The 57,671-nt window shown below is 64.9% G+C and carries 46 protein-coding genes and 1 tRNA gene (2 of these 47 cut by a window edge); 19 read left to right on the forward strand and 28 right to left on the reverse strand.

The annotated features are described in order from the left end of the window. The 3 genes from SH602x_RS19930 to SH602x_RS19940 form a co-directional block, all read right to left on the reverse strand. A protein-coding gene (locus tag SH602x_RS19930) for a hypothetical protein (protein ID WP_479473975.1) crosses the window boundary here: on the reverse strand, positions 1-256 show its 5' portion. It extends 746 nt beyond the left edge of the window; the window shows 256 of its 1,002 coding nt (coding positions 1-256); it begins with the start codon at positions 254-256; the stop codon falls past the left edge of the window. A 108-nt stretch (positions 257-364) separates the two neighbouring features. Next, entirely contained in the window at positions 365-1,420 is a 1,056-nt protein-coding gene (glk, locus tag SH602x_RS19935) for a glucokinase (RefSeq protein WP_479473976.1), read from the reverse strand. A 107-nt stretch (positions 1,421-1,527) separates the two neighbouring features. After that, on the reverse strand, positions 1,528-2,271 hold the full coding sequence (locus SH602x_RS19940) for a DUF8091 domain-containing protein (RefSeq protein WP_479473977.1): 744 nt from the start codon (positions 2,269-2,271) through the stop codon (positions 1,528-1,530). 280 nt (positions 2,272-2,551) lie between these two features. Here SH602x_RS19940 and SH602x_RS19945 point away from each other — a divergent pair, with 280 nt between their 5' ends. Further along, positions 2,552-3,214: a 3-keto-disaccharide hydrolase gene (locus tag SH602x_RS19945; RefSeq protein WP_479473978.1), complete on the forward strand. Its 663-nt coding sequence runs from the start codon at positions 2,552-2,554 to the stop codon at positions 3,212-3,214. Positions 3,215-3,302: 88 nt separating this feature from the next. After that, positions 3,303-4,502, forward strand: coding sequence for an FIST signal transduction protein (locus SH602x_RS19950; RefSeq protein WP_479473979.1), 1,200 nt, complete (start codon positions 3,303-3,305; stop codon positions 4,500-4,502). A 92-nt stretch (positions 4,503-4,594) separates the two neighbouring features. Here SH602x_RS19950 and SH602x_RS19955 read toward each other — a convergent pair whose 3' ends face one another. Continuing rightward, positions 4,595-5,191, reverse strand: a complete 597-nt coding sequence (locus SH602x_RS19955; RefSeq protein ID WP_479473980.1) for a hypothetical protein — start codon at positions 5,189-5,191, stop codon at positions 4,595-4,597. Between the two features lie 590 nt (positions 5,192-5,781). On the opposite strand from SH602x_RS19955, the gene SH602x_RS19960 reads away from it, so the two are divergent. Then, positions 5,782-6,729: an outer membrane beta-barrel protein gene (locus SH602x_RS19960; protein WP_479473981.1), complete on the forward strand. Its 948-nt coding sequence runs from the start codon at positions 5,782-5,784 to the stop codon at positions 6,727-6,729. Between the two features lie 281 nt (positions 6,730-7,010). Then, positions 7,011-7,083 (forward strand) — tRNA-Lys (locus SH602x_RS19965). Between the two features lie 123 nt (positions 7,084-7,206). On the opposite strand, the gene SH602x_RS19970 is transcribed toward SH602x_RS19965, so the two are convergent. The 7 genes from SH602x_RS19970 to SH602x_RS20000 all read right to left on the reverse strand — a co-directional run bounded on the left by SH602x_RS19970 (position 7,207) and on the right by SH602x_RS20000 (position 16,317). Beyond that, positions 7,207-9,390 (reverse strand): S8 family peptidase, encoded by a 2,184-nt coding sequence (locus SH602x_RS19970; protein WP_479473982.1) that lies wholly within the window; start codon positions 9,388-9,390, stop codon positions 7,207-7,209. A 53-nt stretch (positions 9,391-9,443) separates the two neighbouring features. After that, positions 9,444-10,751, reverse strand: a complete 1,308-nt coding sequence (locus SH602x_RS19975) for a transposase (protein WP_479477122.1) — start codon at positions 10,749-10,751, stop codon at positions 9,444-9,446. Positions 10,752-10,866: 115 nt separating this feature from the next. Next, a complete protein-coding gene (locus SH602x_RS19980; RefSeq protein ID WP_479473983.1) occupies positions 10,867-11,157 on the reverse strand; it encodes a hypothetical protein in 291 nt (96 codons plus the stop codon). A 150-nt stretch (positions 11,158-11,307) separates the two neighbouring features. Beyond that, on the reverse strand, positions 11,308-12,654 hold the full coding sequence (locus SH602x_RS19985) for a metal ABC transporter permease (RefSeq protein ID WP_479473984.1): 1,347 nt from the start codon (positions 12,652-12,654) through the stop codon (positions 11,308-11,310). A 2-nt stretch (positions 12,655-12,656) separates the two neighbouring features. Further along, positions 12,657-14,162, reverse strand: a complete 1,506-nt coding sequence (locus SH602x_RS19990) for a metal ABC transporter permease (protein ID WP_479473985.1) — start codon at positions 14,160-14,162, stop codon at positions 12,657-12,659. A 236-nt stretch (positions 14,163-14,398) separates the two neighbouring features. Then, on the reverse strand, positions 14,399-15,181 hold the full coding sequence (locus tag SH602x_RS19995; RefSeq protein WP_479473986.1) for a metal ABC transporter ATP-binding protein: 783 nt from the start codon (positions 15,179-15,181) through the stop codon (positions 14,399-14,401). 86 nt (positions 15,182-15,267) lie between these two features. After that, positions 15,268-16,317 (reverse strand): metal ABC transporter solute-binding protein, Zn/Mn family, encoded by a 1,050-nt coding sequence (locus SH602x_RS20000; RefSeq protein WP_479473987.1) that lies wholly within the window; start codon positions 16,315-16,317, stop codon positions 15,268-15,270. A gap of 165 nt (positions 16,318-16,482) precedes the next feature. Between SH602x_RS20000 and SH602x_RS20005 the strand changes: the two genes are divergently transcribed. The 7 genes from SH602x_RS20005 to SH602x_RS20035 all read left to right on the forward strand — a co-directional run bounded on the left by SH602x_RS20005 (position 16,483) and on the right by SH602x_RS20035 (position 24,522). Further along, positions 16,483-17,541, forward strand: a complete 1,059-nt coding sequence (locus SH602x_RS20005) for a DUF1559 family PulG-like putative transporter (protein ID WP_479473988.1) — start codon at positions 16,483-16,485, stop codon at positions 17,539-17,541. Between the two features lie 101 nt (positions 17,542-17,642). Then, on the forward strand, positions 17,643-18,422 hold the full coding sequence (locus SH602x_RS20010) for a phytanoyl-CoA dioxygenase family protein (protein WP_479473989.1): 780 nt from the start codon (positions 17,643-17,645) through the stop codon (positions 18,420-18,422). Further along, complete coding sequence (locus tag SH602x_RS20015) at positions 18,419-19,768, forward strand: MFS transporter (RefSeq protein WP_479473990.1); 1,350 nt, start codon at positions 18,419-18,421, stop codon at positions 19,766-19,768. The genes SH602x_RS20010 and SH602x_RS20015 overlap by 4 nt, the downstream gene beginning before the upstream one ends. A 40-nt stretch (positions 19,769-19,808) precedes the next feature. Beyond that, positions 19,809-20,936: an ArsI/CadI family heavy metal resistance metalloenzyme gene (locus SH602x_RS20020; RefSeq protein ID WP_479473991.1), complete on the forward strand. Its 1,128-nt coding sequence runs from the start codon at positions 19,809-19,811 to the stop codon at positions 20,934-20,936. Positions 20,937-20,966: 30 nt separating this feature from the next. Continuing rightward, on the forward strand, positions 20,967-21,413 hold the full coding sequence (locus SH602x_RS20025) for an ArsR/SmtB family transcription factor (RefSeq protein ID WP_479473992.1): 447 nt from the start codon (positions 20,967-20,969) through the stop codon (positions 21,411-21,413). Between the two features lie 386 nt (positions 21,414-21,799). Further along, positions 21,800-22,987, forward strand: a complete 1,188-nt coding sequence (gene metK / locus SH602x_RS20030; protein WP_479473993.1) for a methionine adenosyltransferase — start codon at positions 21,800-21,802, stop codon at positions 22,985-22,987. Between the two features lie 176 nt (positions 22,988-23,163). Further along, the gene (locus tag SH602x_RS20035; protein WP_479473994.1) at positions 23,164-24,522 is read left to right on the forward strand and encodes a hypothetical protein; all 1,359 of its coding nucleotides are present in this window, start codon (positions 23,164-23,166) and stop codon (positions 24,520-24,522) included. Between the two features lie 21 nt (positions 24,523-24,543). On the opposite strand, the gene cls is transcribed toward SH602x_RS20035, so the two are convergent. Together cls and SH602x_RS20045 are read right to left on the reverse strand one after the other, a co-directional pair. After that, positions 24,544-26,001: a cardiolipin synthase gene (gene cls, locus SH602x_RS20040; RefSeq protein WP_479473995.1), complete on the reverse strand. Its 1,458-nt coding sequence runs from the start codon at positions 25,999-26,001 to the stop codon at positions 24,544-24,546. Between the two features lie 141 nt (positions 26,002-26,142). Then, positions 26,143-26,511 (reverse strand): hypothetical protein, encoded by a 369-nt coding sequence (locus tag SH602x_RS20045; protein ID WP_479471850.1) that lies wholly within the window; start codon positions 26,509-26,511, stop codon positions 26,143-26,145. Positions 26,512-26,812: 301 nt separating this feature from the next. On the opposite strand from SH602x_RS20045, the gene SH602x_RS20050 reads away from it, so the two are divergent. After that, complete coding sequence (locus SH602x_RS20050) at positions 26,813-28,120, forward strand: Gfo/Idh/MocA family oxidoreductase (protein WP_479471849.1); 1,308 nt, start codon at positions 26,813-26,815, stop codon at positions 28,118-28,120. A gap of 240 nt (positions 28,121-28,360) precedes the next feature. Here the strand turns inward: SH602x_RS20050 and SH602x_RS20055 are convergent, their stop codons facing one another. From SH602x_RS20055 to tdh, 5 genes are all read right to left on the reverse strand, one after another. After that, positions 28,361-28,825, reverse strand: coding sequence for a DUF2262 domain-containing protein (locus SH602x_RS20055; protein WP_479473996.1), 465 nt, complete (start codon positions 28,823-28,825; stop codon positions 28,361-28,363). A 62-nt stretch (positions 28,826-28,887) separates the two neighbouring features. Next, a complete protein-coding gene (locus SH602x_RS20060; protein ID WP_479473997.1) occupies positions 28,888-30,036 on the reverse strand; it encodes a leucine-rich repeat domain-containing protein in 1,149 nt (382 codons plus the stop codon). A gap of 42 nt (positions 30,037-30,078) precedes the next feature. After that, positions 30,079-31,113, reverse strand: a complete 1,035-nt coding sequence (locus SH602x_RS20065; RefSeq protein WP_479471847.1) for a YheT family hydrolase — start codon at positions 31,111-31,113, stop codon at positions 30,079-30,081. A 112-nt stretch (positions 31,114-31,225) separates the two neighbouring features. Further along, the gene (locus SH602x_RS20070; RefSeq protein ID WP_479473998.1) at positions 31,226-32,401 is read right to left on the reverse strand and encodes an aminotransferase class I/II-fold pyridoxal phosphate-dependent enzyme; all 1,176 of its coding nucleotides are present in this window, start codon (positions 32,399-32,401) and stop codon (positions 31,226-31,228) included. Positions 32,402-32,435: 34 nt separating this feature from the next. After that, a complete protein-coding gene (tdh, locus tag SH602x_RS20075; RefSeq protein WP_479473999.1) occupies positions 32,436-33,527 on the reverse strand; it encodes an L-threonine 3-dehydrogenase in 1,092 nt (363 codons plus the stop codon). A 139-nt stretch (positions 33,528-33,666) separates the two neighbouring features. Here tdh and SH602x_RS20080 point away from each other — a divergent pair, with 139 nt between their 5' ends. Next, complete coding sequence (locus SH602x_RS20080) at positions 33,667-34,266, forward strand: helix-turn-helix domain-containing protein (protein ID WP_479471844.1); 600 nt, start codon at positions 33,667-33,669, stop codon at positions 34,264-34,266. Positions 34,267-34,365: 99 nt separating this feature from the next. Here SH602x_RS20080 and SH602x_RS20085 read toward each other — a convergent pair whose 3' ends face one another. The 5 genes from SH602x_RS20085 to rsmA form a co-directional block, all read right to left on the reverse strand. Beyond that, positions 34,366-36,066, reverse strand: coding sequence for a glutamine--tRNA ligase/YqeY domain fusion protein (locus SH602x_RS20085; protein ID WP_479474000.1), 1,701 nt, complete (start codon positions 36,064-36,066; stop codon positions 34,366-34,368). A 57-nt stretch (positions 36,067-36,123) separates the two neighbouring features. After that, positions 36,124-37,683, reverse strand: coding sequence for a glutamate--tRNA ligase (gltX, locus tag SH602x_RS20090; RefSeq protein WP_479474001.1), 1,560 nt, complete (start codon positions 37,681-37,683; stop codon positions 36,124-36,126). A 184-nt stretch (positions 37,684-37,867) separates the two neighbouring features. Then, positions 37,868-38,416 (reverse strand): peroxiredoxin, encoded by a 549-nt coding sequence (locus SH602x_RS20095; protein WP_479474002.1) that lies wholly within the window; start codon positions 38,414-38,416, stop codon positions 37,868-37,870. A 675-nt stretch (positions 38,417-39,091) separates the two neighbouring features. After that, entirely contained in the window at positions 39,092-39,319 is a 228-nt protein-coding gene (locus tag SH602x_RS20100) for a hypothetical protein (RefSeq protein ID WP_479471838.1), read from the reverse strand. A gap of 129 nt (positions 39,320-39,448) precedes the next feature. Further along, positions 39,449-40,378 (reverse strand): 16S rRNA (adenine(1518)-N(6)/adenine(1519)-N(6))-dimethyltransferase RsmA, encoded by a 930-nt coding sequence (rsmA, locus tag SH602x_RS20105; RefSeq protein WP_479474003.1) that lies wholly within the window; start codon positions 40,376-40,378, stop codon positions 39,449-39,451. 545 nt (positions 40,379-40,923) lie between these two features. On the opposite strand from rsmA, the gene SH602x_RS20110 reads away from it, so the two are divergent. From SH602x_RS20110 to SH602x_RS20120, 3 genes are all read left to right on the forward strand, one after another. Then, the gene (locus SH602x_RS20110; protein ID WP_479471836.1) at positions 40,924-41,217 is read left to right on the forward strand and encodes a Sec-independent protein translocase subunit TatA/TatB; all 294 of its coding nucleotides are present in this window, start codon (positions 40,924-40,926) and stop codon (positions 41,215-41,217) included. Positions 41,218-41,330: 113 nt separating this feature from the next. Beyond that, entirely contained in the window at positions 41,331-41,597 is a 267-nt protein-coding gene (locus SH602x_RS20115; protein ID WP_479471835.1) for a Sec-independent protein translocase subunit TatA/TatB, read from the forward strand. A 123-nt stretch (positions 41,598-41,720) separates the two neighbouring features. Continuing rightward, positions 41,721-42,728, forward strand: coding sequence for a hypothetical protein (locus SH602x_RS20120; RefSeq protein WP_479474004.1), 1,008 nt, complete (start codon positions 41,721-41,723; stop codon positions 42,726-42,728). A gap of 30 nt (positions 42,729-42,758) precedes the next feature. On the opposite strand, the gene mutS is transcribed toward SH602x_RS20120, so the two are convergent. After that, positions 42,759-45,356, reverse strand: coding sequence for a DNA mismatch repair protein MutS (gene mutS, locus SH602x_RS20125; RefSeq protein WP_479477123.1), 2,598 nt, complete (start codon positions 45,354-45,356; stop codon positions 42,759-42,761). Between the two features lie 242 nt (positions 45,357-45,598). On the opposite strand from mutS, the gene SH602x_RS20130 reads away from it, so the two are divergent. After that, complete coding sequence (locus SH602x_RS20130) at positions 45,599-46,219, forward strand: RNA polymerase sigma factor (RefSeq protein WP_479471832.1); 621 nt, start codon at positions 45,599-45,601, stop codon at positions 46,217-46,219. Beyond that, positions 46,216-46,491: a hypothetical protein gene (locus SH602x_RS20135; RefSeq protein WP_479474005.1), complete on the forward strand. Its 276-nt coding sequence runs from the start codon at positions 46,216-46,218 to the stop codon at positions 46,489-46,491. Before SH602x_RS20130 ends, SH602x_RS20135 begins: the two co-directional genes overlap by 4 nt. A gap of 7 nt (positions 46,492-46,498) precedes the next feature. Here the strand turns inward: SH602x_RS20135 and SH602x_RS20140 are convergent, their stop codons facing one another. The 4 genes from SH602x_RS20140 to SH602x_RS20155 form a co-directional block, all read right to left on the reverse strand. After that, positions 46,499-46,894, reverse strand: coding sequence for an SMI1/KNR4 family protein (locus SH602x_RS20140; RefSeq protein WP_479474006.1), 396 nt, complete (start codon positions 46,892-46,894; stop codon positions 46,499-46,501). A gap of 41 nt (positions 46,895-46,935) precedes the next feature. Next, on the reverse strand, positions 46,936-48,126 hold the full coding sequence (locus SH602x_RS20145; protein WP_479471830.1) for a helix-turn-helix domain-containing protein: 1,191 nt from the start codon (positions 48,124-48,126) through the stop codon (positions 46,936-46,938). Positions 48,127-48,490: 364 nt separating this feature from the next. Further along, on the reverse strand, positions 48,491-49,096 hold the full coding sequence (locus SH602x_RS20150; protein WP_479474007.1) for an isochorismatase family protein: 606 nt from the start codon (positions 49,094-49,096) through the stop codon (positions 48,491-48,493). A gap of 159 nt (positions 49,097-49,255) precedes the next feature. Further along, positions 49,256-55,570, reverse strand: a complete 6,315-nt coding sequence (locus SH602x_RS20155; RefSeq protein WP_479474008.1) for an alpha-2-macroglobulin family protein — start codon at positions 55,568-55,570, stop codon at positions 49,256-49,258. Positions 55,571-55,845: 275 nt separating this feature from the next. Here SH602x_RS20155 and SH602x_RS20160 point away from each other — a divergent pair, with 275 nt between their 5' ends. Further along, a protein-coding gene (locus SH602x_RS20160) for a PSD1 and planctomycete cytochrome C domain-containing protein (RefSeq protein WP_479474009.1) crosses the window boundary here: on the forward strand, positions 55,846-57,671 show its 5' portion. Its footprint extends 643 nt past the window's final position; 1,826 of the gene's 2,469 nt are visible here — the first part of the coding sequence; its start codon is at positions 55,846-55,848; the stop codon falls past the right edge of the window.

A 57,671-nucleotide genomic window follows, 5' to 3' on the forward strand; every position in this document is an offset into this window, starting at 1 on the left:
GCGTCGCGTCGCGGTATTCCACCGGCGGCTCGATCGCGCCGACCACATGGAGATCCGGGGGCAGCGTCGTGTCCGGAACCATGGTCTCCGGAATTGCAGGACTCGGGAACGTCGGCCCCGGGAGTTCGGGCAGGGCGACGGCTTCCGGCGCCACGATCGTAGGCGGCGTCAGAAGCGGCGGCGCCTCCAGCCTGCCGGAAGGCGGATCAGCCCACGCCATCGCGAGGAGCGTCAAACTGGTCCAGCATCCCGTCATTTCGGGGCGATCCGGCAGAGCGAACGGCAGCGGCGAAAAGCGACGCTTCGCAACGATTCTACGCGGGGAGCGACGAACCCTCCGACAGCGAATTCTCGCGAGATGGCGTCAGACGGACGATCTTTCGTCGTCGGGCGCCGCGTCGACGATGCGGAAGTTGTGCGTGCCGTCGTAGGGCGGATCGTAGGTCCAGATGCAATGAACCGCGGCGCCCCACAGCGCGGTCAGGTCGTTCACGATGATTCGCACCGGGATACGCTCGACCAGATGCCCCAGGCGCCCCTTGCTGGTGAACGACCGCATGAAGGTCGGCGTGTCGCGGACGTACTCGGACAGGTGCTTGATGATGCCGCCCCCCAGCCAGACGCCGCCGGTCGCCATCAGCTTCAGCGCCAGGTTCCCCGCCTCGGCTCCGTAGACCTGAATGAAGAAATCGAGCGCCTTCTTGCAGATGGCGCTCTTCCCCTCCATCGCCGCCCGGGAGATGACCTCCGGCGGATCGTCCTCCGCCAGTTCCCGCGTGAGCCACTCCGGCTCTTTCTCTTCCAGATGGTCGCGGAGGAACTGATAGATCGAGTAGAGCCCCGGCCCCGATAGCACGCGTTCGTAGCTGACGCGGTGGAAGCGCTTTTCCAGATACCGCGTAAGTTCCATCTCCAGCGACGTCCGCGCGGCGAAGTCGGCGTGGCCTCCCTCGGAGGCGAACGGATGATGGCGTCGCCCGTCCCAGAAGAGCCCCGCTTCGCCGAGTCCCGTGCCGGCGGAGATCACGGCGCCGTTGCCTTCGGCGTCGGGACTGCCGGGATGAATGACGAACTGATCTTCCGGCGACAGCGTGGAGATGCCGTAAGCATTCGCGACCAGATCGTTGATCAGTTGCGTCTTGTCGGTCCCGGTGACCTTCGCGAGCGACGCGACCTCGACCGTCCAGGGGAGGTTCGGCGTCTGACAGACTCCCTTCACCACCGGTCCGGCGACGCCGAAGCACGAGGCGACCGGGCGAAAGCCGGTCTCGGCGAGGAATTCCGCGACGGGATCCTCCAGCCGCGCGAACGAGGCGCTGGCGTACGTCCGCCGGATGATCGTGCGAATCTCGCGACCTTCGTACCGTACCGCGGCGATGCGCGTATTCGTGCCGCCGATGTCGCCCGCCAGGATCTCCATCCCCCGCCGCTCCGTAACGAGTCCGCAATCGTGCGTGTTATGGTAGGGACCCGAAAGTGGCCGGAGAAGCGGCCGCCGCGTTCCTCTCGCTCATCAAGCGAACGACTTCACGCAACCTTCTTCGTCGCCCGTTTCTTCGCCAGAGCGATGCGAGTCGGCTTCGCCGGGGCGACCTTCGGCTTGGCGGCAGCCGTGAAGGCGTACAGGTGCGAGCGCTTCTGCATGCCGACGGGCTCGATCGCTTCGGCGTGGCGATAGACGTAGGCGATCTTCTGCGCCCACCAGCGCGGCAGTTCGAGCGCCGTGGCGAGGTCGCCCGTATGAAACGGCTGCGGCAGACCGGGCGGCAGCAGACCGACCAGATCCTGGATGGTGCGGATGCGCAGCGAGGGCTCGATACGGGTCAGTTCGACGTCCAGCAGCTTCGGCTTGCCGCGTCGGCGTCGGCGACGGACCGGCTCCGAGATGGGACGGCGCTCGTCGACGTCGATCTCCGGCGCCTCGATCGTCAGGTTCGGGTGCGGGAAAATGCCGCGGAGGTAGACCAGGTCCCAGAAGACCTCCCACGGCGAGCCTTGCCGGGGCGACTTTCGCGTCGAGACGACGATCGAGTCGCGGCGCTCGCAGCGCAGGATACGTTTCCGCGCGACCCAGGGTTTCACGACCCGCACCCGGCGCTCAGGCAGCAGGTCGGTCAGCTTTCGCCGAAGCGCGGCGAGGCTGCCGAGTTGAATCTCGACCAGTTCCGAACCGACGACCGCGTCGATGCGGTAGGCGCCGACCATCAACTCGATTTCGCCCCGCTCGCCGGCGTAGATCGTTTTGAGTTGGCGATGCAGGGTCGTTTCCATGGTCTTCCGTGACCGGCGGTTCCGTAGTCAGGCGATGCCTGACCTGCTGGTTCGACCAGTTTTAATTGTCATGTGTGCCATGCTTGGCATCCGAGCGTTAGGCAGACCGCTACGGGATCGCTATTGGCGTCGCGAGGGCGGCGCCGGGTCAAGAGGAGTTCGCCGACCGCCCCGCTCGCCTTGTCGGGTCCGGGAGGTAAACTGGGATGACATTGCGGCGGCGGAATTCGCTTTCGTCGTCGCCACATCCCGTCGACTCTCCGCTCCGGAGCCGTTTCCCATGCTGCGTTTGTTCGCGTTCGCCTGTCTGCTCGTCCTTCCGACGCTCGCCGTAACGGGTGTCGCCGGAGCCGAAGAAAAAGAAGCCTCCGCCGGTGAGGGTTGGATCACGCTGTTCGACGGCAAGACCCTCGAAGGCTGGAAGGCCAGCGACGACCAGGACGCCTGGAGCGTGCAGGACGGCGCCCTCGTCTGTCACGGCGAACGGAGCCATCTCTTCTACGTCGGCGAAGGGGCGCCCTTCAAGGATTTCGAATTCACCGCCGAAGTCATGACCACGCCCGGCAGCAACGCCGGCATCTACTTCCACACCAAGTGGCAGGAGACCGGCTGGCCGAAGTACGGCTACGAAGCGCAGGTCAATAACTCCTACGTCTCGGATCCGAAGAAGACGGCCTCCCTTTACGGCGAAGTCAACATCTCCGAGGCTCCCGCCAAGGACAACGAGTGGTTCGACTACAAGATCACCGTCAAGGGCAACCGGATCCAGATCGCGATCGACGGCAAGACCCTCGTCGATTACGAAGAGCCTGCCGACAAGAAGGCGTTTTCCGCTGACTTCGAACGCCGGCTGAACTCCGAAGGCGGCACGATCGCCCTGCAGTGCCACGACCCGAAGTCGGTCGTCCACTTCAAGAACCTGAAGATCAAGCCGCTGAAGTAGTCGGCCGTCTGAAGTTGCAATCACGAAGGTTCGCGAAAGTCTTCCTGCCGGTTGCGGGAAGACTTTTTCGTTGACAGGACCGAAGACTATGAAAATCGCCGTCTGCGGATCGGGTGGAGAGAACGGGCAGGACGATCTGTCGGCGAGCCTGCGCGAGACGCTGGCGACGTTCGACCGGCCCGTCGATCTCGCGATCGCCTTCGTCTCGCATCGGCTGGCGGAGGAGGCGCCGGAACTGGCGAAGCTTCTCGCCGAGATTCTGCCGGGCGCTCAACGCGTCGGCATGACAGTCGAGACCGTCATCGCCGGCGATCGGGAGCGCGAGGGGGAGGCCTACGTCGCCGTCTGGCTCGCCTCGCTGCCGAACTGTCGGGTAACGTCGTTCGCTCTCGATTACCTTCGCAGTCCCGACGGCGGCGCCTTCGTGGGCTGGCCGGAAGAGCCAGGCGCGTGGGGCGACGATGCCTTGAAGTGCGCGATCCTGCTCGCCGATCCGTTCTCGTTCCCGGCAGACGTGCTGCTCGAACGCCTGGCCGAAGATCGCCCCGGTCTGCCGATCGTCGGCGGGATGGGCTCGGGCGACTTCCGCCCTGGCGGGGTGCAACTTTTGCGAAATGATGTCGTCGCGACGCAAGGCGCGATCGTCATCGCGATCGCCGGCGACGTTCGCGTGGACGCGTTCGTCTCTCAGGGCTGTCGGCCGATCGGCGAGCCGCTGGTGGTCACCAAGGCGGAACGGAATCTCGTGCTCGAACTGGGCGGACGGCCTGCCTACGAACGACTGAAGGAGATCTTCGCCAGGCTGCCGGTCCGGGATCAAAAACTCGTGCGCAGCGGCCTGCATCTGGGTCGCGTCGTGGACGAGTATCGGGACGCTTTCCAGGCGGGCGACTTCCTGATTCGCAACGTGATCGGCGTCGAGCAGGAGACGGGAGCGATCCAGGCGGCGGACTGGTTTCGCCCCGGTCAGACGGTGCAGTTTCACGTTCGCGACGGCGAGACTGCTTCGCAGGATCTGCAACTGGAACTCGCACGATCTCGCGATCGGCACGATGGCCCCTGGGCCGGCGGCCTGATCTTCGACTGCAACGGACGCGGGACGCGGCTCTTCCAGGAGCCGGACCACGACGCCCTGGCCCTGCAAGAGAAGCTCGGCCCGCTTCCGCTCGCCGGCTGCTTCGCCCAAGGGGAGATCGGTCCCGTCGGAGGCCGCAGCTTTCTGCATGGCTTCACGGCCAGCGTCGTTCTGTTCGGCAGGAACGAAGCGACTTCAGCGGCGACTTCGTAGCGACGTCCCAAGACCGCTTCGAGACATCGCCAAGTCGATTCGCTTGACCGGAGCCGCAGCGTTTAGGCCGGCGTGCCTTGCGCTGCGCGTCTTCACTTCGGGACCGACGCTCGAAAGTGCGTCTCCGTCAGCGATGGGTCGACGCTGCGATAGAACGCCAGGGTAAGAGCGAGCTTGCCTCCGATGGCCTCGTGCTTCTCGGCCAGTTCCCACACCTCGCTATCTCCAGCGAACAGCGCAGCCGCGTACCCGTTGAAGTCGTTCTCCAGGGACGACTGCGCGTACTCGTTGCGGAACCCCAAGCCGTGCACTTTCGCGTCCGATCGTTTCCCGACTTTTCCGGACTTGATCGCACCCACTCCGTCACCTGCGGAATACGCGAAGTCCGGCGGGTTGAGCTTCTGCCATGCCGCTGCGTCGAAGTCGGCCTTCCGATTTCGCAGGAGGATGCTCGAAAACTCGGCGTGAAACAAGCTCTCAATCGCCTCGTCGGTGTATCCCCGCTGCTCATCGCCGACCTTCACGTAGACAGCCGTCCGCGAATTGGTGCCCCCTGTTACGACCCCGCTGTACTTCAAGTCAGAGAGGACGTACACCGTCTTCAGGTGTCGAGCGAGGACGCTCTCCGGGTACTTCGCGAACGCCCTCTTGAAGATCGCGGATACCCGCTCGAACTGGTCTTCGTCCAACGCCTCCGCTGTTGCGACGATCGGTTCTTTTCGCCACGACTCGGGAAAGATGTCGGTATGCGACGACGTCGCAAGTCGCACGGGAGCGACAAGCAGTTGTCGCTCCTCAGCCGTCGTCGCCCCGCACCAGACCAGCACACCGAGGGCCGCCATGCCTAAACGAACGGCGACGGGACGTTCCGCATAAGACGTCATTACACGCACCATTTCCCCGCCCAACTTTGAGCTTCCGCCAGTCTGTTCCGACGAAAATCGCATTAAGGGACTCTCGCCGCCGAACGAAAATTTAGCATGTCAGTCGGCTGCCAGGAGCGAGACATTCGCGCTAGCGGCCGGGGGATGAACTCATCGGCGAAGCGGCTGGCGTCAGGGCTTCACGCCCCGGAAGACGGAATGGGGCTGTTCGACGAAATCGCTTGACGACCTTGAACCGGAAAAACTCAGCTTGACTCGATTCGGAAGTCGCGCCTACTCTCCCCCCGCCGCGCGGGCTCCCTCTGCGCCATTCGCGTCCGGTCGGGCTTCCGATGCCGCCGATTTCGACGAACCGTCCTTTGCCGACGACCGCGCTGCGCGCGATTCGCCGCTGCATGGACTGCCTCGTCGTTTCTCTCGCGATCCTGGCGATTGCCGGCACGCTTGCCGGCGCCGAGAAGGATGACTTCCTCTCGCCTCAGGCCGCGAGCGTCCAGCCCGTCCAGGAGAGTTCGGAGTTCGCGAACGTCGACGCATTCGCCGGCCCGTCGTCCGACGCGGGGGCGGACGTTCCCTTCGCGATCTGCGACGGAGACGAGACGATCGTCTACGAGTCGGGCTTCCGGACCGGCCCCGGATCGCTCCGACGATTCGACCTCGGCTGGCGACCCGGGATGTTCCTCTCGCGAAGCGACTTCGACTGGCGCGAGTGGATCTGGCTGCCGCAGTTCGGCTATCGCGATCCGGACGACCCGCTGCGTCATCGCGGCTGGGGCGAACCGATGCTCGGCACCAGTTGGCGGAACCGTCCGATCGCCGTCGACTGGGCCTTCGGCGGAACCGGGACGGCCGGACTGACGGAAAACGCCCGGCAGACGGGCGGAACGGTCGGCGGCTATCGCCTGGCGTATGACTTCGATCACTACTGGGGCGTCGAATGGCGTCATCTCTGGGCGTCGGCGAATCTTCGCTCGACGGTCGACGTCGACTATTCCGCGACGACGCAGCACCAGTTCTACGACGTGAGCCTGATCTGGTATCCCTGGGGCGACGCCCGCTGGCGACCTTACGCCGGCCTCGGCCTGGGCATGGCGAACTACGACTTTTTCGACGGCGCCGGACTGAAGGTCGACGAAACGATGCTGACGATGCCGATCGCCGCAGGCATCAAGTACTACGTCCAGCCCTGGGCCATCCTGCGCCTCGACCTGTCCGAGACGATCGTCTTTCCCGGATCCGACATCGACGCCCACGCCCAGTTCATGGCAACCGTCGGGACGGAGTTCCGCTTCGGCGGGAAACGGACGAAGTACTATCCCTGGGAAACGGGCTGGAAGCCCTGACTCTTTCACGCACTCGACGCCTATCTGGCCTTATCCTCCGCCTGCGAATAGGGTTGCGACAATCTTCGCCGGCGGTTGACGCCCGGGGACCTGCTCGCTAGATTTATTCGCTTCCCCGCGGTCGGCAGGCGGACGGCTTTCGAGCCCCTTCCGGTTCTTCCGATCCGCCTGCGGAAGGCGAAGTTTCGCCGCGAACGATCCGAAGTTGTCTGAACCCGCTCGCGGTTTCGGCTCTCCTTTCGATCGTCGCGAAGGGCTTCTTCCACCGCGGCAGGGAAAACGCCCCTCTAGCTCAATTGGCAGAGCAGCTGACTCTTAATCAGCGGGTTGTTGGTTCAAGTCCAACGGGGGGCACTCGCGAAGCGAATCGCGAATGGTTAACGAAAAAAGCGTCGCCCGATCAGGCGACGCTTTTTTCGTTGGATTGCGTTCGAGCGGAGCGTCTTGCACGCTCCGCTTAGGGTCGCCCGACGATTGCTACTGGTTCAGGCTCGCGTGACCGTAGGCTTGGCCGTAATACGAGCTGACGCCGGCGAAGAGCGCTTCCGAGTCGCCGGAGTTGCGGTACGCCTGCAAGAACAGTTCGCCTGCACGGCCGCTGAGTGCGGCCTGATGAGAACGGAGCGTCGCGTCTTCGTCGCCCGCGTAGGCGCCGAGCAGATAAGCGGACTCCGCCAGCGCGTAACCTGCCTCGGCAGCGGGATCGTACGGACTCCCGGCGAAGCTCTGGTAGCCATGAGAATAGGCGGCGGCGGCGTAGCGATCGGCCAAGGCTCCTTCGCTGCTTCGTCGGGCGCGGGACTGCCTCACGATGACGCGCATGGTGTCCGTCGACCTGGCGCCGTACGCGTCGGTCACGGTCAGCTTCACGAGGGTGGTTCCGACAGGGAAGAGCCCTGACGGCCGGGGCGAGGTCGCGCCCTTCAACCGGACGCCCTTCGCGCTCCACCGGTACTTCAGGCCATGCTTGTCGGGATCGGTCGTGCCTTGCCCGTTGAGCTTCACGCGGACCTTCTTCGCCTTCGTGATCTTTCGAATGTCGCGACCCGCTTTCGCATTCGGCGACCTGTTCGAGACCGTTACCCTTTGCTGGGCCGTCGCCTGATTCCCGTCTGCGTCGGTCACGATCCAGGTAATGAGTCTCGAGCCGAGCGGAAGCTGCGACGGAGCGTCGTTGACGACCTGCGGATTCGGATCGCAAACGTCGAAGACCGCCGGCGCCGGCAATCGGCGGAGCGACGCGTAGTTCTTTCCCCGGTCGACGTTCAGTTTCACGTGATTCGCGATCGTCACGATGGGCGACGTCGTGTCGTCCACCGTAACGGTCGTCCCCTGAGCGGCGGACAATTCGCCGTCGGTCACCTGAACGACGACGGCGGTCTCGCCGTGCGGATAGTCGTACGTGAAGAAGACGTTTTGACCGGGCAAGACGTTCGCCTGTGTCGCCTGGACGGCGCCGTTTACAAGCCAACTCACGGTGAGCGGCGAACTGTCGACGTCGTTGACGGACGTGAACAGCGTGACCGTCGCCAGGCCGCCGTCGCATTCGACGGACCGGGGCGCGAGCGGTCCGACGGTCGGCGGGGAATTCTCGGGGTCGCCCGCTTGCAAGGCTTTCCAGACGTTCAACCGACCGCCCGTGACGCACTGACCCTCCAACGAAGGAAACTTGTCGACCGAATCGAGCAGGATCTGCTTCACCTGGAGATGCGTCAGCGTCGGGTTCTGTCCCCACACCAGCGCCGCCGCGCCAGCGGTGATCGGAGACGCCATCGAGGTCCCTTGGAAATACGCGTACGTGTTAGTTCCTGGATCGGCAGGGTTGGTACCCGGCACCGTGCTGTAGATCTGCACCCCGGGAGTTCCGATATGGACCTTCGTCGCGCCGTAATTCGAAAAGGACGCGAGGTTGGAGGGATTGGCGTAGTCTAGCGCAGCGACCGTGATCTGGTTCGGTTCGCCCAGCGCCGCGGGATAGGTCGGCAAAGCGTCGATGTTCGCGTCGGAATTCCCTGCGGCGACCACGACGAGCGCCCCCTTGCTCGCCGCATACTGCATCCACGCCCGCTTCGTCGCCTCCGCCGACGGGCCGCCGAAGCTGCAGTTGATGATCTTGGCGCCGTTGTCGACGGCGTACTCCACCGCGCTCGCCGCGGCGGCGATCCCGATGCTGCGCCCCGCGCCGGCTCGCAGCAGCATCAGTTCGACGTCCCAGCAGACGCCGGAGATGCCGACGCCGTTGTTGCCCGTGGCGCCGATGCTTCCGGCGACGTGGGATCCGTGCGCTTCCCACTCGACGCCGTCGTGCTCAGTCGACGGGTCGTTGTCGTCGTCTTCAAAATCCCAGCCCGCATAGTCGTCGATGTAACCGTTGCCGTCGTCGTCGTTGCCGTTGGGGGGATACTCCGCATAGTTGATGTACTTGGCGTCGATCAGGTCGTCATGATCGAGGACGTAGCCTGAATCGACGACCGCGACACGAATCGACGAACTGGTCGTCACGTCCCACGCTTGCGGGACGCCGATCGCGTCGAGATACCAGAGGTTGCCGATGAAGGCGTCGTTCGACGTTTGCATCAGTTCGTCGGACCCCGCCATGGGAGCGGCCCGCATCGGCTCCCCGAAGAGCGTGTCGTATCCGTTGTTCTCGACAGCGGTCACGCCCGCCACGCCTAGCAGTCCGTTGATTTCCCTGTTCGCGAGAGCCTGAGCGTTCAAAAGGTCGCTGAGCGTCGAGGCATCAGGAGCGGGAGCCGGACGGCGACCGAGATGCTTAAGATCGCTCGATGCGATCCGACGGCGAAATCAGCGAAGCTGGAGAGCCCAAACGCGGCGGAAAGCGCTGCTCCCAGTTCTCCGAACTGTTTCGGCTTGCCCGCTCCGAGCAGTCGCCGCAGGATCCGTCCGAGGTTGTAGGCGACGGCGGCGACGAGATAGCGCTTGCGGATCTTCGCGAGCCCGCGAAGCCAGGTCCGACGCGATCCGCCGGTCTCGAGCACGTGCGCGAACGTCCGCTCGACCTTCTCGCTTCGTAGACGCTGCAGCCTGCGACCGCGGCGCCCGCGCGCGTTCCGGCGATTGCGACGATAGGCCGCCTGACGACGAGGCGGCTTGCGTTTTCGCTTCCGAGACTTCGCTCGCTTCGGCTGCGGAATATACGTCCGCACGTGCGTCTCGTGCTGCAGCCGGTCGAGCGACTCTTCGCTGTGATAGCCCTTGTCCGCCGCCACCTCTTCCACGTCGCAGCCCGTGCCCGCTTCGCGCAGGTTCGTCCGCGCCGCGTTCACGGTGTCCTCGATGGTCTGGCAGTCGCCCGCGGTCCCTTCGTAGACCTCCGCCGCGACGATCACGTCGGTCTCCAGATCGACGGCGTGCTCGACCTTGTACTTCAGATGCGTCCGCCCGTCCTTCATCTTCCCGATGCGGGCGTCGGGATCGTGCGGGTTGACCCAGTCGTCGTTGGAGACCTTCTTGTCCGTCCGCTTCTTGTCGAAGCGACGAAGCTCCTCGTCGTCCGGGTCGCTCACGCCCGTCTGGGCTTCGTACAGCTTGCGAACGTACTCCCGCCAGTCGTCGCCGGAGTCGCGCCGGACGATCGACTTCATCGCAGCGTTCGCTTCGAGATCGCTGGCGTCGACGCCGAGCGTCTTGCCCTTCAGCAGTCCCTTCTCGTGACAAAGGGCGAGGACCAGTTCGAACGCGAGCTGGTGGATATCCAGCGGCAGACGGTTCCGCGTCAGCGTGAGCGTCGAATGGTCCGGCGTCTCTTCGCCAGGGCCGTAGCCCAGGAAGCGGGCCAGCGAGCGACTGTCGTCGCAGCGCCAGGCGATGCCGCGCTGGCTGTCGATCCCCTCGAAGTAGCCGATGAACAGCATCCGGAAGTAGACGCCCGGCGCGAGACCCTTTCGTCCGGTCGTCTCGTAGTAGGGCGCCGCGGCCGCTTCCAGCCGCCCGTCGAAGTCGATCTCGGCCAGCAGCCCGTTCAGCCGATCGTAGAAGACGTTTCGCGGACCGCTCCCCAGCTTGTCCGTCGCAACCCAGAACGTCCCCTGCGTCTCCCGCTTCCGCTTGCCCAAGCCCATCGCGATTCCTCCCCCGCGTCGAGATCACGCGAGGATAGCGCAGGCAGGGCGAAAATCAACGGGCTGCTAGCGCGGCCGCCTGCATATCTGCCTTCGCCTGAGCGTCTGCGCCGGCCCCGACCGTCAGCTTCAGAATGCCGATGCCCGCGGCCACGATTTCGACATCGGCTCCGGTCCGAAGTCGTACTTCGGCAGCGGCCTGTGCGATGTTCGTCTTCGCCGTGTCGACGACGATCAGGTACTCGCCCGGGATGACCGCCGGCGCCTGAGCCTGTGCGGACTCCGCGAGGAGCACGGAAAACGAGAGGCTGGTCAGCAAGATCCAGTAGGCGGCACGCGCGAACATAAGCGAAATCCCTGCGCAGAAGTCATGTCGCAGGCGAGCGCCTGCGAAGAGAGTCGTGTCCGATCTTAATGACGAACCCTCGCATTCGGAATGAATTGCGCAGAACTTCTTGGATGGGTTCCTTCGTAGGCCGCGGGGGCTTGAGCCGCTCTACGAACCTGCTCGCTCCTCTTCTTCCGGGATCGGCGTGCCGTGCGGATCGAGGATCGGCGTGAGCGTCTCTTCGTCGAGCCGGGCGCGCAGGCGACGGTCGGTGAAGTGCTCCAGTCGCTCCGCCGATTGGTGAATGCGGTCGGCAGGGATGCCTGCCTCCGTCGCGAGATAGCTCTCCCACAGACGATGGGAGCGCACGAGGCCCTTCGCCTGTTCGCGACCGAGCGGAGTCAGACGATAGCCGCCGGCCGATCGCACGAGCGTGCCGCGAAGGCGTTGCAGCCCGAGCACGACGCGGGTCATGACCGGCCCGGAGAGGAGTTCGTGGCGCAGCTCGGCGAGTCCCGCCGCCGCCTGCGGATCGCGCTCTTCGCGGCGGTAGAGGTACGCGATCACGTCCTCGGCCAGAATCCCCCGCGCGAGAGCCCGATGCCGTACGAGCCGGACCAGCCAGCCGTGCCGCGGCCCGAACAGCGCGGCGAACGCGAATAGCAGACCTGCCGCGACCGCGATCGAGGCGGCGATCGACGGATCGTCCAGGCCGAACGCCTGAGGAATCGCGATCGACCCGACATGCCCCAGCGTGGCCGACGCGACGGCGAGAGCGACGCTGAGCAAGATCATCCAGCCCAGGCGGTCGGTCAGCAGGTAGGCCGCCGCGGGCGGAACGACGAACATCGCGACGACCAGGATGTTACCCATGCTCTCGAAGCTGACGACGGCGGTCACCGCCACCAGCGTCATCAGGGCGTAATGCATCAGGCGCGCGGAGTATCCCGCCGTCGTCGCCAGCGCCGGATCGAAGGAGCTGATCTTCAACTCCTTGTAGAACAGCAGCAGGAAGGCGGCGTTGACCAGGACGTTGATCGCCGCGATGCCGACCGTCCTCGGTACGTCGAGGCCGAGCACGTTCCAGGTATCGCCGAACGTGACGGCCAAGGCGACCGTCTCGAGCGAGCCGTACAGCACGCAGCTCGGGTCGAGATCGACGTGATCGGCGGCCTGCACGATCATCACCAGTCCAAGCGCGAACAGCGACGTGAAGACGACCCCCATCGAGGCGCCTTCGTCGACCCTGCCGAAGCTGCGGATCCACTCCGTGAAGACCGCCGTCAGCAGGCCGACCAGCGCCGCGCCGATGAACATCGGCAGACTGGTCCGGGCGCCGGTGATCAGGAACGCCGCCGCCAGACCGGGCAGGATCGCATGACTGATCGCGTCGCCCAGCATGCTCATGCGGCGGAGCACCAGAAAGTTGCCGAGCAACGCCGCGGCGACCGCCGACAGAGCGCCGGCAGCCAGGACCCATCCGTCCGAACTCCACCCCCATCCGAGCCAGTCCATGCTCAGCGCCCTCCCGCCGACGGAGAGACGCCGGCGCCAGGGCCGATCGGATGCGGACTTGCCGCAACGCCTTCGACGTCCTGACGTCGTTCGAGCAGTTCTTCGAGTTCGGCGATCATCGAAGCGTCGAGCACGTGCTCGATCGCGTCGGCGTCGCGATCGACCTTTCCCGGCGCGACGTCGGCGTGCGCGATCAGGTAGATCTCCCACAGGCGATGTTCATGCACCAGCCGCGCCGCCTCATGCAAACCGTCGGGCGTCAGCGTCCAGGCATCGGAACGGTCCGCCGCGGATCGGACGAGCTCCTCGCGCTCTGCGCGGCGAAGGGCGCTGCGAAGCCTGCGCTGCGACCAGGATCGCAGAGCCAGGATTTCAGCGAACGGCACGGGAGAGGATATCGCGGAGGGCCGCCGGGAGCCGTCCCGCCCCTCCTTGAACTCGTAGATGCCGCGGAGCAGGTGACTGCGATCGACCCGCAGGTTCAGGCCTCTCCGGCGGAGCCAGCGGATGAGCGTTCCCCTGGCCGGACCGAAGACCAGGCTCACGCCGAAGAATGCCGTCGCCACGAGCACGATCATCGCGCCGGAGGGAAGCCGCGCGAACAGCGCGCTGACGATCGAACCGGCGAGGCCGCTCGCGGCGCCGAGCCCCGCCGAGACGAGCGTCATCCGGAACAGGTTCTCGGTCCAGAACCGGGCCGCCGCCGCGGGAATGATCAGCAGCGCGATCACCAGGATCAGTCCGACCGCCTGCAATCCGACGATCGTCACTACGACGACCAGCGCCATCAGGGCGATGTCGATCAGCGTGGTGGGATAACCGCGCGAGCCGGCGAATTCCTCGTCGAAGCAGAGGAGTTGCAGCTCCTTGTAGAGCAGGGCGGCGACCAGCAGGCTGACCGCTCCCGCGACGCCGATGATCCAGGCGTCCTGAACGGTCATCGACGCCGCCTTGCCGTAGATGAACGACTCCAGGCCCGCGGCATGACCTTCGTTTCCCTGCTGCACCATGCTCAGGAGCAGGGCGCCCGCTCCGAAGAAGACGGAAAGCACGATCCCGAGCGCGGCGTCTTCCTTCAAACGCGTGCCGTTGCGGATGAAGAGCACCGCCGCCATGCCGAGCGTGCCGCTGATCGCCGCGCCTAAGAGTAGGATCGGAAGCGACTTCCCCTCCAGCCCCAACCAGGTGGCGACGATGAACGCCAGCGCGATCCCGGGCAGAGTCGCATGGCTCAGCGCGTCGCCCAGCAGCGCCCGCTTCCGCAGCAACGTGAAACTTCCCACCAGTCCCGAAGCGAGACCCAGCAGCGTCGTTCCGGCCACCACGACGCGAGTGTTGTAGTCCTGCAGGAGCAGGGTTCGTCGCAGGACGTTTCGCGAAGGGAGTTCGAACGCTTCCTCGGCGAGCGAATCGCGGCGGGTTCCTGAAGACGCAGACTGAGCGAAGACCGGGGAAGGGCCGATGAAGAGAATGAGCGACCCGCAGATCAAGACGATCGCTTGAAGCATCCGTGTGGCGTGGCTGGCTGGTCCAGCCGTGCCGGATCCCTGCGATCGATCGGAACTTGAGGGAATGACTCGACGCCGTTGAATCGCGGAGCTCGCAGATTCGGGCGTCCGTGCAGCAACTGCATCCGAGGCTGACCGTTCTCCGCCGCTCTGCACGGCTGGACCAGCCAGCCATGGCACACGGACCGGTGGCAGGTCAGTATCGACTCCTGGTTCTTCCCTCATGCGAGCGACGTTCATAGCGTTCGCTCGCGGCGGCGCATGGCTTCGGTCGCTTCGTCCAGCAGGGTCAGGCGACCGCCGTAGGTCTTCTGAAGATTCTCCTGCGTGAAGACTTCTGCGGTCGGGCCATGAGCGACGACGCGCATGTTGAGCAGCACGACGTAGTCGAAGTAATCCGCCGCCGACTGGAGGTCATGGTGAATGACCAGGGCCGTTTTCCCCTCCGATCGCATCTGCCGCAGGATCTCGACGATCGCCGTCTCGGTCGCCGCGTCGACCGCCGCGAAGGGTTCGTCCATCAGGTAGAGATCGGCGTCCTGCACCAGGGCTCGGGCGAGAAACGTCCGCTGCTGCTGACCGCCGGAAAGCTGGCTGATCTGACGCTTCGCGAGGTCCGCGATGCCGACCCGCTCCAGCGCGTGCAGAGCCTTTTCGCGATGCACCTTCCGCACGGGGAGGCACCAGCCGATCGAGCCGTAGAGGCCCATCGTCACGATGTCGAGCGCATCGACGGGAAAGTCCCAGTCGACGCTCTCCCGCTGCGGGACATAGCCGACGCGGGGACGGGCCTTGCGATAGGTTTCCCCGAAGACGAGAACCCGGCCCGACGCCTTGGGCACGAGATCCATCACCGCCTTGAGCAGCGTGCTCTTGCCGGCTCCGTTCGGCCCGATCACGCCGACGAGCGCCCCCGGAGGGACGTCGAACTGCACGTCCCAGATCACCGGCTTGCGATGGTAAGCGACCGTGAGATCGGAAATCGAAAGCGGAACGTCGGCGGAGGCGGAGGCGGACATGAACGTGGCTGGCGGACGGACCGGACGATAAAGGGCATCGAGGGGAGGGCGATCGAAGGGAAGGGCAGGGCGACGCGACGTAACAATCAATCTTCTCCGCCGGCCGCGAGCTTTCCCTGCATTCCGCCTGCAGGCGCTTCGCCGCCGAGCGCGCGTGCGACCGTCGTCACGTTGTGATCGATCATACCGACATACGTCCCCTTGTACGTGCCGTCCTGGCCCATGGCGTCAGAGTAGAGTTCTCCGCCGACCTTGACTTCCCGGCCGCGCGACCGGGCGCCGGCGATCAGCGCCTCGATGCTCTTGGTCGGAACGCTGCTTTCGACGAAGACCGCCGCGACGTCGCGCTCTTCCAGCAGGTCGACGAGCGCGTTGATGCGGCTGAGCCCCGCCTCCGATTCGGTCGAAAGGCCCTGAATGCCGAGCACCTCCAGATCGTACGCGCGGCCCAGGTAGTTGAAGGCGTCGTGCGACGTCACGAGCACGCGGAACTTCTCCGGCACGGTCGCCAGGGAAGACTTGGAGTAAGCGTGCAGTTCGGCAAGCTGCGCTTCGTAGGCCGCGGCGTTCGCGCGGTAAGCCTGCGCATGCTCGGGATCGAAGTCGGAAAGAGCGTCGGCGACCGAGTCGACGCAGCGGCTCCAGGCTTCGACGTCCATCCAGACGTGGGGATCCGGATGCCCTTCCGCGCCGTCAGGCGTCAGCAGGGCGTTCTCGTCGAGCGCTTCCGTCACGGCGAAGACCGGCTTTGTACGTCCGATCTTCACCAGCGTGTCGGTCATGCGACCTTCAAGCATCAGACCGTTGTAGAAGACGATGTCGGCGCCGGCGATTGTGTTCACGTCGTCGCGAGTCGCCCGGTAGAGGTGGGGGTCGATGCCGGACCCCATGAGCTGCGACACCTCCACGAACTGCTGCTGCGACCCGACTGCGACGTCGACATGCACGCCGCCGACTGCACGCACCAGGTCCGCCACCATGCCGGTCGTGGCGACCGCCTTGATGGGATACTCGCCTGCGAACGTTCGCTGCTCTTTCGAAGGAGCGGTCGACGCCGAGTCGCAGCCCGCGACGAAGAGCACGGCGATCGAGAGACCGCAGACGGCGAGGCAGCGGAACAAGGGAGCGAAGTTCATGCGCAGACTCCGGGGAACAGCTTCGACGGCCCCATTGTAGCCTAGGCTACAACTTAATCAACGACAGGCGATCCGCAGACTCGCGAAATGATTGACTGACGATCTAACGAACGTTAGAGTGTCGCGACCGTCTCGGTTTTTCCGCCTCCTGACGAGTCGCCCGCCATGCCACGTCCCCTCGGCCTGCCGACCCGCGGCGCTTTCACGCTGGTCGAACTTCTGGTCGTGATCGCCATCATCGGCGTATTGGTCGCGCTGTTGCTGCCTGCGGTGCAGGCGGCCCGGGAAGCAGCCAACCGGATGAGCTGCGGAAACAACCTGAAGCAACTCGGCGTGGCGACCCACAACTTCGAGGCGACCTACAAGAAGCTCCCCGTCGGGTCCGAATCGAAGGCGATGCCTGGCATCCCGGCCTGGCCGCACAACTTCTATCGCTGGTCGGTTCTGGCCCATCTGACGCCTTACCTCGAACAGTCGAACGCCTACGACTCGCTCGATCTGACGATCCCTCTGTTCGCGCCGCCCGCCTTCGGCATCGCGCCGCAGAACCAGACGGCGGTGCAACTGATCGTGCCGACGTTCCTTTGCCCGAGCGATCAGGGCGAGCCCGTTTCGACCGGCTACGGCTTATCGCAACTCGGTCCGACGAACTACGCCGGCTGTGCCGGGACGGGCGCCGGCGGAGGGACGCCGTTCGCGGACGAAGGAGCGAACGGCGCCTTCATCGTCAGCAAGCAGCGGAAGTTCGCCTCGCTGTCCGACGGACTCTCCAACACGATCATCATGTCCGAGAGCACGCTCGGCACAGGGACGGAAAACTCCAGCGACGCGACGGAGATCCAGCAGCATCCCCAGACCATCTACCGGTCGGTCGGGGCGTCGGTGCCGCTGACGGACACCGCCTGCAGCGGGGCATCGTCGTTCAACGAATCGAATCGCCGCGGGTTCATGTGGGTCAACGGCGAGTTTCGCTGCGCGCTTTACAACCACTACTACCCGCCGAACAGCCCGACGCCGGATTGCGTCGGCTACGTCGCGTCCTCCTCCGACATGGCGAAGCTCTACACCGGCTACGGCTGGCGCACGGCGCGGAGTAACCACTGGGGCGGCGTCAACGTGCTACTGGGCGACGGGTCCATCCGCTTCGTCAGTGAGTCGGTGACGCCCGCGGTGTGGCAAGGCTACGCCTCGATCGCCGGCGGCGAGACGGTGACGCTGGAGTAGCGGCGAGCTTTCCTTCTCGTAGGGCAGGCGCCCCGCCTGCCATCGAAGTTGATACGAGGATTCGTGGCAGGCGGGGCGCCTGCCCTACAAGAAGGTTTCCGATGTCTGCAACGATCGCTCACTCCGGTTCCGAACTTCAGCGCCAGTGGCGTGAAGAGGGCTTCGTCATCGTCCGCGGAATGTTCGCTCCGGAGGAGATGGCCGAGCTTTCCGACGAGGCCTGGTCGCTGACGAAGCGGATCGATCTGATCGACAAGCTGAATCTGCGCTGCCGGTTCCAGTCGACCTACGACGAGGCCGACTGCCTCTGGGAGACGTTCGACCCGGTTATCGATCTCGCGCCCGTCTGCAGGAGGTTCGCTTTCGAGGAACGCCTGATGCAGATGCTGGCCGTGCTGTACGGCGAGCCGGCGGAACTCTTCAAGGACAAGCTGATCTTCAAGCAGCCCAGGACCAAGGGTTATGGCCTGCATCAGGACTGGATCGCGTGGCCCGGCTTTCCGCGCAGCTTCCTGACCGTGCTGATCCCGATCGACGCCGCCGACGAAGCGAACGGCTGCACGGAGGTCTTTCCCGGCCTGCACAAACAGGGCTCGCTCCTGCCGGAGGATGGCGCCTACCACGAACTTCCCCTCGAAACGGTCGACGAATCGAAGGGCGTAAAGCTCGCGCTCGAACCGGGAGACGTCGCGATCTTCAGCGGCTTCGCCCCGCATCGGAGCGCCCCCAATCGCAGCTCCGGGTGGCGACGCCAACTCTATCTCAGCTACAACGCACGCTCCGACGGCGGCGACCTGCGCGAAAGCCACTACGCTGACTTTCGCAAGTTTCTGGCGGAGAAGTACGCCGAATTCGGCCTGACGGATACCTACTATCGATGAGCGTGGCTGAAGACGATCGCCGACCCGCGGGTTCGCCCTACGATCCGCCGCATGCCGATCCGAACGTCGAGTCGCCGGGCGGAAGCGCTTCGTGGTTCTACTACGGCTGGGTCATGATCCCGGTCGCGGCGATCGCGATGGTGGCGACCTTCCCGGGGCGAACGCAGGGCCTGGGGACCGTCACGCAAAGGCTCCTCGCGGACGCGTCGCTCGGGCTCGACGAGGCGAGCTACGGCCTGCTGAATATGATCGCGACGCTCGTCGGCGCGGCCTTCTGCCTCGGCTTCGGACGGCTGATCGATCGCTGCGGGATGCGGATCGTGCTGCCCGTCACGCTGCTCGGTCTGGGCGGCGCCGTGGTGGGGATGGCGTTCGCTTCGAACGTCGCGCTCTTCTTCGTGCTGCTCACGCTGACGCGCGGATTCGGACAGAGCGCGCTCTCCGTCGCCAGCATTTCGATTCCGGGCAAATGGTTTCGCGCCTGGCTGTCGCCGGTGACGGCGATCTATTCCGTGCTGCTGACGATCGGATTCATCGCGGCCTTCATGCTCGCGCGGGAATGGTCGGACGCGAACTGGCGCACGATGTGGATGGGCGTCGGCCTGATCGTGCTCGCCCTCGCTCCGCTGGCGTGGGCGCTGACCCGGAACGGCCCCGAAGCGGTCGGCGCCTTCGTCGACGGTCGTGCGTCGAACGCCTTCGACCTACCGACGGCGCAGGCGACCGGGGTGGGTCTGTTCGCCGCGATGGCGACGCTCGACTTCTGGGTCTTCGCCGGCGCGACGTCGCTCTACGCGACGATCTCCTCGGGCATCTCGCTCTTCAACGAATCGATCCTGCTGTCGCTCGGCTTCGAGAAGCAGGTCTATTACGACTCGATGATGATCGCGATCGGGTTCGGCCTGCTCGGGAACTTCGCGACGGGTCTCGCCGCTATCTGGATTCCGATGGGACGGCTGACGGCGGTCGGCCTGGCGGGACTGACGGTCTCGCTCATCGCGTTGACGCAGTTGACCGAAGTCTGGCATGTTTACCTCTATGCGATGGGTTACGCCTTCGCCGGAGGCATGGTGACCGTCATCTTCTTCGCCGTCTGGGCGAAGCGTTTCGGACGTCGGCATCTGGGCTCGATCCAGGGCGTGGCGCAGATGACGACCGTTTTCGCGTCGGCGATCGGACCGGCGCTGTTCGGATACGTCTTCCAGACTTTCGGCTCGTACGGACCGGTCCTGCTTGGTCTGAGCGTCGTCTCCGCGGGGCTGGCCGCGGTCGCGTTCTTCGTCCCGGAGCGTTTCTTCGCCGACGAGTCGTCCCTTCCCTCGCAGGCTCCCGCCGGTCAGGATTGATTTCGTCCTGACTGCCGCGACCTTTCCCGAAGAGAACCTGATGGCCGCTGCTGAAACGCTCGTCCGCTTCCACCTGTCGCTGAACGTCGGCGACATCGACCGCGCGGTCGCGTTCTATTCCACCGCCTTCGGCGTCGAACCGGCGAAGCGTCGGGCGGATTACGCGAAATTCGAACTCGATCAGCCGCCGCTGGTTCTCTCGCTGGAGCCTGCCGCGCCTCGTCCAGGGGGCGCGTTCAATCATGCCGGCTTTCGCTTCCGCAATTCAGAGGAACTGGTCGCGCTTCAGCGCCGGCTGGAAGAAGCGGGCGTCTCGACCCTCCGCGAGGATGGCGTCGAGTGCTGCTACGCGAAGCAGACGAAGTTCTGGCTGCAGGATCCCGACGGCAACTTGTGGGAGTTCTACGTCCTGGAGTCGGACATCGAGAACCGGGGCGAAGGCAGCGTCCCTCTCGTCGGCGAGGCCCATCATCGCCCCAGTCCGAACGGCGCCGCGGCGAACGATGCGCTTCCTATCGCGGGAGAAGAGGCTTGCTGTGCGGGAGGCGCCTGCGACGCTTCGCCTGCCGCGACGCCGCGAATCACGGTTCGGCACTTCCTCGGACAGCCGGTCGATTCGCTCGCTTCGACGGCGGCGTCTTCGGCGCAGGAGGTGTTCCTGCAAGGCTCGTCGAACGGAGCGATCAGCGAGGCCGACGAACGCCGGCTGCTCGCCCTCGCTTTCACCGCCACGGCGCCGGGCGGCACGCTGCGAGTTCACTGCCTCACGGCGGACATCCGGCCCGAGTCTTCGTTGCAACTGACTGGTCCCGCCGCGGTCGTACAGCGGACGCCCGTCCTCGGCGAACTGCTCGCGCGGATCGGCGACGCAGGGTTCGTCGGCGCGGAGCTCACGACCTATCGCGGGGGAGCCTGCTTCCATACGGGCGGAGCGGAGCTTCGCGAGACGACCATCGTCGCCCGCAAGCCCGAAGCGACCTTGGACCACGACGAAATCGAGGTCGTCTACAAGGGACCCGCCGCGGCTGTGACGCTCGATTCCGGCACGACGCTCGTCCGCGGGCGCCGGACCCGCATCGCTGCCGAGGAGCATCTCGCTTTGCTGGCGACCGAACTTGGTCGCAGCGTGACGAAACTGGACCGGGCGGCAGCGGCGGCCTGCGGGTGACTTACGTCTTCTGATGCCCGACTCGGAGGGTTGACACCCTACGCGACGAACCGGCCCGCGCCCGCTTCGCGTTGCCGCTTCGTCTCGAGGCCGCGTACAATCGAGCCAGCGACAGAGGCACCTGAGGCGCGCGAAGCGGAGGATCCGGCGCTGGACGATCGACTCGATTCGGATAACTGCGCGGAGAAGCTGAAGGCCCTCGGGGAACCGATCCGCCTGCGAATCGTCGATCTGCTTCGCCGCGGACCCCAGACGGTCGGCGAGATCGCGCTTTCGCTCGAGCACGATCTGGCGCTCGTTTCTCATCACCTGCGCATCCTGCATGGCGCGGCCCTGGTCGAACGCCGCAAAGACGGGCGATTCGTCATTTATCGCCTGCGGGAAGGGATGCTCGAGGCGGCCAAAAGCGGCGCCGGCTCCGAACGCCTCGATCTGGGCTGCTGCCGACTGGAAGTGCCCGACGGCGGCGGCGGGTGACGTAATCGCTCGAAAACGGCTCCGTCTCCCGCGCTTCGCCGTCGTGTCGAAGATAGGGCCGGCGGACGGCTTTTCGACGCCTATCTTTCGCCTGCGGCACGTTTTAACGACTTTTCGAACATCGCCTCCGTATCTATACTCGGCGAATCCGACGCGGTCCCTCCGCCAGGCGGGACGCCGCGTCCCCTGCCGTTCGACCCCCAGTGGGCGACGACGAAGCGGAATCAGCGAGGTCGCGAAACGAACCGTTTCGCCGAAGAGCCGCGACTTCGTCGTCAGGTTTTGGAAGGCTCGGACGGAACCGCTTCGAGTTCTCCGAATCGACGGCTGTTCGGCTCGTTGATTCAGTTTCGTCAACGCTTAAAAGTTCCCGAGGAGAATTATTCGTGGTTTCGGGCAAGTACCTTTTCACCAGCGAATCCGTCAGCCAAGGGCACCCGGATAAGCTGGCCGACCAGATCTCCGACGGAATTCTCGACGCTCTGCTGACGGAAGATCCCGCCAGCCGCGTCGCGTGCGAAACGATGGTCACGACCGGCCTCGCGATCATCGCGGGCGAGATCACGACCAAGGCGAAGATCGAGTACGCGCAGGTCGTCCGCGACGTGATCCGCGACGTCGGCTACACCTCCGACGACATGGGCATCAACGCCGACACCTGCGGCGTGATGGTGTCGCTCGACCGGCAGAGCCCCGACATCGCCATGGGCGTCGACACCGACGAATCCAAGGGGAAGGACGTCGGCGCCGGCGATCAGGGCCTGATGTTCGGCTACGCCTGCGACGACACGCCGGAGTTGATGCCGCTCCCGATCGCGCTGGCCCACCGGATTCTGAATCGCCTGACCGAAGCCCGGAAGACGGGCGAAGTGGACTGGCTCCGTCCGGACGCTAAGAGCCAGGTCTCGATCGAATTCGACGGCTACACGCCCGTTCGCGTCGACACGGTCGTCGTCTCGACCCAGCACTCGCCGAAGGTCAAGAACGCCGAGATCCAGGACTTCGTCACGAAGCAGATCGTTCTGCCCTCGCTGCCCGAGGAACTGGTCAACGGCGACATCACTTACCACATCAATCCGACCGGTCGCTTCGTCGTCGGCGGACCTCACGGCGACTGCGGCCTGACGGGTCGCAAGATCATCGTCGACACCTACGGCGGCTGGGGTCGTCACGGCGGCGGCGCCTTCTCGGGCAAGGATCCGACCAAGGTCGACCGCAGCGCGGCCTACATGGCCCGTTACGTGGCGAAGAACGTCGTCGCCGCGGGCCTGGCAAAGCGCTGCGAAGTGCAGCTCGCCTATGCGATCGGCGTCAGCGAGCCGGTCAGCATCCACGTCGACACGCAAGGCACCGGCGTCATTCCGGAAGAGCGGATCGTCTCCCTGATCCGCGATAACTTCCGCCTGACCCCGAGCGGCATCATCAAGGCCCTCGACCTGCGTCGCCCGATCTATCGCAAGACGGCCTGGGGCGGTCACTTCGGTCGCGACGACGCCGACTTCACCTGGGAAAAGACGGACAAGGCCGCCCTGCTCGCCGATTCCGCCGGGCTCTCCGCCGCGGCAGCCCGCTGAGCCAGTCGCTCGATTCGCTGAACTCGAAAGGCCGGACGATTCTCGTCCGGCCTTTTTTCGTGCGCGGTTCTCCGGAACGGGGTCGGTCACGAAGGGTTAACGACTCTAGAATCGACGGCGAAGCTCCGTAGTGCCTCCCTTCGTTACGCCGCCGCCGCACGCTCACGGACAATCCTATGCAGCCCCGACTTGCCGTCCGTCTGTTCGCTCTCGCCGGTCTTTTCGTCGGATGCTGCGTCAGCCTGGGCGAGGAACCGTCGACGGCGTCTGCGGACGAATCCTCCCCGGTGACGTTCAACGAGCACATCGCACCGATTCTCTTTCAGCGCTGTGCGGAGTGCCACCGTCCGGGCGAGGTCGCGCCCTTCTCGCTTCTCACCTATGCCGACGCGGCGAAGCGTGCCGCGATGATTCGCGACGTCACGGCCCAGCGTCTGATGCCGCCCTGGAAGGCCGTCGACGGCCACGGCAAGTTCGTCGGCGAAAGGGCGCTGACCGACGCAGAGCTCGAACTGTTCGCTCGCTGGGCGGAGCAGGGCAAGCCGGAAGGCGATCCCGCGGATCTGCCCGCGGCGCCTGAATTCTCCGATGGATGGGCGCTGGGCGAGCCCGACATCGTGGTCGAGATGCAGGAGGGTTTCGCGATCCCCGCCGACGGTCCGGACGTCTATCGCAACTTCGTCTTCGCGCTCGACGTGCCGGAAGGGAAGTACGTCAAGGCGGCCGAGTATCGCCCTTCGAACGGCCGCGTCGTCCACCACGCGGTGCTCTCCGTCGATCGTACCGGCGAATCCCGTAAGCGCGACGAGGCCGATCCCGCGCCCGGCTACGAAGGGGCGGGCAGCCCGGATGGTCAGCTCTTTCCCGGCTGCATGGCGACCTGGACGCCGGGCCGAGATCCGGTGCCGCTGCCCGAGGACCTGTCGATGCCCTGGCAGCGCGGCGCCGACGCGATCCTGCAACTTCACCTGCATCCCAGCGGTAAGCCCGAGGTCGAGCGTTCCAGCATCGGGTTCTATCTGACGGACGAACCGCCGCGGCGATCGATGATCGATCTCCTGCTGATCGATACGAAGATCGACATTCCGCCCGGAGACACGGCCTATCGCACGCGGGCCGAACTGACGCTGCCGATCGACGTGGAACTGGTCGGCATCTTCCCGCACATGCACCTGATCGGACGGGAGTTCCGCGTCACGGCCCATCCGCAGGAGGGCGATCCGCTGCCGCTCCTGGTTATCGACGACTGGGACTTCGACTGGCAGACCTACTACCAGTTCGTCGCGCCCGCGAAGCTTCAGGCGGGGACGCGGATCGTCATGGAAGCGGTCCATGACAACTCGGCAGAGAACCCGTCCAACCCGAATCAGCCGCCGCGGCGCGTCGTCTGGGGCGAAGAGACGACGAACGAGATGTCGCTCGCCTTCTTACAGGTCATGCCGCTGCGCGAGGCGGACTTCGACAAGCTCGGCGCAGGCCGGCGGGGGATCAAGCTCGGCGTCATTCGTGCCGTCAGCGAGAAGCCTGCTCGTTGACCCGCGCGCTGCGCAGTTCGATCAGAGCAACGGCCCCAGCATGGCCAGCGAGTTGTGCCAGAGCCGCCGAGGGACCGACCAGGAACGAACCTCGTCCAGCGTGACCGTCCGGGATGACGCCTCGTACTCGCGCTGCCGCGCGCGCACGGCGAGCGTGAGCTCGCGATTGCAGAAGAGCAGGTTGTTTTCGAAGTTCAGCCGGAAGCTCCGCGGGTCGAGGTTCGTCGAGCCGAGCATGGTCGTGATGCCGTCCAGCGTGAGCGTCTTGGAGTGCAGCAGGCCCCCCTGGTACTCGCGAATCTTCACTCCCGCTTCGAGCAGCGTCAGATAGCAGCTTCGACTGGCGCCGCCGACGATCCACGAATCGTTCCGCTCGGGCACCACCAGCGTGGTATCGACGCCCCGGTAGGCCGCCGACCGGAGGGCGCTCTGGATCGACTCCGCCGGCAGATAGTAGGGCGTCGTGACGACCAGTTCCCGGCGCGCCGCGTGGATCAGCGTTTCGAACATCTCCGGCATCGCGGTCCGGCGGTCCGTCGGACCCGATCCGATGACCTGCGCGACGAAGCCTTCGGTCGAACCGGCCAGCGGGACTCGCAGAAGGTCGGTCAGGTCTTCGTCGACCTGTACCATCCAGTCTTCGACGAACAGATGCTGGTTCTGCCGAGCGACCGGTCCTTCGACTCGCACGACGATGTCGACCCAGGGAGCGAACGTCGGTTTCACCCGGAAGGCCGCATCGGCCAGGTTGCGGCTGCCGCAGTACGTCACTTGGTCGTCGACGATCAGGATCTTGCGGTGATTCCGCAGATCCAGTCGCCTGCGAAACATGCGCAGCAGCGGATTGCCGACCGGCAGCGCCGAACTTAGACGCACGCCCGCGGCCTGCATGTCGGTCCAATGCTCCGATCGAATCATCGCTCGCGACCCGATGTCGTCCGCCATCGCGCGGCAGACCACGCCGCGGCGGGACGCACGCTTCAGAGCCTCCGCGATCTTCAGACCCGTCGCGTCGGTCAGCCAGATGTACGTCACCAGGTGGACGTGATCGCGGGCCGCATCGATGTCGGCGACCATCGCGTCGATCGCCTCGTCCGAACCGACCAGCAGCGTCCCCTGATTTCCGTCGACCGGCGGCATGTCGCAGATCGACTGTCCCAGCCGAAACAGATGGGCGTAGTCCTCCGGGACGTCATCGCTCCACGCGGGCTGATGTCCCTCCTCGGGTACGGCGAGCGGAGGCAGAAGCTTGTCCACTTCGTCCAGGCGCTTAGAACGCCGGCGTCCGACGCTGACGTTTCCGAAGATGGCGTTCGCCAGAACGCCGAACAGCGGAAAGCTGACCAGGACCGCTACCCAAGCGACGCGCGTCGTCGTCTCCGTCCGCTCGCTCAGCATCACGCGAAGCAGGAACGGGGTCAGGATCGCGATATGCAGCGCGAGCAGCGCCGCCTCGTAGAGAAGCGTCTCGACCGTCATCGTCTCTCGAAGCGCCGAAATCCGGGGTTCGCGTAGCTCGCGCGAATGAAGGGCGCGACGGCGACGCTGAACGGGATGCAGCGTACCACGAGAGCCAGGCGCCGGGCGTCGTCGATGCGAATCCGACCTGTCGGCTTCGCATCATTCAGCTTCGAAGGCGGGCAGTTCTTCCCCGTCCGGATCGGTCTCAGGAAAGCGGAGGTCGAACTCCGTCCGCCCGACCGTCAGCGGCAGCACGACGAAGTGATGCACGGCGTCACTCAGCAGCAGACCCCAGCCGACGATGACCACCGCCGAATCGACCGGACCGGCGAGAACCCCTGCGAACGAGACGCCGACGAGCGCGATGCCGGGGTACCCGTGATGCACCCGGACTCCCCGGGTCCAGCGCCGCATCCACGACAGGTCCTCCCGGGCCGTCATGCCGCAGCCGAAGCGAAAGGCGCACGTGACCCCCTCGAACAGGGCAGTGGTCGCCAGCACGGCGAGGCAGAGTTCCCAGAATTGCATCGGCCAGTCGCCGCGTGGTCGAAGATAAAGATCGTTTCCCGGCGGCCTATTCTACGAGCGACCGCCGGCGAGGCCATGGACGTTTTTCGAAGGCGGACCGCTCGGGAGCGCTGCGACGAAATGAAGCGGACTTCGTGCTCCGGCAAAATCGGACGTAACAGGTAGGCATGGGCTCCCTCCGCATGCGACAATGTCCGCTCCTGCCTCTCCTTTTCGAGTCCTCTCCTGACTCGCCTGCTTCGCTTCAGTCGGAACTTTCCGATGCGGTCGAGGCGGCATCTTGCCCTCTAGGAGTTCCGCTATGAAGAAGAGTTCCCGCCTGGATCGCCGCGACTTTCTGAAGGCGTCCGGCGTCGGCGCCGCGGCGTTATCCGCCGGCGTCTGGACGCAATCCGCACGTGCGCAATCGACGTCGGCGAACGAAAAGCTGTCGATCGCCTGCATCGGCACCGCCAATCGCGCAGGCGACGACATCAACGGCGTGCAGGGCGAGGACATCGTCGCGCTCGTCGACGTCGACTCGAACTACCTCGCGCGCGCGGCCGAGCGGTTCCCCTCCGCCCGCACGTACGCGGACTACCGCGAAATGCTGCAGGCCGAGGGCGACAAGATCGACGCGGTCGTCATCGGCACGTCGGATCATCATCACGCTCCCGCGACGATCCGCGCGATTCGTGCCGGCAAGCACGTTTACTGCGAAAAGCCTCTGACGCACACCGTCGAAGAGGCCCGCATCGTCACCGAAGCGGCGAAGAAGGCCGGCGTCGCCACGCAGCTCGGCACGCAGATCCACGCGGAGGATAACTATCGCCGCGTCGTCGAGATCATCCAGTCGGGCGCCATCGGCGACGTGAACGAAGTCCACGTCTGGGTCGGCAAGGGCTGGGGCGGCGGCGAACTGCCGACTGAAACCACCGCGCCGCCGGAGAATCTAAGCTGGGACCTCTGGCTCGGGCCGGCTCCCGCGCGGGAGTACGCCCCCGGACGCTATCACCCGGCGCAGTGGCGTCGCTGGTGGGCCTTCGGCCAGGGGACGCTCGGCGACATGGGTTGCCACTACATGGACCTGCCGTTCTGGGCGCTCGACCTGAAGTACCCCACGTACGTCGAGGCGGAGGGACCGACGGTTCATCCGGAAACCTGTCCGCTCGGCCTGACGGTTCGCTACCAGTTCCCAGAGCGGAACGGGCTCGTCCCGGTCAAGCTGACCTGGTACGACGGCGACCACATCCCGAAGGAAGTCGCGGGACAGCGCGTCCCCGGCAGCGGCGTGATGTTCGTCGGCTCGGGCGGGAAGATGTTCGCCGACTACGGCAGCTACCGCCTGTTCCCGGCGGAGAAGTTCGCCGGGTTCATGCCGCCCGCGCAGACGATCGCGAAGTCGGTCGGTCACCACCAGGAGTGGATCGACGCCTGCAAGAACGGGACGCCGACGACCTGCAACTTCGACTACTCCGGCCCGCTGACCGAAGCCGTGCTGCTCGGCAACGTCGCCTACCGCACGGGCAAGGCGCTGGAATGGAACGCTGAATCGCTCGAAGCGACCAACGCTCCCGAAGCCAGCGCCTTCATCCGCAAGGAATACCGCCCCGGCTGGGAAGTCGCGTAGTCGACTTCGATCGTTCGTTCAGCCGAACGCCTGACGTCGAATCGAAACGAGCCGCGGCGATCGAACAGATTGCCGCGGCTCGCTTTCTATCGACACGACAAGACGGCTGTCGAATCATTCATCGCTATCCCTCGGCTGGGAGCGAGCTTGCAGCAAATTGGTCTTCGCGGTCCGCATCGGAGCTTGAAAGGCTCGACGGGGAGTCTTTGCGAATCGATTCGTTCAGGCTCGAAGAAATCGTCACCCGAACAACTCGCCCTGGGCTTCGTTGAAATCGACGCCGTTCAGCGAGGTAACCACGACGCTGTGTCCCCAGAACATGCGCTCGTCATCGTAGAAGAAGTCGATGCCTCCTTCGCCAGTAACGTTGACGGCTTTCAGCGACAGCTTCGCCTCGAACTCCGCTTCGGAGAGTTGCGGATCGGAAACCGTCTTGAGCGAGCCGTCCTCCTGCATCTCGTCGTACTCGTTCCAACCGTCGTTGTACGTCTTTCGCAAATCCCTGACGGCGATTCGCTTGCCGAGTTCGTCCAGTTCCGCCAGCCGAATGACCGCTTCTACAGCAAGCTCCAACGCGATCTCGAGCGGCTGATCGTCGCGAGCGATCCCGATTTTGACGTCCCGCGAGCCGTGCCGGATCGTCGCGATCGCATCGAAAGGACGGCCGTCCGATCGCTCGACCTCGCCCAGAATATCGTGCTTCACGAGAGCATCGCCTGGGTGCGCCGGCATTTCGAACTTCCGCCGTATCTGACGATCGCTTTCGACTACTCCTCGCCCTCGAACTGCAACTGAATCTTCGTGTCGGGGAGCTTGGGCTGCAGCTTGGCGACGCCGTCGGCGGTGACCGCGGTCCGCGTGACGATCAGTTCCTTCAGGCCCGTCAGCGGCTCCAGATGGACGAGCCCCGCGTCGGTGATGGCCGTCGAGCCCAGGTGGAGAAACGAGAGCTTCTTCATTCCCGAGAGATGGGGCAGGGCTTCGTCGCCGATCGGCGTCTGGTCGATGTTAAGCCACTGCATCTCCGTGAGCGGAGCGAGTTCCGCGACGCCGGCGTCGGTGATCTGTCCCCGAAAGAGATTCAGCCGTTCGAGTTGCGTCATCTTTCCGAGGTGCGCCAGCGCGGCGTCGTTCACGTGCGGCGCGTCGGTCAGATCGATCTCCTTCAGGTTTTCCAGGTCCGCGAGCTTCGCCAGGCCGTCGGCGCCGATCTGCGTCCCCGCGAGTCGCAGCTTTTCCAGCTTCGGAAACTGCGCCAGCGCCGCGGCGCCCTCGTCGCCGAGCAGCGTCTGGGCGAGATAAAGCTCGCGGAGGTTCGCGAGTTCCTTAAGCTCGTTCAGCCCGACTTCGCTCACCCAGAGATGATCGAAGGCGAGAACCTCCAGCGAGGTCAGACCTGCCAGCGCGGCGAGCCCCTCGTCGTCGACCGTCGTCTTGTTGTCTTTGCCCGACAGCCGCAGGGCCCGGAGTCGCGAAAGGCCCGCGAGATGTGCCAGCCCAGGGTTGCCGACCAACGTCTCGCGCAGATCGAGATTCTGCAGCGTCTCGATCTGGCCCAGCGTCTTGAGGCCCTCGTCCGTGATCCCCGTGCCCGTCAGCAGGACGGAGCGCAGTGCGGGAAACTTCGCGAGCGGTTCCAGGTCCGCGTCGACGATCTCCGCTCCGCGAAAATCGACTTCGATCACGCGACCGGCGCCGTCTCGTTTCAGCGCGGCGCCCTTTTCTTCGAGCGAGGCGATCGCCTCCGCATCTTCGGACGCGACTTCGACGACCGGCTCTTCGGCGGCCGGTTCGGCGACGGACGTCGGATTCGTTTCAGGGTCCTGGACCGCGACGGGCTCGCGTTCGCAGCCGAACGACAGGACGAGAATGACGGACAGCGTCAGCGAGGAGATTGCGAAGCGGCGGGAGTTCATCAGGCGGGAATTCTCAGAGGTGCGAAAACGGCGTCGGCAGACTCAACCGAGCGCGGGATGCTGCATCGACGAGCCAGCGGAAAGCGACTTCCGCAGGCCTTCGATCCACTCGACGATCCGCCAGTCCATCCAGCGGTTGTCCGGGTCGCCGCTCTTGCGACCGATCCACCCCAGGTGGCCGCCGCCGCGGGTCAGACGGAAGTCGACCTTCGACGAAAAGTTCGCCGCGTCGAACATCGCCGGCGGAATGACCGGATCGTCGTCGGCAGCCAGGATCAGCGTCGGCACGTCGATGCACGACAGCGTGCCGATGGAGCTCGCTTCCTGGTAATAGTGCCGCGCGCCTTGAAACCCGAGCAGCGGCGCGGTGAACAGATCGTCGAACTCCAGCAGCCGCCGGGGCAGGGGAGAGATCTTCGCGTCGATCAGGTCGGGGATCTTCTTCCGGCGCTCGAACAGTTTCTGCTGCAGGCCCTGCGTGAACGACCAGTCGTACAGGCGGTTGATCCCGTGCCGCAGGTTCCGTGCGCAGTACAGCAGGTCGATCGGCGGGGCGACCGCGATCGCCGAGTCGAGTCCCAGCGGAACGTTCCGCCCGCACTCGCCGACCATCTTGAGCGTGATGTTGGCGCCGAGGGAGAAGCCGACCAGCGTGATCGGCGATCCAGGCGCCTGCTGACGCACCGTCGCCAGACATGCGGCGACGTCCTGCCAGCGACCGGCATGAATATGGCCGCGAGCGACGTAGGCACCGTCGCCGAAACCGCGGAGGTCCTTCGCGAAGACGCGCATCCCCCGCTGATACAGCCGGGCGCCGACGCGGCGAACGTAACCCGAGGCGTGCGACCCGCCCAGGCCGTGGACCAGCAGGACGACCCGGTCGCCCGGCTTCCAGGCTTCGGGCAGAAACTCGTGCAACGCCAGCCGATCGCCGTCGTCCGCGTCGACGTAGTGCGTGCGCTTCTCGATCTTCGGCACCGAGCCGTGCCAGTACGACGCGAGAATCGTCTGCAGATGCGGCGACGCGAGCAGGCGGTGCGGCAGAAAGTCGGGAAAGGCCACGTTCGGGCAGTCCATAGCGTGCGACGATCGTTCAACGAACGGATGGTCCGGTCGATTGCACGCTAATTTAGATGTTTCACCCGTCGGAGGGGAACTGCGAAATCGATGGACCTTTTCCAAGCCGATATCACAGCCGGGAAAAGGCGTCCAGAACCTGTTCGATGTGAGCATCCTGCAGGGCGGCGGAAACCTGCACGCGAATGCGTGCCTTGCCTCGCGGAACGACGGGGAAAGCGAAGCCGATCGCCATCACCCCCAGTTCCATCAGCCTGGCGCTCTTCCTATGAGCCTCCGCCTCGTCCCCGATCATGACCGGGATGATCGCCGTGGGCGATTCGTGGACTTCGTACCCCAGACCCGCCAGTCCGCTGCGGATCTTCGCGACGTTGTCGCGAAGTCTCGCCACCCGTTCGGGCTCGGTCAGCAGGATCTCAATCGCCTTCCTGGCGCTGTAAGCCACCGTCGCGGGAAGAGCGTTCGAAAACAGGCTCGTTCGCGCCCGCTGTTCGAGCAACTCGATCCCCCGCTCCGACGCCGCCACGTAGCCGCCTGCGGCGCCGCCGAGCGCCTTGCCCAGCGTTCCGGTGATGACGTCGATCTGGCCCAGTCGATCGAAATGCTCCGGCGTCCCGCGCCCGGTACGGCCCACGACGCCAATGCCGTGCGAATCGTCGACGACCAGCGTGGCGTCGTACCGCCGGCAGAGATCGACGAGATCACCGAGCGGGCAGAGATCGCCTTCCATGCTGAAGACGCCGTCGGTGACCACCCAACGGGCTCCCGTCGCGGCCGAAGCCTTCAGCTTCGCTTCCAGGTCTTCCAGATCGTTGTGCCGATAGACGCCCCGCTGGACCTCTTTGTGCGTCAGTCGGCAGGCGTCGATGATGCTCGCGTGATTCAGTTCGTCGGAAAAAATCGCGTCGCCCGGCGCGCTGAACGTCGGGAAGACGGCCTCGTTCGCGGTCCAGCAACTGACGTAGGAGAGAGCCGCCGGCGTTCCGACGAGCTGAGCGATCGCGGTCTCCAATTCCCGATGGCAGACGAGCGTGCCGCAGATGAAGCGGACCGAAGCCGTCCCTGCGCCGTACTCCCGCAGGCCCTCGATCCCGGCCTGGACCACCTCGGGATGGTCGGCGAGCCCGAGGTAGTTGTTCGAGCAGAGGACGACGACCTCGCCGACGCCGCGGATCTGCGCCGTCGCCCCCAGCGGCCCTTCGAGTTCGTAAAACTTCTTGAACTGCCCCGAATCGCGAAGTTGATTCAGAAGCTCGCCCGTGCGGGCGTCGAAGAGTTGGCTCGGCATGAACGGTTTGGACGAAACGAGTCGACGGGGCGAATCAGAGCGAGCGAACGGCGGCAGGCGAATTGACCGCGACCGCCGAAATGCGAGCTTCCTGCGGAATTTCGAGGACGACCTTCACCGCCTCGCCCGACTGCATCAGGCGAAAGCCCTCTTCGAACTGCGACAGTTCGAACTGGTGCGTGACGATCGGGGTCAGGTCCAGCTTCCCGGACAGGAGCAGGCTTTCCGTCTTGTACCACGTATCGAACATCCGCCGGCCGTTCACGCCGACGATGTTGATCCCCTTGAAGATCACGTCCTTGGCCCAGTCGATCGCGACCGGAGCGGACGGAATGCCGAGCATCGCCGCCGTGCCGCCGTTACGAAGCGCGGCGAAGCCCTGTCGAATCGCGGAGGGAGCGCCGCTCATCTCCAGCAACGTATGCGGGCCGAGGCCGCCGGTCAGCTTCCTGACCTGCGTCGGCCACGATTCGTCCCGGGCGTCGAAGACCTCGTCCGCGCCGAGCGACAGGGCGTCGTCGAGACGCCTGGGATTGATGTCCACGGCGAAGACTCGCGTCGCGCCGGCCGCCTTCGCGACGTCGACCGCCATCAGGCCGATGATCCCGGCGCCGGTCACCAGAACCGATTTTCCGCTCACCCCGGCAGCGAACACCGTATGGACGGCGTTGCCCAGCGGGTCCAGAATCGCAGCATACCGATCAGGAATCGATGGATGGACGGGCCAGACGTTCTCTTCCGGTACGGCGACGTACTGGGCGAAACAGCCGTCACGATCGATGCCGATGATCGACACCTCGTCGCAGATGTGGCCTTCTCCCGTACGACAGAACTCGCACCGTCCGCAGCCGATATGCCCTTCGGCGCTCACCCGGTCGCCGAGATTCGCCCTTCGAACCGCGTCTCCCACGGCGACGACTCGACCGACGAACTCATGGCCGGTGGTCGTTCCGAGCGGAACCCGGGAGCGGCTCCATGCATCCCATTCGAAGATATGACGGTCCGTGCCGCAGATCCCCGCATGCGTCACGGCCACCAGAACGTCCCGCGGTCCGATCGCGGGAATCGCGACGTCATCGCGAAAGGTCAGGCCGGCAGCGTCGAATTCTTTCTTCAGGGCGAACATGGCTCGGCTTTCTTGAACTCCGCACCAGAACGGCGGTCGATTTCCTATATCTCGACCCCGCTTTCAGCATCCTAGAGAAATTATCCGTTTTTGCAACTGCGAATTCCACCATCCCGGAATTCCTGCCTAGGAACCGATAGTGAGCGAAAACGAGACCGATCGGCACGGGCTTGAGCCGTTTCACCAGCAGGTGTGCGAACGCGTGCGCGGCATGCGCAAGCGGAAGGGCCTGACCCTGGAGCAGTTAGCGTCGCTCAGCGGCGTCAGTCGCTCGATGCTCAGTCAGATCGAGCGGGGAACGGCGAATCCGACGCTGGGCGTCGCGTTCCGCATCGCGCAGGCGTTCGGCATCTCGCTGGGCGATCTCGTCGACGCCCCCGCGTCGCGTCCGAAGATCGACGTCGTTCGCGGCGCGGACAACTCGTCCCTTTTCCGGGACGACAAGGACTGCCGGATCCGGACGCTCTCGCCGCTCCACCTGGAAAAGGACGTGGAGTTCTACGATCTGCGGCTGAAGCCGGGCGGTACGCTCGACAGTTCGCCTCACTTCCAGGGAACGCGGGAGTTCCTGACTGTGGAATCAGGCTCCGTCCGCCTTGAATCGGGCGGCGAGACGAGCGACCTCGCCGCAGGCGACTCAGCCCACTATCCCGCCGACGTCCCGCACCGCATCGTCAATCGAGCCGAAGGCGAATCCGCCGCGTTCCTGGTCGTGATCTACGACCGGACGCAGGGGTGATTTCCCTTGGCGAGCGGAGGGCGTCAGCCCTCCGTGTCCTCTACGCTCGTCGAAACGAAGAACCACGGAGGGCTTACACCCTCCGCTCGCCATTCTTGGCTACCCCTTCTTCTGCATCTTCGCCCATGTATCCCGCAGCGAGACGGAGCGGTTGAAGACGAGCGCGCCCTCGCGCGATTCCCTGTCCAGGCAGAAATACCCGGTCCGCTCGAACTGGAAGCAATCGTCGGGCTGAGCGGTCGCGAGGGAGGATTCCAGCTTCGCTCCCTTCAGGACCTTCAGCGACTCGGGGTTGATGAACTTCCGCCAGTCCTCGCCTTCGGGGACGTCGCTCAGGCTCTCGATCGAGAGCAGGTGGTCGTACAGCCGGACCTCCGCGTCCACGGCGGTCGGGGCATGGACCCAATGAATCGTTCCCTTCACCTTGCGACCGGCGTTCGCGCCTCCTGAATGCGACTCGGGGTCGTAGGTGCAGCGAAGTTCGATCACCTCGCCCGCGGCGTTCTTCACGACTTCCTCGCAGGTGATGACGTACGCGAAGCGCAGGCGAACCTCGCCCCCCGGCTTCAGGCGGAAGTAGCCTTTCGGCGGCTCTTCCAGGAAGTCGTCCGCGTCGATGAACAGTTCGCGACCGAAGGTCAGCTTCCGCGTGCCGGAGGTCGGATCTTCCGGGTTGTTGTTGGCGTCGAACTGTTCGGTCTTGCCCTCCGGATAGTTCGTCAGCGTCACCTTGATCGGACGCAGCACGGCGAGGCGGCGCTGGGCGATCTTGTTCAGATGCTCGCGGAGCGCGTCCTCCAACCAGGCCATGTCATGCTGGCTGTTGTACTTCGACACGCCGATCCGCTCGCAGAACGCGCGGAGCGACTCAGGCGTATAGCCGCGGCGACGGATCCCTTCCAGCGTCGGCATCCGCGGGTCGTCCCAACCGCTGACCAGTTTCTCCTTCACCAGTTCCAGCAGCCGGCGCTTGCTCATCACCGTGTGGGTGAGATTCAGCCGGGCGAATTCGATCTGCTGCGGACGGTAGATGCCGATCGCTTCGAGGCACCAGTCGTAGAGCGGACGATGGTCCTCGAATTCCAGCGTGCAGATGGAGTGCGTGATCCCCTCGATCGAGTCCGACTGGCCGTGGGCGTAGTCATACGTCGGATAGATCTTCCACTTGTCGCCCGTGCGATGGTGATGGGCCTTCAGAATCCGATACAGGATCGGATCGCGGAGGTTCATATTGGCGGAATTCATGTCGATCTTCGCCCGCAGGGTGCGCGACCCTTCGGCGAACTCGCCCGCCCGCATCCGCTCGAACAGCGCCAGGTTCTCCGCGGGCGAACGATCGCGCGTCGGCGAGTTCTTGCCCGGTCGATCCCAGCCGCCGCGATACTCGCGAATCTGCTCCGGGGTCAGATCGCAGACGTACGCTCGACCCTTCTGGATCAGCTCCACCGCCCAGTCATAAAGCTGGTCGAAGTAGTCGGAGGCGTAGTACTCCCCGTCCCACTCGAACCCCAGCCAGCGGACCGACTCGCGAATCGAATCGACGTACTCGGTATCCTCGGCCAGCGGGTTCGTGTCGTCGAACCGCAGGTTGCACTTCCCGCCGTACTTCTGGGCCAGGCCGAAGTTCAGGCAGATCGACTTCGCGTGGCCGATGTGCAGGTAGCCGTTCGGCTCCGGAGGAAACCGCGTATGCACGCGTCCGCCGAACTTCCCCGACGCCAGATCGTCTTCCACGATCTGTTCGATGAAGTGGAGCGAGCGCTTCGGATCGGCAGGAGCTTCGCTGGCCGCGTCGTCCATGGCGGAAGTTCTTCGTGAGTCGTTAAGGATGTGCGTGAGGGCCTGCGAAGCGGAAGCTTACACCTTTTGCAGCAGGGCCCGGCGAATCCGGCTGAGCGATCGTTCGCGACCCAGGATCTCCAGCGTTTCGAACATGCCGAAGCCCTTGGACTTGCCGGTCGTCGCCGCGCGGAGCGGGTGGATCAGGTCGCCGATCTTCTTACCCTTCGCTTCGAGGAACTCTCGCAGCCGGGCTTCGATCGCGGCCGCTTCGAACGGCTCGACGCGTTCCAGTTCGTCGGCGAACGCTTCCAGCAGTTCGCGAGACGCCCCGTCGCCCAGCCGCTTCTCCAGGACGTCGGCCTCGAAGACCAGGTTCTCGTCGGCGACCAGAAAATCGTCGTAGTCGAGAATGTCGCCGCCGATCTTGATCCGGTCGCCCGCCGCTTCCACGATCTTAAAAATCGTCGAACCGGGGCCCGCGTCAGTCCCCTCGGTAACAAGTCCCGCCCCGACGAGAAACGGCAGGCAGAACTTCGCCCGGTCGGCGACCGAAAGCTTCTGCATCTCCCGATCCTGGAACGCCAGGAGCTTCGCGGGGTCGAAGCTGGCGGGCGACTTGTTCACCCGTTCCAGCGAGAAATTCGCGATCATCTCGTCGAGCGTGAACTCCTCCGTCTTGTCGTCCAGCGACCATCCGAGCAGCAGCAGATAGTTCAGCAAGGCGTGCGGCAGGAAGCCGATCCTCTCGTAGAACTCTGTCAGCACCGGGTTGAACGATTCGGGACTGATCGCCAGACCGAGCCGTTCAGCGACGCGTGCCCCGCGATCGTACAGTCCCTTGAAGTCGGGGTTCTTGAAGTACTTGTCGATCTTCCGCTTGCTGAGCTTGGTCTTGCTTCCCGGTTCCGCCACGACGGGCAGGTGGGCGAACCGGGGCGGCTCGAGTCCCAGCCCCTGGAAGATCAGGATCTGCCGCGGCGTGTTGGCCAGATGCTCTTCCGCGCGGATGACATGGGTGATGCCGAAGTCGGCGTCGTCGACGACTGTCGCCAAGTGATAGACGACCGTGCCGTCGGTCCGCTGCAGCACGATATCCTGCTCCCCTGACCAGGGAAACTCGACCGGTCCGCGCACCAGATCGTCGAAGGCGCAGACGCCTGACTGCGGCGTCTTCAGACGCACCACCCGGCTGCGCCCCTCGGCCTCGAACTTCGCCGCCTGAGCGTCGTCCGCCGCCATCCAGCGCCGGCTATAGACCCACGACTGCTTGGCTGCGATGGCCTCCGCTTTTTCCGCTTCGACCTCGTCAGGACGCGAGTAGTCGCGATACGCGAAGCCCCGGGCGATCAGCGTCTCGACGGCCTGCGCGTACTTGTCGTCCCGCTGCGACTGAAAGTAGGGAGCGTAAGGTCCGCCGACCTCGGGCCCTTCGTCCCATTGCAGGCCGAGCCAGCGAAAGCCGTGCAGGATGGGGGCGAGCGCCGCCTCGACATTGCGCTGACGATCCGTATCGTCGATGCGGAGCAGAAACTGGCCGTCATGCTTCCGGGCGAAGAGCCAGTTGAAGAGCGCCGTCCGGACGCCGCCGATATGGAGATAACCGGTCGGACTGGGGGCGAAACGGGTACGAGCCATGCCGATCGGCGCCGCCATGCATTGCCTTGGGTGCAGTATTCCGCAAACCTCCGTCGAAACGTCAACTTAGGTAGACGTGACGGTTCGGTAAAGCCCGCTGGCGTCGGGACGCCGGTTGGGAAACGAAAAACGCCGCCCGGGTTTGGAGCGGCGTTCTGAGTCGTCGGATCGTTCTCTCGACCGGTCACTTCTTCTCTTCGACGCCGACTTCCTTCAGTTTGGCGGCCAAGTCGGAGCCGTGGTTCTCGACGTTGACCTTTTCTTCGACGGCGAGGATCTTGCCGTTCTCGCCGATCACGAACGTGACGCGGGAGGACATGTTCCGTTCGTTCAGCACGCCGAACGCCTTGGCTGCTTCGCGCGACGGATCGGAGAGGATCGGATAGTCGAGTTCCAGCGACTCGGCGAACTTCTTATTCTCTTCGACCGGGTCGACGCTGGCGGTGAAGTAGGCGACTTCGTACTTCCGCAGGGCATCGCCCTGATCCTTCAGCGCCTTGCACTCTTTGGTGCAGCCGCCGGTAAAGGCCTTCGGGAACCAGGCAATGACGACCGCCGACTTCCCTTCGAAGTCCGACAGCTTGTACGTCTTGCCGTCGCTCCCCTGAAACGTGACGTCCGGCGCGTCGTCGCCGACGGCAGGACGATCCGCGGCGAAAGCGGCCGACGAGAACAGGGGCAGGGCGAGCGCGATGGCGCCGAACGCGGCGAGAGAGAGAATGAACCGCTTCATGTGCGATGACTCCGGAAGAGTTGGGTGGTGAGCGAAGCGACCATTATCCCTCCCCGGCGGAGCGGTTCGCAAGCGAGCGCTGCGAGCGGCATCCGCAGAGCCCCGTTACGACGGGCCGTGGCAGATCGTTCGACGAGTCTTTCGCACCGCTGAGTCGACCCGCGCAAAGCGATCGACGCGGTCGGGTCGCTGAACGGTGCGAACGGAGATTGCGTCCGGTACGATGCTCGGGACGCCCTGGCTCGGGAACTCGTTGTTCGTAAAGCAGTCTTTTTTCAATGAACGAAACGCAGGAACACGCAGTGATTGTCCATTTCGAGTACGGCTCGACGGACCTGGAGCCTTTATTCGTTCTTGAGGACGAATTGGCGGAGGCGATTTCCGACGCGGACGTCGGCGAGTTCGACGGCAATGGCCGCGAATGGAAGCGACGGCCTCTTGTACATGTACGGGCCGGACGCAGATCGCCTCTACGAGACCGTTAGGCCTCTTTTGGAGTCGTGCTCGTTTACGCGAGGTGCGAAAGTGGTCAAACGGTACGGACCGCCCGAAGACGGCGTCCGCGAATCAATCGTCATGATTGACCGTTAGCGAGAACTTGACTCGCTTGCGCGGGCTGACCCATTCTCGCCTAGCAGAAGGGTCATACTCACGAAGACCGCCGCGAAAAGGCCGCTACGCCCAGTCCAGCCCCGTCGCTCCGCGAAGCCGGCGTTCGAAATCGCCGATCAGGCCGCCGACGACGTCCCATTGCGCGGGCCGGCGGATCTCGATGTCGCCCTGGCGATTGATTCGCACGATCGTCTCGTCGGCGAGCCCCGCGGCCTTGAGGTCGTCCAGGCTCAACTCGTCGTCCTTGACTACGGTGACGAGCTGTTTTCCGGTCAGGTGGATGAATTCCATCGATGTTTCGAGCGGAGGAAGCAGGCGCAGAAGGGACCGGGTTAAGTCTGTTCTGGCCGGAAGCCCGTCGCAAGCAGGCCGGGCAGGGCCGCCGAAGGGTCGTCGTCAGATCTTCTTGTTAAAAGATCTTCACAGGGGCCAGTCGGTGTTGCCGCGCACGGCCAGGACCTTCCGCCGGAACGTCTCGCACATCCGCAGCAACTCTTCGATGGGCAACTCTTCCGCCCGGGCATTCGCCTCGTAGCCGAGTTCGGCGATCGCCTCGTCGATGTGCTCCTTTTCGAGCATCCCCTTGAACGCGCTGATCAGCACGCTTCGCAGGAACTTCCGGCGGTGAAAAAACAGCGCCCTGGCGAGGTGGTGGAAGAACTCCGTATCCGGGATCGCGGCGCGCTTCTCCGGCCGATGCCGGATCTGAATGATCGCGGAGTCGACCTTGGGTCGCGGCCAGAAGACGCCGGGGCCCATGATCTTCAGGATCTCGACGTCGCAGAGCGCCTGCATCCAGACGGTCAGTCCGGAGTAATCCTTCGTCGAGGGCGTGGCCGCGATCCGCTCGGCCAGTTCCTTCTGAATGGTAACCGTCATGCTGTCGGGTACCGGTTCCCGGCGGAGCAGGTTCGACATCAGCGGAGTCGCGATCACGTAGGGCAGGTTCGCCGCAAGTTTGAACCGGGCGCCGGGAATCGCCGCCATCTGCGTGCGAACTTCCTCCAGGACGTTGTCGGCGATGCGGTTCTTGTTCTTCAGAACGTCCTGCCGCAGCATGGTGACGTTCTCGCGCTCGCCCAGAATCTCCTGGGCCAGTTCGAACAGCCGGGCGTCCATTTCGACCGTGACCACGTGTCCGGCTCGCTCCGCCAGAAGGGCGGTCAGCGATCCAGTGCCCGTCCCGACCTCCAGCACGACGTCCTGCGGCCCCAGGTCGGCGGCGTCGGCCAGGTACTGGACCAGGTTCAGGTCGATCAGAAAGTTCTGGCCGAGCTTGTGATCGGGCTCCATGCCCGATTCCCGGAACCGGGCGGTCAGGTACGAAACGGTCTGACGGGGCGAACCCATGGCTTCCTCCGCGACCGGCGCGACGTGTTGAGGGAGAGCGAAACGAGGCAGGGCGTCCGCGTCCCCACGGCAGCCGTTCCTCGTCAGGTGAAGGTATCCCGTAAAGGGTAGGAACGGACCGCTTCTCTCGCGAGGGCTCCCCCCGCGATGCAGGGCGATTTTCGGGGCGGAAATCGCCGGGTCTTCCTCCGTTTGACATCCGTCGCCGGACGGATAAGATGAGTGAGGTTCCGCGGATACGTCCGCCCGCGCGTCGCCTTCGCAGATCCAGTCGCCTTCGGCTGGCGCTTCGGTTTCGCAGGGCGTTTCGCAGATCGCGGAATCCGAGGCACGGGTCGCTAGGACGTCGATCGCTTTCCGTTCGAGGAAACGCCGAACCTGCGGGTCCATCAGGATTCGACAGGTTTCGCGAGACCGGAACGCGATCGTCAGGACGTCGATACGAGTCGGTTCGGACGGAACCCTGGTGGGTCCAGTACCGCATTCGCCGCTCTGACCAGCCGATTGTTTCCCATCAATCGTCCTTCAGTTGCGGAGTCGTGGGTATGGAATCGCTTTCGAGCGCGTTCTTCGCGTCGCAGGGTTTCTCGGTGACGGGATTTCTTCTCCCGAATCACATGGAGCTGGTGATCATCGCGATCGTCGCGCTCCTCCTCTTCGGTCATCGCCTCCCCAGCGTGATGAAGTCCCTCGGCTCGAGCATCAAGATGTTCAAGTCGGGCATGAACGAAGAGGATGACGAGGAGGTCGAAGAAGAGGTCGTCGTCAAGAAGAAGCCGAAGAAGTCCACGGCTTCCTCGGCGCTGGAAGAAGAGGAAGCGGAGAAGGTCGGGAAGTAACTCTCCTGTCGCGCTTCCTGGCGCCGGCTCCCGGCGGAACTTCGCGAAAACGAAGCGCCGCCGCCCCGTCGCCTTCCGCTTGACCCGCCTTCTTCCCGCCCGGAGTCCTCCGCATGTTCGGAATGAGTTTTCAGGAACTCGCGATCATCGGCGTGATCGCGATCCTGCTCTTCGGCAAGCGCCTGCCCGAAGTCGCCAAGACGATGGGCAAGCACTACAAGGGCTTGCGCAAGCAGCTCAATGAGTTTCAGTCGGCCTTCGATCTCAACGATATCGAGGCGCCGGTCAAGAAGCAGTACAAGCCGAAGACCTACGACGAGTACGACGACTACGAAGAAGCGAGCGCCCCGCGATTCGAACCGCCGCCGGTCGATAAATAGCTCGAACGACGAAGCGCTCGAACGAACCCGATTCACGAATAACGGCGACGCTCACGGGCGTCGCCGTTTTTTGTTGCAGCTCTCGAAGCATACTGATGCGTCTTCTAACCCAGGCGCCGAAGTATGCTTCGCTTTTCCGATCGAACTCCCTGGCTGCGACGACTCGTCTGCGCGCTGCTGGTCGCCGCGTCGTGGTCCGCGACTTCTGCTGCGCATGCGGACGCCGTACCGCTCAACGAGTGGCGCGAGCGCCTGATCGCCGAGCTGCGGGACGAGGGCGAATCGCGGCTGCCGGCGGGAACGTACGAACTCGATCGCCCGATCGTGATCAAGTCGAACGAGTCGCTCGTCCTCTCGCCCAAAGCGACGCTCGTCGCGAAGGGATGCGCCGCCGTCGTGCTCGAAGGGCGCCGAGCGTCGCTTCGCGGCGGGACGCTTCGCGGCGACGGGACGTCCGTCGTGCAGGTTCGCAGCGCGCTCTTCTGGACGGTCGAAAACTGCGTCCTCGAAGGATCGGAGCAGGCGAACGTCGGGCTGCTCGTGCAGGGGCCGACGTGCTACTTCGGTCACGCGCGCAATCTGGAGATCCGGAACGTCGCCCACGCCGTACGATTGGGGAAGGACGCCAACGCGAACGACTTCTGGCATGTCGTCGCCTTCGATATCGGCCAGACGTTCTGGAGCCTCGACGGCGCTTACGCCAACAAGGTCTACGGCGGGTTCTGCCACGGCAGCGGCACGCGCGACGGAGTCATCGGCGTGCACGCGACGAACGGATCGATCTACAACGGCTTCTACGGACTCGGCTTCGAACCGGGCGGCGAGCGCAGCCGGGCCCTGGTCGTCGACGACACGTCGGGCCGCAATCACTTCTTCGTTCAGAACAACGCCGTCGCCGCGCCGTCCCTTCGCGGGCAGAACGATCTGGTCATCCTCGACGGCGATCGGCTGGCCGGACGGAACGGCGACGTCCGCCTCGCCTCGACGCTTCAGGACCTCGAGGCGTCGCTCGCGAAGCTCAAGCAGAAGAACCTCTCCATCGAACGGCGCCTCGCCTCGCATCGCGAGGCTCTCGAAGCCTACCGCGAATCGATCGAGTACCTGTACGGATCCTGGTACGGGTACTGGTGAGCGACTGGCGACGGCCGGAGTAGCGTCTCGCTACGGCGCCGCATCCCGAAGCTTCTTCTGCCGCTCGTGCAGCCAGGCGAGGGCTTCGAGGGGCGTCATCGCGTCGAGGCGCAGCTCCCGCAGCTCTTCGACGACCGGGTTCGGCGCCGCTTCGAAGAGGGTGAGCTGGACTTCGCTGCGACGCTTCGCCGGCGCCCGGCGGATGGCCTTCGCGTCGCTCTCCTTCCTTGGATCGGACTCGAACGCGGCGAGCAGATCTTCCGCGCGGCCGATGACTTCGTTCGGCACCCCCGCGAGCTTCGCAACGTGAATGCCGTACGATCGGTCGGCGCCCCCCGGCACGATCTTGTGCAGAAAGACGACCTCGTCCTTCCACTCCCGCACCGCGACGTTCAGGTTTCGCAGGCGGGGCAGGCGCTCGGCCAGCGCGGTCAGTTCGTGATAGTGCGTCGCGAACAGGCATCGACAGCCGATCGCGTCGTGCAGCCGCTCCGTGATCGCCCAGGCGAGCGAGACGCCGTCGTAGGTGCTGGTCCCCCGACCGATCTCGTCGAGGATGACCAGGCTGTTCCGCGTCGCCAGGTTCAGGATCCGCGCCGTTTCGGTCATCTCGACCATGAACGTGCTCCGTCCGCGGAAGATGTCGTCGCTGGCGCCGACGCGGGCGAAGATGCGATCGGCGATCCCGACCGTCGCCGATCGTGCGGGGACGAACGAACCGATCTGGGCCAGAAAGACGATCAGCGCCTGCTGCCGGATGTAGGTGCTCTTGCCGGCCATGTTGGGGCCGGTGATCAGCGCCAGCGTGCCATGCTCGTCGTCGAGCAGACAGTCGTTCGGCACGAGCGTCCCTTCGCGCTCCAGTTGGTCGAGCACCGGATGCCGACCTTCCTCCACGCGGAGGATCGGTTCCTCGACGATCGTCGGTCGGACGTACCGCCGCTCCGACGCGATCTCCGCGAACGAGGCCAGCACGTCGAGCTGCGCCAGGCAACCGCCTGTCGCGCGGAGCCTCGCCGCCTGCTTCTCGACTGCGTCGCGGAGTTCGATGAAGAGCGCCTCCTCAAGCTCGACCGCCTTCTCGTCGGCCGACAGGACCTGCTCTTCGTATTCCTTCAGCTCCGGCGTGACGAAGCGTTCGGCGTTCTTGAGCGTCTGCTTCCGGATGAAGTCGGGCGGCGCTTTCAACGCTTGAGCCGCGGTTAGTTCGATGAAGTAGCCGAAGACCTTGTTGAAGCCGATCTTCAGGCCGGGAATGCCGAGCCGCTGGGCCTCGCGGGCCTGATACTGCGCGATCCATTGCTTGCCGCCTCGGGCCAGTTCGCGGAGGCGATCGAGTTCTTCGCGGAACCCGGCTCGAATGAAGCCGCCGTCGCGCGTGACGTTAGGACACTCGTCGGCCAGCGCCTCGCACAGCAGCGACCTTACTTCCTCGCACAGATCGAGCTCGACCAGCCAGCTCGACGCGATCTCGGGCGGAAGCGGTTCGAGGATCTTCACGATCTCCGGCAGCCGATTCAGCACTTCGACGATCGACCGCAGGTCCCGCGGCGAAGCGCGTCGGGTGGCAACCCGCGCGGTGAGACGTTCGAGATCGTAGATCTGCTTCAGCAGGTCGCGCAGATCCCGGCGGACGCTGCGTGCGGCGACTAGCGCCTCGACCGCGTCCTGCCGACGGGCGATTTCGACGGCGTCGCGGAGGGGTCGCTCCATCCATTGCGCCAGGCGCCGCGCCCCCATGCTCGTCTCGGTCCGATCGAGCGCCGCGACCAGCGTCCCTTCGCGGTTCCCTCGTCGGAGCGAAGCGTCCAGTTCCAGGCTCCGCCGCGCGGCGGCGTCGATCTCGACGTAGGCGCTCGTTTCGTAACGTTGCAGTCGATCGAAGTGGGCTAGCGAGCTCTTCTGCGTGTCGACCAGATAACCGAGCGCGGCGCCCGCGGCGCAGGTCGCGAGCGAATCCTCTTCGCCGAACCCGAGACCCTCCAGATCCCGCACGCCGAAGCGGGAGCGGATCTGCTTGCCCGCGGTGTCGGGGCCGAACTCCCACGCCGGGCGCGTCGTCACCGCGAACGCGATCGCATGGGACGGCAGGCCGTGCGGAACGTCGTCCCGGCAGAGCAGTTCCGCCGGACGCACCGCGGCGAGCAGATCGACCAGTTCGTCCGCTTCGACGGTCGCCGCCCAGAAGTCGCCGGTCGAAAGCTCGGCCCAGGCGCAGCCGACCTTCGGACTGTCGACCTTCGGGCGCCAGAGCGCGAAGAGATAGTTGCTTTCGCCGGGGGAGAGCAGCTCGTCGTCGGTGACGGCGCCGGCGCTGACCAGGCGGGTGATCTCCCGCTTGACGATCCCCTTCGCCTTCTTGGGATCTTCGACCTGTTCGCAGACGGCCGCCTTGCGTCCCGCCTGGATCAGCTTGCGGAGATAGCTGTCGAGCTGATGGTAGGGAAAGCCCGCCATCGGGATCGGGTTCTCGCCCTTGTCCCGGCTGGTGAGGGTGAGGCCCAGGATCCTGGCGGCGTCCTTCGCGTCGTCGAAGAAAAGCTCGTAGAAGTCTCCCATCCGGAAGAGCAGGATCGCGTCGCCGCACGCCTCCTTGGCGTCGCGATACTGCTGCATCATGGGAGTGATGGCGGTCATGAAAGCTTCAGGCGGGCGGTCATGGTCTGCGGGAAGCCGCGAGCGGCGACGAATCCGAAGCCGGGCATTCTGACGGCGCCTGCCCTGGGGCTCAATGCGTCGGGCGGCCGACGGGACTGGACGACGGGCCTGTGCGGCCTAACTTGCCGTAGGTTCGATCAAGGATTACGATCGGATCGACTACTCCGTTCACGTCGCGCCGGGGCTCGCTCGCCGGCCGTCCGAAAGCCGCGATGAGCTCCGATTCCGAGGGCGCCTCTACGACCGCCACCGACGACGATCTCCTGCCGCGTTTGCGAAGGGGCGATCAGGCCGCGTACGAGGAACTGATCCGCAGTTACGGTCCCCGGCTGCTCTCCACGGCCCGACGCTTCGTCGGCCAGGAATCGGACGCCCAGGATGTGCTGCAGGAGGCGTTCCTCGCCGCATTTAAGGCGTTGCCCAACTTCAACGCCGACTCGTCCCTGTACACCTGGCTGCATCGAATCACCGTCAACGCGGCCCTGATGCGGCTCCGGAAGGAGAAGCGTCGCGGCGAGAAGTCGATCGAGGACCTGCTGCCGCGAAACGTCGACGACGCGGAGCGTTCGCGACTGGGCGAAGGCTGGCGGGTGTCGAAGGACGACGCGCTCGAAAGCCGGGAGGTGCGAGAGTTCGTGCGAAACGCGATCGAACAGTTGCCCGAGAATTTTCGAAGCGTTCTGCTCCTTCGCGACATCGAAGGATTCAGTACCGAGGAGGCGGCCACGGCCCTCGATTTGACGCCCGGGGCCGTGAAAACCCGCTTGCACCGTGCTCGCCTGGCGTTGAAGACCCTGCTCGATCCGGTCATGTACGGGGACGACGCCCGATGAAATGCGGAGAGTTTCTTCAGCGGTTCGAGATTTATTGTCGCGGCGATATGACGCCCGACGAAGCTGCCGCGTTCGAGAAGGAGATCGAGGACTGCAAGTACCTCGGCGGCTTCCGGCGCGACTACGAGACATGCCTGGAGCTGGTTAAGCGCTCGTGCGAAGCGGGCTGCCCCGAGGAAGAGGCCAAGCTGCCCGATTCCTTCGTCCAGACGCTGGTCGCCCGCGTGACGACCGTCACGATCACGATCCAGGACGAACCGAGAAACGCCTAGCGGGCGCTCACGCTTCCTCGCGACCGCTGCGGTCCAGAAACGCCTGAAACGAGGCGTCAAGTTCGCGCTCCTCGCCGTCGTCCCAGCTCCACTGGTAGATGCGGCCGCGCTGGGGTCCGCTGATTCCGATCCCGATCAGCACGCCGAACTGTTCGCCGATCTCCAGGAACCAGACCGGCAGATCGGCTCTTCGTTCGACGTACGCGGCGATCAGATCCAGCCGGTCCTCGTTCGCGTCCAAATCGTAGAGCGAGTAACGGAGTTCCGTGAACGGGTTCTCCGGGGATTCCTCCTCCGTCCAGACGGGGAGCGGTCCCCCGAGGAGAAACTGTCGATAGTCCTCGGGCAGCGGCGTTCCGATTCGGCGTTCGAACGCCTGAAGATCCGCGTCGCGGTCGCTCATCGGCGCGGTTCTCCGTGGCGTCCGAAGGTGAACAGTTGGCTCTACGCTTCCTGACCCGTCATTTCGGCGCTGGTCATTTCCGAACCGCCGAGCGCTCCGCCGCGGGTGAGCAGGCGACGTTCGAGCACGCTAGCCTCGATCGGGATCACCTTCGTGCTGGCGCTGAGGTCGGTGCGAAGCAGGTCAGACGACTTGCTTCCCGACGGAGCGATCTGGAACTGCAGGATGTAGGCGCCCATCTGCAGGCCCTGGCCCTCGAACGTCGGCGGCCAGAAGTTCTGCGCCCGGCTCGAAAGCATCTTCGCCAGCAGTCGCGTCGCGCGGCCGGAAAGTCCGCACAGCACCATCTCCAGACGGCCCTGAGCCTCGCGATGGAGATAGAAGACGAGGGCGGCGTCGGAGTCCTTCGCGTTCCAGGGAACGCAGTCCCAAGTATCGTCCGCCTTGCGATAATAAATGCCCGGACCGTCGTCGCGACCCGCGGCCAGACGCGTTCCGCCGAAGCAGGACTGGGCCGCCGGATCGAAATCGCGGAACCGCAGGTAGAACGGCACCGTTCGGTCGTTCGGATCGGCGATGTCGTCCTCGCTGACGTAGGGCGTGCCGTGAAAGGCGCTCGCGACGACCAGTTCGACGACCGGGTTGCTCTTCATGCTTCCCAGGCAGATCAGCGCCTTGTCGCTGGTCGTGTGATCGAACTCGCGATAGACCTCCGCTCCGCGTTCCTTGACGATCGCGTCTTCGGCCTGAAACGGGCTCCAGACGAGCGTCTGCTTGATATGTTCCGGGTGGGGCTTCGCGTTGCCGGAAGGCATGACGTGATGGTGGGCCGTTCCCCCCAGCGTCGAAACGCCGTTCAGCAGTTCGCCCAGGAGCAGCGAATCGGACGCCACCACCCAGGCCGAGTCGGCGTTGTCCGCTTCGTCGCGACGGACGCCCATGCAGAGTTCCAGCCGCTTCCGCCGGGCGAGCATCTCCCAGAAGTTCTCGGGCTCGACGGCGAACAGCGCGCCGGGCAGTTGATCGGCCGGCACGTGGCCATGCTCGATCAGGTAGTCGCACAGCCGCGAGAGCGCCTTCAGCGGGATGTACTTCACCTCGTTCTTGAGCAGCGCGGCGACCTGGTGACGGTCGAGACCCGTGTACTCCACGATCGTCTTGATCGTGCCGGGGCGCTTCCGGGGATCTGGGACGTGTCCCAGCAACTCGGCCAGGCGGAACGAGTAGCGCATCGCGAAGAGCTTTCGGAGAGGAAAGCGAAGAGAAGCGGAGAAGGTCGCGCGAAGGACGATAAACGCCCATTGCGGCGGCGATCATATCATAATCGGCTCTCTCGCGAACAGGGTCAAGGAAATTTTACCCGCCGTTAAGCCCGCGACGCCGCCGCGTGCCTGACCCTCCGGGAGCGGGGATTTCGAGGCCGGTAACCCGCGGCGGCGAGAGCATCGGGCCGCTTAAACGGTCGGAACCGTCATCCGTGCGGGGAGATCCGAAGCGGGAGCCGGCTTCGGCTCAGGAGCGGAGCGCCCCTTAAACGCATCGCGGCGACGTTGTTCCGCGGGACGGGGGTCAGGTCGGCAGCATGCCGGCCGCGGCTTAAGCGAACTCCTTCACCATGGCGGAAACGGCCTTGAAGCGAGGGTCCTTCGAGTCCCGGCACCATTCGAACAGCACGCTTTCGGTGCAGGCGATGAAAGCGCCGGCGTCGCGCATCCGCGAGAGCCCGCTGGCATGCAGGAAGCCGGTCCGGGCGCTGACGGCGTCCTCCAGAACGAAGACGTCGAACCCCCACGCGATCAGATCGAGCGCCGACTGCAGCACGCAGACGTGCGTCTCCACGCCGGTCAGCAGGACCTGGGTCCGGCCTTCATCCTTTCTTAACCCCTCCAGCCGGGCGACGAGCTCCGCCGAGTCGCGAAGGGAGAACGACCGCTTCTCGAACCGCTGAGGCAGCGCCGCCAGCAGTTCCGGCACGAAGGGCTTCAGCTTCTCGGGATACTGCTCCGTTCCGAACCGCGGCACCTCGAACAGCGCCGCTGCCCTTAACAGCCGCTCCGTCGCCCGTACGACCTTGTCGCCCCCCTCCACGATCGGGACGAAAGTCTCCTGCAGGTCGATCGCCAGAACAATCGACGCGTCGCGATCGATCAACAGCGGACTGGGCGAACGGCGATGCGGATCGGAAGAGAGGCCTTCGTTCACAGTTGTACCTGCGGAGAAGCAGCGGACCCAATTCTTGGCGCCAGAAGGAAAATTCGACGTTCGAGAGGCCAGCGTAACGCAAAACGCCCGACCGCGAAGGGCGGCCGGGCGTTCCATTTTACGACAGTCATCCGTCGGAGCCGGCCAATCGACCGAGCCTTACTCCGAGTCCTGAATGCCCAGCTTCATCTCGTCCGAATTCCCGCGAAGTTCCGGGGCGTACATCGCCTGACCGACAGCGGGCAGGGCGCTGAACTTGCCGGGGATCTCGGCCCGCACGCGATACTTCAGGCTGTGCGTACCGCGGGCGAGTTGGCGGACGAAGAAGGTCACCTTCTCGTCGCGGAACTCGACGTAGGCGTGCATCCCGTCGTTCCGGTAGCCGCTCTGCACGTCGACCGGCTCCGTCCCGGCGGCCTTCGAGTCTTCGAACATCAGGTACTCATAGTCGTTCTTGCTGTCGATCGTCAGTTCGATCTCCAGCAGATCGCCGCTAACCACTTCGTCGCCCGTCTTGAGCGGCTCCCGGCGGTACTTCTCGACCTTGCGATCGAGAATCTGGCCCCGCTGACCCGGCGCGATGACGGAGGCCTCTTCCGGCACGAGCTTGTAGTACGCCCGCTCGACCTTCACCTCCAAGCCCGCCTTGGTGATGAACTCCTCCAGCGTGAAGTTCGTCAGGTAGGCGTTCCAGTAGACGGGACCCTTGCCCGAGCGGCGGATCTCCACCTCGTGACTGCCAGCAAGAACGGCGACCCCTTCCAGCAGGAACCGGTCGTCGTAGGCGAACAGGTTGCCGGGGTTGATCTCCACAGCTTTCTTGAGTTCCCCGTCGAGGAAGACCTGCACCGTCATGTCGGGCCGCATCTCGTCCGACTTGGCGAGGTATTCCGCGAACGCCTCCACGCAGAGCGCCGTGTCGCGGGTGCTGTTCCAGTAGGTGCCGTGCTTACGGTTATTGAGCAGGTACTTCACCAGCCGCGGCGCCGCCTGTCCCTTGGCCTCGGTACGAGCGAGCAGCTTCAGGTAATAGGCGTTCGCCTCGACCTCGCTGCCGTACCAGAACCACCACCAGTCGTTCTCCGGCAGTCGGAGGTAGGCCGTCTCGTTCTCGTCGTCCTCGACCAGGAACTGCGAGATGTTCTCCAGGATCATGTCGAGCTTCTCCTCGTCGCCGATCTTTTCCAGCCCCAGCCCGAACGTCGCCTTGGCGTAGACCGCCAGCTCGCCCCGATCGCGGAAGAGATAGTCCCGCATCGTCGGGTTCTCGCGACCTGCTTCGGTCAGGAGCATGTAGATGAGCGAGTCGAGGTTGTCCGCCATGCGCTTGTTGGGGCCTTCCTTTCGGTCGAAGCGTTGGAGCTTCGCGACCTGCTCGGCCTCGTACCGGGCTAGCCATTCGATGCCCCGTTCCAGCATGCCGCCGGGCAGCGCCACGTCGGCCTCGCGGGCCCGCATCAGGCCGTTCACGACGACCGCTGTCGTATGCGGCCAGCTCCGTTCGCCGTAGCCGGAGAACCAACCCCAGCCGCCGTCGGCGCACTGCATGTTGGCCAGAGCCTTCACCCCCTCCTTCACCATCCGGTCGAGCTCGTCCGGATCGAACACCGGGTTCCGGTCGAAGCGCTGCCACTGGGCGGCCCGGACCGCGGGATCGCCGATTTCCTGCGCGTTCAGGTTCGCCCGCTTCTCGCGGATCTGCTGCAGGTCGACCCCCATGTCGATCAGCGCCTTCTTGGTGACGACCGACGGCACGAAGCGATTCAGCGTCTGCTCCGTGCAGCCGTAGGGGAACTCGGCCAGGTAGGGCAGGGCGTCGACCATCGCGCCCGCCAGCGTCGGCGAGTACCGCACCTGCAGGAGCGACTGCTCGGGCCGGCGATCCTCCGGCACGTTGATCGTGAACTTCTCCGACTGGTCGTCGGGCCGCACCGTACCCGCCCAGGCTTCCATCTTCTCGAAGCCGTGGACGTAGCTCGGGAAGGTCATCTCCATCGCGTCGGACTCTTCGTCCGTCAGCGCGAGCATGCGGATCTTCGCCGTTCCCTCGCGAACGACCTTCACGCGCCAGTCGACCCGCGACTCGCCTCCCGCCGGGATCTCGATCGTCCGCTTGAGGTCGGCCTCGTCCACGGCGACAAGCTCTTCGCCCGGCAGTTCGAGGACGACCTCGATCTGCTTCGCGGCGTCGAGATAGTTGTGGACGTTCGCGGAGAGGACGACCTCGTCGGTCTGCACGAAGAACCGCGGAGCCTGCATTCGGATGAGCAGGTCCTTCCGCGTGACGACCTCGGCTTCGCCCGAGCCGACGCGGGTGCCGTGGCCCATCCCCCAGACCTTGATCTTCCAGGCGGTAAGGTTCTCCGGCATGTCGAGTTCGACCTCGGCGACGCCGGTCGCATCGGTCTCCACGGCGCCACGCCAGAGCGCGAGATCCGCGAAATTCGTGCGCACCGTCGGCTGCACCATCGGCGCCCCCCCTGAACCGGCGTCGCCCTTCGCCTGGGGAAGTCCTCCCCCCGCAGCGCCAGCGAAGTCGCCGGCCATCGCCGCGTCGGCCATCGGCGCGGAAGCCGCTTCCATCCTGAGCCCCTCCATAGACGAGGCCATCGCCATCGGCGCTCCGGGAAGCGGGGGTCCGCCGGCGCCGCGGCGGGACATCATCGACTTCCGCATGACCCCGGATTGCCGGTCGACGCCCGACTCGTCTTCCAGACTCGCAACCTCTTCGACGACCGACGCGCCGAAAATGCCGAGGAACTGCATCGCGTCGTTGTAGTCCGCGACGAGGTTCGACGACGACTTGTCGAGGCTCCCCAGTTCATACGGCTGGTGCGTACGACGCCACTTCCAGAAGAACTCCTTAATGTCCTCCGTGTTGCCGCCGCCCGAGATGTATTCCAGCGACTTGTCGTAGATCGAAACGACCGTCGTCCCCTGGAAGTTCTCGCCGCTGAAGTCGGTCAGGTGGATCTTCACCTTGGCCTTCTCGCCCGGCTTGTAGGTCTCGCTGGAGGGGAGAACCTCCAGGTTCAGGATTCGCTTCTCCGGCGGAACGACGATCTCCTTCGCGACGGAGTGATCCTGCGCTCCGCTGACGGTCACGGCTTCGACGAAGAAGTTCGGCATGTCCTTCTTCTCGACCTCGAGATCGACGACCGTGCTCTTGCCCTCGAGCTTGAGCATCTTCGGCGGCAGGTAGACGCCGTTCGACGGCTTCACGAAGAGCAGCACCGTCGCGTTCGGCTGGTCGGCGTTGACCTGCAGGCGGACCGTCTCCCCCGGGGCGTAATTCGCCTTGTCGGGGATCAATTCCAGCGCATTGAAGCGGAAGTCGCCGCCGTCGAAGTCCTCGCCGATAATGGTGAAGATGTAGCCGCCCGAAACGGTGTGGCCGTTGCCGTCGTCGACGTCGCAGGCGAAGCGATACTGGCCCGACGCGCTCGCCCGGAAATCGAGTTCCGCCGTTCCTTCCGCGTTCATCTCCAGCTTCCACGAGCGGACCGGCGTCTCGATCGGCTCGCCCTGCTTGTCGTAGGCGATCTGATAGAGCGTCGCAGCGGCCTCGCCCGTCACCGGCTTGTCGGCGATGGTCCGCGCATGGACCCGCGCATTCACGACGTCGCCCGTGCGGTAGTAACCCCGTTCGAGCCAGGTATAGACCTCGAACGGCTTGCGTGCGACGAGGATCGTGCCCGAGCCGACGATGGTCCTGCGCGACTGGTCGCGGACCTCCGCCTCGATCGTGTACTTGTGGTCGCGATCGCCCATCGTCTCCTTGGCCAGGAGCGTGTCGATCTCGAACTCGACGATTCCCTCTTCGCCGATGGGAACCTCGACCTCGGCGATCACTTCGGGCGGTCCGTTCGCCCCCTGATACATCCACCAGGGGGGCGGAGCGATGCAGCCGACCCAGCGGTCCCATCCGGGATACCACGCGTAGTCCTGCGCGAACCACCAGTAGCCGCGACCGAAGCACCAGTCCCACGGGTTATGCGGGTACCAGCGCTCGTCGTGCTCGGTCCGGAGGATCTTGTACTTCACCGTCGCGTTCACGACGGGCGAGCCGAAATAATACTTCGCCTCGATCTTGCCCGTCACCTTTTCGCCCAGCATGACCGGTTCGGAAGGCGCTTCGACCTTCACTTCGAACTCGGGCTTCTTGTACTCCTCGACGCGGAACATGCCGCCGCCGGAGGCGAACTGACCGTCCCGGGGACGCATGTTCGTGACGTTGATGTAGTACTGCCCCAGCGTCGCGTCGCCGGTCAGGTCGAACGTCGCCTCCACGCCGCCGTACGCGTCCGCCTTGACGGTCTTCTGCCAGACCTCGTTCCCCTGCGGATCGCTGATCCGTAGTTCGACGTCGGAGCCGGCGAAGTCCGAGCCTTCGTTGTCGTACTGCGCCTTGCGGAGCCAGGCCTTGAAGTGAACCGTCTGCTCCGGGCGATAGACCGGGCGATCGGTGATCAGGTACGCCTTGACGGCGTTGTATTCCATCTCGACGTACTGGCTCCCCCAGACGGAGTCGTAGCCGAGGTAGGCCAGACGCGTATCGTCCTCGCCGATCAACGTGACCAGCCACTGGAACTCCGTCTTCAGATCGCGCGGATCGGGCACGACCATGCCGTTTTCGTCGGTCGTCTCCGCGAACTGGCTGGTGACCGTGCGGAAGCGACCGTTCCCTAAGTGTTCCTGCTTGTAGCCGAAGAAGTCGACCTTGGCGCCGACGATCGGAGCGCCCGTGACGGCGTCCGCGCAGAAGTAGAGGTTCTTGCCCTGATCGAGCGGCTTCTTCACGATCGCGCTGTCGGCGACCCACAACAGGACGGAGCTCGCCTTTCCTCCCTTGATCTTCGCGGTGACGAGAAAGGCGCCCGCCTCGGCGAGCGGCGACTCGATCGTCACGCGATCGTCGAAGTGGTTCGGGCGCGGATCGAGCTTCTCCGTCCATTTGGCGACCTGCTCGCCCACGTACTTTGCGTCGCCCCGCTGGATCAGCCGCATGCCTACGTCGGAAACGTCGACCTTCTCCCACTCGAGTCGTTCGCCGCTCTTCTTCAGGTAGGCCTTCACGTCGTCGAGCAGTTCGCGAATCTTCACTCGCTTGGCGACGAACTCCACCTCTTCGCCGTTGCGGAAGCGAAACTCGAACGTCGCCTTCTCGCCCGCGGGCTGCGTGCCGACCGGCTCGAACATGCCCCAGGGATCGACGATGTCGGAGAGCTGCCGACGCTTGTAGTCGTTCGCGCCGTACTTCTCGATCGACGTCCTCCACCAGTCGGCCGCCTTCGGATATTGCCGGCGGTTGAGATAGAGCCAGGCGAGGGCGTTCGCGGCGTTCTCGCTATGATTGCGGTCTTTCGACTGCTCAACCCGCTCGTAGAGCTTGATCGGGTTGAACTCGTCCGGCAGTTCGAAGCGCCGGACGCCCGTCGCCAGCCGCGCGATGGTCTCGTTATCCTTCAGCGTGTGCAGCGCGTACGTTCCCGATTCATCCTCCTCGTCTCCTTCTCGACCGGAGAGCATGGGTCGGAATCCGCCGCTCGCGAGCGTGCCGACGCCGTACATCTGTTCGTAGAACGCCGCCTGCAATGAGAGAACCTGAGCGAGCCGGCTCGGTTCGACCTCGATTGCCTGCTCCATGGCCCAGCGCCAGCGTTCGCCGTCGTTCGCCGCCTCGTCCCAGCTCTTCGGCGTGCGGAAGAAGATCGGGTTTCCCTCGTCGTCGACCGGCGTGCCGACGCTCATGTTGGAGTGGAACCACTGGCGCTCGTAATCGGGCAACTCGCTGAGATCGGTCAGATGCTGCAGGCGCCAGACTTCGAGCGCGCCGTTGTAGAGCGTGATCGACCGGGCGAGTGTCAGATAGAACTCCGCCGCGAGCGACTTGTCGTCCGCCTCCTTCGCCGACGGCAGGGCCTGCACCAGGAGTTGCAGACCGCGAGCCCGGTCGCGACCGAGCGCGAGCGCCCACTCGCCGCCGCCTCGATGGGGACCGCGCTCGAACTTTCCGGAGACGATGAAGCCGTCGTGCTGAACCTGGGCGTAGATGTCGGCGGCCTTCCAGAGCACGCGCCAGTCATCTTCGTGAACGGCGACCGTCTTCTCCAGCAGTTCGTCCGCCTCGCCGATGCGTCCCAGATTCTGCAGGCAGTAGAGCGCCTGCTGCAGGTCCTCCGCCGCTGCGGCTTCGCCGTTCTCTTCAGAGAAGCAGAGTTCCTTGTACAGCCCGAGCGCGTCGTTCCAGTTCTTCTCCTGGTACTTCTGCGCCGCCTGGGCCCGTTTCGCGTCGAGGCTTCCTGCGTCCGCCGCTTCGGCGCCCATTCCGACCCCTCCGCCGAGAGTGAGGGCCAAAGCCATAGCCGCCGCCACGCCCAGCCGCCCCAGCATCGACGTCGGAAGTTTGGGCCGGGGAACCGCGGGAGGTTGTCCGACTGCGGACGAAAAGAACTGCGAACGTACGCCGAACATGCGAAAAGTCTCCGGTCCGTCGAAAGTCTGGCCGTCGAGAGTCCGGCGCCGCGGCTGTTGCGATCCGTCTTCGGCGTCCGACTCCCCGTTTATACCTGATCCGCCCGATTGGACGCGGGATGGGGGAATGGAGTTCCCTGACGCTATAGAACCAAGGCGTTCTTGCTTGCTCCGACCTCGTCTCAATTTGCTCGCGCGCCAACGATCGGCCTATACTGAAGGAATCCCTCCGCACGGCATTGCGCCGCTTTTCTCCCATCTCTCCCTGCCTCTTCATGACCGGTCGCCCTCTCGCCGCCCGTCGCTTCGGGACGCCCGTGCCTGGCGCCTGGGTCGCCTGCATCGCTGCGCTCGTCGGCACGACGGCGTTCGCGGACGATCGAGTCGATTTCGCGCGCGACGTTCGCCCGATCCTTTCGCGGAACTGCGTCTTCTGCCATGGCCCCGACGAGGAGCATCGTCAGGGCGATCTGCGGATGGACGAAGAAGAGGACGCAAAGCTCGACCGCGGCGGCTACCAGGCGATCCTTCCCGGCTCCGTCGAAGAGAGCGAGGCGATTCGGCGGATCCTCTCCGATGACGAATCTGAAAAGATGCCGCCGCCCGACAGCCACAAGAAGCTGACGGCGAAGGAAATCGGGACCCTCACGAAGTGGGTGGAGCAGGGCGCCGAGTGGTCGGGCCACTGGGCCTACCTCGCACCGCGCCGCGAAGCCGATCCGCCGGTGCAGGACGAAGCCTGGCCGCGGAACTTCGTCGACCGCTTCATCCTCGCCCGCCTGGAAGAAGAAGGGCTCGCTCCTTCAGTTCCGACCGATCCGGTGACGCTCGTCCGGCGGCTGAGCTTCGACCTGACCGGTCTACCGCCCGAGAGCGCCGACGTGGAAGCGTTCGCCGCCGACCCGAGCGACGCGAACTACCTGGCGCTGGTCGACAAGTACCTGGGGTCGCCCGCGTACGGCGAACGGATGGCGGTCTACTGGCTCGACCTAGTGCGTTACGCGGACACCGTCGGCTACCACGGCGACCAGGACCATCGCATTTCGCCCTATCGCGACTACGTCATCGCGGCGTTCAACGCGAACCTTCCCTTCGATCAGTTCACGCGGGAGCAGCTTGCCGGCGATCTGTCGCCCGATCCGACGATCGCGCAGCGCGTCGCGACGGGCTACAACCGCATGCTGCAGACGACGCACGAGGGGGGCCTGCAGCAGAAAGAATACCTGGCGATTTACGCTGCCGACCGCGTTCGCAACGTGTCGAACGTCTGGATGGGGGCGACGGTCGGCTGCGCCCAGTGCCACGACCACAAGTACGACCCTTACACGATCAAGGATCACTACGCCCTTTCCGCCTTCTTCGCCGACGTCGACGAAGCCAAGCACTTCACTCTCGGCTCCAACGATCTTCCCACGAAGCGCCCGCCGGAGATCCCCGTCCCGACCGAGGAAGAGGAGCAGCGCGAGACTGAACTCGTCGTAGGCGTCACCGAGGCGAAGAAGCAGGTCGAAGCCGCAGACGCTGAAGAGGCGGCGAAGAAAGCCGCGGAGGAGAAGCTCTCGCAGGCTGAGAAGGAACTCAAGACTCACCGCGATTCGATCCGCCAGTGCATGGTCACCGTCTCGATCGAGCCCCGCACGATGCGCGTCCTGCCGCGCGGCAACTGGATGGACGACTCGGGCGAAGTCGTGCAGCCGGCGATTCCGGCGTTCCTGGGCACGCTCGCGAAGGAGGATCGCGCGACGCGCCTCGACCTGGCGAACTGGCTCGTCCACGGCAAGTCCGACAGCGGCCTCTTGACCGCGCGGGTGTTCGCCAATCGCTTCTGGTACCTCGCCTTCGGCGAGGGCCTGTCGCGTTCGCTAGACGATTTCGGCGGCCAGGGAGAACCGCCCAGCCATCCGGAACTGCTCGATCGCCTGGCTCATGAGTTCGTCGACTCGGGCTGGAACGTCAAGGCGACGATGCGAACGCTCGTCACCAGCAGCGCCTATCGCCAGTCGTCGACCGTCTCTCCCGAAGCGCTCGCCGCCGATCCGGAGAACCGCCTGTTCGGTCGACAGAACCGCTTCCGTCTTCCCGCAGAAATGGTCCGGGACAA

Source organism: Lignipirellula cremea (assembly GCF_056501455.1).

What these genes read in the sequence shown, in the direction of transcription:
- SH602x_RS19990 (WP_479473985.1), bottom strand. Translation starts at nt 14,162, where the DNA reads ATGCTTCAAGCGATCGTCTTGATCTGCGGGTCGCTCATTCTCTTCATC.
- SH602x_RS19945 (WP_479473978.1), top strand. Translation starts at nt 2,552, where the DNA reads ATGCTGCGTTTGTTCGCGTTCGCCTGTCTGCTCGTCCTTCCGACGCTC.
- SH602x_RS19940 (WP_479473977.1), bottom strand. Translation starts at nt 2,271, where the DNA reads ATGGAAACGACCCTGCATCGCCAACTCAAAACGATCTACGCCGGCGAG.
- SH602x_RS20100 (WP_479471838.1), bottom strand. Translation starts at nt 39,319, where the DNA reads ATGGAATTCATCCACCTGACCGGAAAACAGCTCGTCACCGTAGTCAAG.
- SH602x_RS20140 (WP_479474006.1), bottom strand. Translation starts at nt 46,894, where the DNA reads ATGAGCGACCGCGACGCGGATCTTCAGGCGTTCGAACGCCGAATCGGA.
- SH602x_RS19995 (WP_479473986.1), bottom strand. Translation starts at nt 15,181, where the DNA reads ATGTCCGCCTCCGCCTCCGCCGACGTTCCGCTTTCGATTTCCGATCTC.
- SH602x_RS20120 (WP_479474004.1), top strand. Translation starts at nt 41,721, where the DNA reads ATGCTTCGCTTTTCCGATCGAACTCCCTGGCTGCGACGACTCGTCTGC.
- SH602x_RS20065 (WP_479471847.1), bottom strand. Translation starts at nt 31,113, where the DNA reads ATGGACTGCCCGAACGTGGCCTTTCCCGACTTTCTGCCGCACCGCCTG.
- SH602x_RS20130 (WP_479471832.1), top strand. Translation starts at nt 45,599, where the DNA reads ATGAGCTCCGATTCCGAGGGCGCCTCTACGACCGCCACCGACGACGAT.
- SH602x_RS19985 (WP_479473984.1), bottom strand. Translation starts at nt 12,654, where the DNA reads ATGGACTGGCTCGGATGGGGGTGGAGTTCGGACGGATGGGTCCTGGCT.
- cls (WP_479473995.1), bottom strand. Translation starts at nt 26,001, where the DNA reads ATGACGGTCGAGACGCTTCTCTACGAGGCGGCGCTGCTCGCGCTGCAT.
- SH602x_RS20145 (WP_479471830.1), bottom strand. Translation starts at nt 48,126, where the DNA reads ATGCGCTACTCGTTCCGCCTGGCCGAGTTGCTGGGACACGTCCCAGAT.
- tdh (WP_479473999.1), bottom strand. Translation starts at nt 33,527, where the DNA reads ATGTTCGCCCTGAAGAAAGAATTCGACGCTGCCGGCCTGACCTTTCGC.
- SH602x_RS20095 (WP_479474002.1), bottom strand. Translation starts at nt 38,416, where the DNA reads ATGAAGCGGTTCATTCTCTCTCTCGCCGCGTTCGGCGCCATCGCGCTC.
- SH602x_RS20010 (WP_479473989.1), top strand. Translation starts at nt 17,643, where the DNA reads ATGTCTGCAACGATCGCTCACTCCGGTTCCGAACTTCAGCGCCAGTGG.
- SH602x_RS20035 (WP_479473994.1), top strand. Translation starts at nt 23,164, where the DNA reads ATGCAGCCCCGACTTGCCGTCCGTCTGTTCGCTCTCGCCGGTCTTTTC.
- SH602x_RS20135 (WP_479474005.1), top strand. Translation starts at nt 46,216, where the DNA reads ATGAAATGCGGAGAGTTTCTTCAGCGGTTCGAGATTTATTGTCGCGGC.
- rsmA (WP_479474003.1), bottom strand. Translation starts at nt 40,378, where the DNA reads ATGGGTTCGCCCCGTCAGACCGTTTCGTACCTGACCGCCCGGTTCCGG.
- SH602x_RS20115 (WP_479471835.1), top strand. Translation starts at nt 41,331, where the DNA reads ATGTTCGGAATGAGTTTTCAGGAACTCGCGATCATCGGCGTGATCGCG.
- SH602x_RS20050 (WP_479471849.1), top strand. Translation starts at nt 26,813, where the DNA reads ATGAAGAAGAGTTCCCGCCTGGATCGCCGCGACTTTCTGAAGGCGTCC.
- SH602x_RS19960 (WP_479473981.1), top strand. Translation starts at nt 5,782, where the DNA reads ATGGACTGCCTCGTCGTTTCTCTCGCGATCCTGGCGATTGCCGGCACG.
- SH602x_RS20070 (WP_479473998.1), bottom strand. Translation starts at nt 32,401, where the DNA reads ATGCCGAGCCAACTCTTCGACGCCCGCACGGGCGAGCTTCTGAATCAA.
- glk (WP_479473976.1), bottom strand. Translation starts at nt 1,420, where the DNA reads ATGGAGATCCTGGCGGGCGACATCGGCGGCACGAATACGCGCATCGCC.
- SH602x_RS20110 (WP_479471836.1), top strand. Translation starts at nt 40,924, where the DNA reads ATGGAATCGCTTTCGAGCGCGTTCTTCGCGTCGCAGGGTTTCTCGGTG.
- SH602x_RS19980 (WP_479473983.1), bottom strand. Translation starts at nt 11,157, where the DNA reads ATGTTCGCGCGTGCCGCCTACTGGATCTTGCTGACCAGCCTCTCGTTT.
- SH602x_RS20155 (WP_479474008.1), bottom strand. Translation starts at nt 55,570, where the DNA reads ATGTTCGGCGTACGTTCGCAGTTCTTTTCGTCCGCAGTCGGACAACCT.
- SH602x_RS20005 (WP_479473988.1), top strand. Translation starts at nt 16,483, where the DNA reads ATGCCACGTCCCCTCGGCCTGCCGACCCGCGGCGCTTTCACGCTGGTC.
- SH602x_RS20085 (WP_479474000.1), bottom strand. Translation starts at nt 36,066, where the DNA reads ATGGACGACGCGGCCAGCGAAGCTCCTGCCGATCCGAAGCGCTCGCTC.
- SH602x_RS20020 (WP_479473991.1), top strand. Translation starts at nt 19,809, where the DNA reads ATGGCCGCTGCTGAAACGCTCGTCCGCTTCCACCTGTCGCTGAACGTC.
- SH602x_RS20015 (WP_479473990.1), top strand. Translation starts at nt 18,419, where the DNA reads ATGAGCGTGGCTGAAGACGATCGCCGACCCGCGGGTTCGCCCTACGAT.
- SH602x_RS20045 (WP_479471850.1), bottom strand. Translation starts at nt 26,511, where the DNA reads ATGCAATTCTGGGAACTCTGCCTCGCCGTGCTGGCGACCACTGCCCTG.
- SH602x_RS20000 (WP_479473987.1), bottom strand. Translation starts at nt 16,317, where the DNA reads ATGAACTTCGCTCCCTTGTTCCGCTGCCTCGCCGTCTGCGGTCTCTCG.
- SH602x_RS19950 (WP_479473979.1), top strand. Translation starts at nt 3,303, where the DNA reads ATGAAAATCGCCGTCTGCGGATCGGGTGGAGAGAACGGGCAGGACGAT.
- SH602x_RS20060 (WP_479473997.1), bottom strand. Translation starts at nt 30,036, where the DNA reads ATGAACTCCCGCCGCTTCGCAATCTCCTCGCTGACGCTGTCCGTCATT.
- gltX (WP_479474001.1), bottom strand. Translation starts at nt 37,683, where the DNA reads ATGGCTCGTACCCGTTTCGCCCCCAGTCCGACCGGTTATCTCCATATC.